We start from the raw sequence: 57,671 nt of genomic DNA, 5'->3' as shown, positions 1-57,671 counted from the left end.
TTAACGAAACTCGCTTTGAAAATTATCATCGTATTTTGGAAAGCATGGTTGAAAACAAAGCAAATCGTCAGTATTCACGTAATAAAAAAGCCGATCTGTAATTGAGTTAAGGCTGTAACTGTGTAAAAAGTCTTCACCTAATACTGACAAGCAAATTAAATTTCAGTAACATCACGCGCCCTAAAGCGCGAATCTAACAGAAGTATCGGAATTAAAGATGGACAAGTTTAAAGTTGGACTGCAGTACTGGATCCCACAACACGGCCTCACTCGCCTAATGGGTAAACTGGCTTCAGCAAAAGCTGGCGGTCTAACAACAGCAGTTATTCGTTGGTTTATCAAACAATACAATGTGAATATGGATGAGGCAAAGCACTCAGATCCTAAGCATTTTAAAACGTTCAACGAGTTTTTCGTTCGTGAGCTAAAAGAAGGCGCACGCCCAATTTCTGAAGGCGAAAACGTCATCACTCATCCAGCCGACGCTTGTGTTAGCCAGTTTGGCCCTATTGAAGATGGTCAACTTATCCAAGCAAAAGGTCATCACTTCTCAGCACAAGAATTGCTGGGCGGTGACGCGAATTTAGCGGACGAATTTAAAGATGGTTCTTTTGCAACATTGTACCTATCTCCGAGCGATTACCACCGTGTACACATGCCATGTGACGGCACTCTGCGCCAAATGATTTACGTACCAGGTGACCTGTTCTCAGTAAACCCTCTGACAGCAGAAAACGTACCGAACCTATTTGCACGTAACGAGCGTGTGGTGTGTATCTTCGATACTGAGTTTGGTCCAATGGCACAGGTGCTTGTTGGTGCGACAATTGTTGGTAGCATTGAGCAAGTATGGGCTGGCACGATCACTCCGCCTCGTGGAAACACTGTCTACAAATGGAATTACCCAGCAGAGGGTGACAAGGCCGTGATCTTGAAAAAAGGCGAAGAGATGGGCCGCTTCAAACTGGGTTCTACTGTTATTAACCTGTTTGCCAAAGACGCGATTGAGTTTGACGCAAGCATGGAAAACGGTAAGCCAACCGTTATGGGCACACCTTACGCCTTGAAAAAATAAGTAAAACACCGTTAAAGAGCCCTTTATTAAGGGCTCTTTTTATTGATAAAAAGCAAAACTCCGTTCGAAATTTAGCCTCTATTTCTCAAACTCATACCTGCCTCTAAGACCCTCATTCCACAATCAATTATCCTGCGCTTAGAATGAATATTTAGAGGGGCAGCCAATGCCAAAGATGAGTGTAAACACGTTGGCGAAATTGCTGGTGTGCTTTTTAATTCCGCTCGGTGTTTTGATGATGCCGATCGATGCTATTCCTATTGACGATCTCACTTTAATTCAGCATCGCCTGTTGGCTATTTTTCTTCTTGCTGCTCTACTTTGGGTTCTCGAGCCGGTTCCCGTTTTTGCTACGTCCATTCTTATTATCGCTCTTGAACTGATCATGATATCGGATAAAGGTTTGCATCTATTTCGCAATCCACCAGCGGGGCATGATTTAGGAGAGTTAATTGCTTACACCGATATTTTCTCGGCCTTCTCTTCACCGATCATTATTCTTTTTATGGGTGGTTTTGCTCTCGCGATTGCGGCTTCCAAATACGAGCTCGACAACAACCTCGCCCGAGTTCTATTAAAACCATTCGGCACACAACCTAAGTTCATCATGCTGGGCTTGATGTTAATTACCGCCGTTTTTTCAATGTTTATGTCCAATACTGCCACGACCGTGATGATGCTAGCCCTGCTTGGCCCCATCGTCGCTTCAGCACCTAAAGGGGATTTAGGCATTAAAGCACTGGTGTTGTGTATTCCAATTGCCGCGAATACAGGCGGCATTGCGACTCCGATAGGCACGCCACCTAATGCGATAGCGCTTCAATATCTCACTGGGGAAAACGCGATAGACTTCCTATCGTGGATGACAATGGGTCTACCCTTTGTGTTGGTACAACTCACTGTAGCTTGGTTCTTGTTGCAAAAGCTGTTTCCGTCTAGCGAACCAGAAATGAAACTAAAGCTAGATGGTACATTCAAAAGGAGCTGGCGTGCGATCGTCGTCTACATCACTTTTGCACTAACCATTTTGCTTTGGATGACAACGAAAGTGCATGGCATGAATACATATGTTGTCGCGATTATCCCACTAGCAGTGTTCACGTTAACGGGCATTATGGGAAAAGAAGAGCTCAAGCTGATTAACTGGGATGTTTTATGGCTAGTTGCCGGTGGTATAGCAATTGGCATTGCCTTAGACAAAACGGGCTTAGCCGAAGCATTAGCGCACGCCATTGATTACAGCCTGCTATCACCATTTGCCGTTGTTTTAGCCCTATCGGTAGTGTGCTGGTTAATGGCGAACTTTATGTCTAATACCGCAACGGCAAACTTATTGATGCCTATTGCTGCCGCTATTGGTACATCCATGCCAAGCCTTATTGCGGTTGGTGGCCTACAAGGTTTACTGGTTGTCGTCGCCTTCTCCGCATCACTTGGCATGATCTTACCGGTTTCCACACCACCAAACTCTTTGGCTTATTCAACAGGCCTCATCGAGAGCAAAGACATGGCGAAAGTGGGGCTGATTCTTGGTTTGATTGGTCTACTTATCGTGTATGGCGCAGTTTTGGTACTGTTTTAATCGAAGAGCTCCATGAAAAAGCGTGTTGTCATGGAGCTGCTCTCCAGCTACTGCCCTTACAGAGCGGCTTTTACATCCCATAAATTTCGTGCATATTAAGACTCCTCTACTCTACAAGGACGTCGACACATCATGGGTTACGAATGGCTTGCTTTATGCGCCGCTTTTCTGTGGGCAGTTTCTAGCCTAATTTCGGTCATTCCTGCACAACACCTAGGCGCATTTTCTTACAGCCGCTGGCGTATGGGCTGCACAGCCGTGATCTTATCAACAATGGCCTGGATAACTGGCGGCTGGTTAACGGTTTCTTGGGAACATGTAACGCCAATGATGGCCTCAGGACTGATTGGTATTTTTATTGGCGATACCGCTCTATTCGCGTGTTTGAATCGTATGGGGCCAAGACAAGCCGGGTTACTCTTCTCTTGCCACGCCGTGTTCTCTGCCATCTTGGGCTACTTCTTATTTAGCGAAGTCATGACCACAATAGAACTACTGGGCGCATCATTGGTATTTAGCGGCGTGGTGATGGCGATATTCTTTGGCCGAAGAGGTCAAGTGAATAACGTCTTGGAAGACATTAAAGGTAACATCTGGGTGGGTATTGGACTTGGCTTAACCGCAGCAATGTGCCAAGCATTGGGCGGCATCATCGCCAAGCCAGTAATGCAAACCAGTATTGACCCAGTTGCGGCTTCTGCTATTCGAATGATCAGTGCCTTTTTCGCCCACAGCATGTTGTTAGTTCTAGGGGTCAAAGTCGCTCGCTCGACGCAACACATTACTTGGCGCATATTTGGTATTACTGCGCTTAATGGTTTCTTGGCGATGGCCGTCGGTATGACGCTAATCTTATACGCACTACAAGAAGGAAATGTAGGTATGGTTGCACTTCTATCTTCAACCACGCCAATAATGTTGCTACCACTGCTCTGGATTTACACTAAACGCCGACCAAACCGATTTGCATGGTTGGGCGCGGCCCTAGCTGTGATTGGTGCGGGCATATTGGTTCAGTAACCTTACAGACCAGCCCTTATTGCCAGATACAAAAAAGCCCGAGTTTAAACTCGGGCTTTTGTCATTCAGAGCCGCTAGTTAATTATTTAACTAGTACTTCACCCGTCATTTCTGCTGGGATTTCTAGACCAGCTAGAGAAAGCATGGTTGGTGCAAGGTCAGACAGTTTACCGCCTTCTTTGAATTCAACCGCTTTGTCACCTACATAGATTAGAGGTACTGGTAGGTTAGTGTGAGCAGTGTGGATGCCGCCAGTTTCAGGGTCGATCATCATTTCTGCGTTACCGTGGTCCGCAGTGATCAATAGTTGACCGCCAACTTCTTTGATTGCTTCAACCACTTTACCCACGCTTTCATCTAGAGCTTCGATTGCTTTCTCAGCCGCTTCATAAACGCCAGTGTGACCAACCATATCTGCATTCGGGTAGTTACAGATGATGGTATCGAACTTACCAGACTTGATAGCCGCAACCATCTTCTCTGTTAGTTCTGGAGAGCTCATTTCAGGCTGCATGTCGTACGTTGCAACTTTTGGAGAAGCAACCAACTGACGCTCTTCGCCTTCAAATTCGTTCTCAACACCACCGTTGAAGAAGAAAGTCACGTGTGCGTATTTCTCTGTTTCAGAGATACGTAGCTGAGTTTGACCTTGTTTAGATAGCCACTCACCGTAAGTGTTTTCTAGAGACGCAGGTGGGAATGCGATAGCTAGAGGGATATCAGCCGCGTATTGAGTCAGCATCACAAAGTTGATTGCTGGGAATACTGCACGCTCAAAGCCGTCAAATGCAGGAACGAATGCACGAGTGATTTGACGTGCACGGTCAGCACGGTAGTTCATGAAGATAACCGCATCACCATCTTGCATGATTGCGTCTTCTTGACCTTCTGCTTTGATAGCTGTTGCTTTAACGAATTCGTCGTTTTCTTCACGAGCGTAAGCCGCTTCTAGACCTGCAACTGCCGTTTCTGCTGTGAACTCAGCTTTAGCTTGAGTTAGAAGATCGTAAGCAACTTGGACGCGATCCCAGTTGTTGTCACGGTCCATTGCGTAGTAACGACCTACTAGAGAAGCAACGCGGCCTTTACCTAGTTTCGCAAATAGGTCTTGGAAACGTTGTAGTGAGTTTTCAGCACTACGTGGTGGTGTGTCACGGCCGTCTAGGAAGCAGTGTAGGTAGATTTTCTCTGCGCCACGAGCCGCTGCCATTTCAACTGCTGCGTAAATGTGGTCTTCGTGAGAGTGAACACCACCTGGAGACATCAGGCCCATGATGTGTACTGCTTTTTCAGCTTTCACAGCAGAGTCGATTGCTTCAACTAGCGCAGGCGTTTGTTCGAACTCACCATCCGCAATTGATTTAGTGATACGAGTCAGGTCTTGGTATACAACGCGGCCTGCACCAATGTTAGTGTGACCAACTTCAGAGTTACCCATTTGACCATCAGGAAGGCCAACATCCATGCCTGAAGCAGAGATTAATGTGTGTGGGTTATTCGCAATCAGAGCATCCATTACTGGTGTTTTCGCATTCGCAATTGCGTTACTTGCTGTGTCTTCACGGTAACCGTAACCGTCAAGGATAACTAGAGCCAGTGGCTTCTTAGCTGACATAGTGATGACCTCATCAAATTTAAGTAACTTTTGGCGTAGGGCCTCGCTGCCCTATCTAACCTTGAAACAAAACTAGCGTAATTTTACTACACTTTTTAACCAAAACTGTAGGTTAAGATCAAATAATGTTTGCGATTTATTGTTGCTATCTTACAAGTTAAGCGAACAACGAGTCAGTGCCGACAATCGTGTTCCACAAGCATAGTCATTCCTAATACGCTTTGTACACCCCAGTCTAAGTTCGGTTTTCTTACGCTTCTCATTCTTATTTTTGCACTTGAAACAGTGCTAATTTAAAGCAACATCAAACAAGATGGGTTAATACCTATTGTTCTCTTTTCTCAGTAAAACAGAAGTCACTTAAACCGATAAGTCCAATAGGCAAAAGCAATCAAGCTACCAGAGCGAAATGTACGGATAGTAAGGGCATAAAGGGTTTATAGAGATCTCAATTATTCGTTAGAAAATTTTAACCCTCTCGCCTAAGAGCCGTAACCTCGCTATACTCCTGCTTTATTTTTCCGCCAACAGCGTAAGAGCTCAAGACATGCAAGAGTACATTGAATTTTTCCAACAGAACATGATTCTATCTTTGGTTTGGGTAGGTCTTCTTGTCGCCTTTATCATGAACATCGTGAAGTCAGCGACAGCCGCATACAAAGAAATCAACGTAAACCAACTGACTCATCTTATGAACCGTGAAAACGGCGTTGTAGTGGATATCCGTACCAAGGACGAGTTCAAAAAAGGTCATATCACCGACTCACTTCACATTTTACCGTCAGACATCAAAGCGGGTAACTTGGGTAGCCTTGAAAACCACAAATCAGACCCAATCATTGTGGTATGCAAGACAGGACAGACCGCTCAAGAAAGCGCAAACCTATTAGTAAAAGCTGGCTTCGAAAAAGTGAGCCTACTAAAAAATGGTTTGATTGCGTGGAACGAAGCGAACCTGCCGTTAGTTCGCGGTAAAAAGTAGGAACGTGGCAAGAACGAAAGTTCGCGTTTAAACGCGCTTTTACCAAGCCTCGCGGACAAAAAACTGAGCAAATTGAAAGCAGTTGGAGCACTAAGTTGTGACGCTTTGCACGTAATACACGCTTCATCTAGTCAAGGTAGATTGGCTCAGTTAGTCTCAGGACATACCAGTTTTCTGAGCTTAGACGTTTCTAGGCTCAACAAATATTGATTTAAGGATTAAAAAATGGCTGAAGCAGCACCTCAAGACGCACAACAAAACTTCGCAATTCAACGCATCTTCCTAAAAGACGTTTCTTTTGAAGCGCCGAACTCTCCAGTAATTTTCCAGAAAGAGTGGAACCCAGACGTTAAACTAGACCTAGACACTCAAAGCCGTGAGCTTGGTGAAGGCGTTTACGAAGTTGTTCTACGTCTAACCGTTACTGTGAAGAACGAAGAAGAGACTGCGTTCCTATGTGAAGTTCAACAAGGTGGTATCTTCACTGCTGAACAAATGGAAGCTGGTCAACTTGCACATTGCCTAGGCGCATTCTGCCCGAACATCCTATTCCCATACGCTCGTGAAACTATCTCAAGCCTAGTCGTTAAAGGTACGTTCCCTCAACTGAACCTAGCGCCAGTAAACTTTGACGCGCTATTCATGAACTACCTACAACAGCAAGCTCAACAAGGCGAAGCTGAAGCGTAATTCACGTTTTATAAGTGACGAATAGCCACAGTGCTGACGTCACCGACTCAAATAAAATGCACAGAGCGTCTACCATCCGATGCAATGTGCATTTTTTATTTCTGACAAAAGTTCCTAGTTCCTAATCGCCAGAAGGCGTAAAATTTGACGATTAGGAACTAGATTCTACTAGTAGCAAGACAATTAGGCGGTAGCATGACACAAGCAAATACAAACAATGCTTACGGTAAAGACATCGCAATGACTGTGATTGGCGCAGGCTCATACGGCACCTCTTTGGCAATCTCACTCGCTCGTAACGGCGCGAACGTTGTCCTTTGGGGACACGAGCCAGAGCACATGGCTCGCCTAGAAGCAGACCGAGCTAACCATGCCTTCTTACCAGGTGTTGATTTCCCTGAAAGCTTGATCATTGAATCGGATTTAGAAAAAGCCGTTCAAGCAAGCCGAGATTTGTTGGTTGTGGTTCCAAGCCATGTCTTTGGCATCGTGCTAAACAGCTGTAAACCATTCTTGCGCGAAGACTCTCGCATCTGTTGGGCAACCAAAGGGCTTGAACCTGAAACGGGGCGCCTACTGAAAGACGTTGCGTATGACATTATCGGTGAAAACTACTCACTAGCAGTATTGTCTGGCCCAACGTTTGCGAAAGAGCTCGCAATGGGTATGCCGACTGCAATCTCTGTTGCGTCTCCAGATTCTGAATTTGTTGCGGATCTACAAGAAAAAATCCACTGTAGCAAAACCTTCCGCGTATATGCCAATAGTGACTTTATTGGTATGCAATTGGGCGGCGCTGTGAAAAACGTTATTGCGATTGGTGCGGGTATGTCTGATGGTATCGGTTTTGGCGCCAACGCCCGTACTGCATTAATTACTCGTGGCTTGGCTGAAATGAGTCGCCTTGGTGCTGCGCTGGGTGCACAGCCAGAAACCTTTATGGGCATGGCGGGTTTAGGCGATCTTGTCCTGACATGTACCGATAACCAATCACGTAACCGACGCTTTGGCTTGGCATTAGGCCAAGGTAAAGACGTTGATACGGCTCAAGAAGAAATTGGTCAAGTGGTTGAGGGTTACCGCAATACAAAAGAAGTATGGCTACTTTCTCAACGTATGGGTGTTGAGATGCCGATAGTTGATCAAATTTATCAAGTATTGTATCAAGGAAAAGATGCGCGCTTAGCGGCGCAAGATTTACTTGCTCGTGACAAAAAAGCCGAAGGAAAGTAGCAATCTACCGCCCTTTGCAGCTCATCTGAGAAAAATTGAAGTTGTCGGGTCACGGAAGAACCACTCTGGATATTGAGAATGAAACACTGCGAAAAACAAAAAGTCTGGAACAAAATTGTCTCAGAAGCCCGTGAAATGTCAGAACAAGAGCCTATGCTGGCGAGCTTCTATCATGCCACCATTATCAAGCATGAAAGTTTGTGTGCCGCTCTGAGTTATATTCTGGCTAATAAATTGAACACCGCTTCCATGCCAGCGATGGCTGTACGTGAAGTGGTTGAAGAAGCCTTTGCAGCTGATCCAACCATCACTGACGGCGCGGCTTGTGATATTTGTGCCACGGTCAATCGCGACCCTGCTGTTTCAATGTACTCAATGCCATTGCTGTACCTAAAAGGCTATCACGCACTGCAAGGCTACCGAGTAGCAAACTGGCTATGGAAGCAAGGTCGTCACGCTCTTGCGACTTACCTACAAAATCAGATTTCGGTAGCATGTCAGGTCGATATCCACCCTGCAGCGCGCATTGGTAGTGGCATCATGCTCGACCATGCAACAGGCATCGTGATTGGTGAAACTGCCGTGGTCGAAAACGACGTGTCTATACTGCAAGATGTCACCCTTGGTGGTACTGGTAAAGAATGCGGTGATCGTCACCCGAAAATTCGCGAGGGTGTGATGATCGGAGCTGGTGCAAAGATTCTTGGCAATATCGAAGTCGGTGAAGGCGCGAAAATCGGATCTTGCTCTGTGGTATTGCAAGCCGTGCCTCCTCACACAACGGTGGCTGGCGTGCCTGCAAAAATCGTCGGACGTCCAAAAACGGACAAACCCTCTCTCGATATGGATCAAGGCTTTAACGGCAAGTCGCAAAGCTTTATCCATGGAGATGGTATTTAATCGTCAACAAACCTTTTTGACAACAACGTGGTAGGTAACTCTCAAGTGCGAAAACAAAATCACCCTGTTCTACGCTCGGCTATTTTATTAACTTGTGCTTTATCTGCCACTTATCCCATTACCTCCTCTGCTGTGAGTCAGCAAGAGCTCAAAGGCGTATCCAGTGAGATAAGCCGTCAGCGCAAATCGCTCTCTTCCCAAGAAAAGCAGCTCAATGAGTTACAGAAATCACTAAAAGATCAAGAGCTTGGTATTTCTAAGCTTGAGCGTGAAATACGACAAACCAAGTCTAACCTCGCACAAGCAGACAAAAACATAGAAAACCTGGAAGAGAAAATTGCCTTGCAAGAAGCACAGCGTCAAGAGCAAGAAGAAGAACTCAAACAGCTGCTGCAAACGTATTACGTAACCGAGCGAGCGAAGGCCAATGGTCACTTGTTAAATCAAGGTGTGGAAGAAGACCGCATGAGCCAATACTTCCAGCATTTAGCTAAAGCACGTGCTGAAGTGATTGATGCGATCACCAAAATAACCCAAGAATTAGCGCACAACAAAAACCAGCTCGAGCTAGAAAAAGAGCAAATCGAGACTCTGCTCAAGCAGCAATCCGAAAAACGTACAGCGCTAGCGAGTACACAATCCAAGCGTAAGCAAACCCTGAATAAAATTCAGAGCAGTATCAAGAATGACAAACGCTACTTAGCCGAGCTGCAACGCAACGAAACCCGTTTGAAAGCAGAGATCGCCAAAGCAGCGAAGCGTAATGCGGTGCCAATGGACGGACTCGGCAAACAGCGCGGTAAGTTGCCTTGGCCACTCAAAGGCAGTGTGTTACACAACTTTGGTACGCGACAAACTGGGCAGGTAAACTGGAAGGGCATGGTGTTGTCTGCCAACTATGGTCAACAAGTGAAAGCCGTTTATCCTGGTACTGTCGTATTTGCTGAGTATCTGCGCGGATACGGTTTAGTGGTACTGCTCGACCACGGAAAAGGTGACATGACCCTCTATGGTTACAACCAAGCGTTAACTAAAAAAGAAGGCGATCGAGTCACCGCAGGCGAAGTGATTGCTCTCGCGGGTGATACGGGTGGTCAAGACAGGCCATCGCTGTACTTTGAAATTCGTCGTAATAGTGAAGCGCAGAATCCGAAATCTTGGTTAAAACGCTGATTATCTGACTCATCGACTTATAATAAAAAAGGAGCCACTCGGCTCCTTTTTTGCATTCATATTTTGGCAAATGCTATGCGTAGTAGGTTTCTACCGCATCAATAAAAGCATGCACATCATCTTTGCTTAACGCGTTGATTCCTGCCGCCGCCTCTCGCCCCCCACCTGTCGGGAACTGACCACACACGGCCACGGCACCTTGTTTATTGTTTAACGGGGCACGAAGTGAAACCGTATAAGTCCCATCTGCATTTTCAGTAAGTACCGCATGCGCAGAGTCAGGGGTTTGGTTTGCTAGCCAGTTGCCATAAACACCACTGATTCGGCGTGATGCCGCCGTGTTTGGTAACTCAAACAACTTCAGCTTACCACTCTCATGCATGGCAGGCACTGCGAGAGCCGCCTCCATGTCTTGTTGGTAAGCCGATTGCAATTGGTAGTATGGCGAGGCCGTATCTTCAATAGCTTCAAATGGCGACGTGTACTTCAGCAAAGCTCGGTACAGCTCCGCAGGGTGAAAGTGTAAATCTTCGACCTTCGATCCGTAGCCGTTGTAGTTAATTAAAGTACCCAGCTCTTTTAGCTGCTCTTTCTGTTGCTGCAACAAGCCCGCGTTATTCGCTAACTCATCGGCTTTAGCAATCATGTTATCGCCATAAGCCGCCGTAATCGCCCAGTCATGAAAACGCCCATCAAGCAACTTATCGACAATCAACGCCGTGCACATGTTGGCATCGAGATCGATGTGCGCATCCAAATTACCATGCTGAGGAATGTCGCCCGCTTTGTGATGATCGGCGTAAAAGACGTGCGCGCCTTGAGCCAAAGCTTGCTCTAGACCTGCCATGTTCTTTTCCATCGAAATGTCTAACACAGTCAGCTCATCACCCGCTTGCACGTCTACTTTTTCCACCAGCTTGATGTCGCGCTTTACACCGGTTATTAACTGGGCATCGACAGGATCAGCCAAACGCAATTGTAGAAGAGCAATGATGCCATCAGCATCACCATTAAAAATGTCGTAATTCATGGGGCGATAGTTCCTTTATCGAGAATCTTATCCCTGCAAGGGTTTTTAGCGTATGGGACTATTGTGCGTGGCATATTTGACAAGTCAACTCGAGCCACGACTCGAAAATGAGAGTGACTCTCGAAATATTAAGCAGTTTGACGTTTAACTGTGTAGATTGCTAACCGCATCTTCTAATAACAGTAGCTGCTCTAAGCCCTGCTCAGTTGCTAATGGCTTAACGACATTAAGCATCTGCAACATCCCTTGCTTCACCATTTGCTCGGTAATGTTGGTTTTTGAAGCCATCGCGGATTGATATGCCAACCAACTACACGCAATCAAGTGCAATGTACATACCAATGACTTCAACTGTTGTTGATCGACATTCAACAGCTTCATCGTTACGAACTCTTGCATAATAGCAATGAGGTTCGCTTGCAGCTTCTCTTGCACATCGATGTACTGTTCGTGTAGCTGTTCATCTCGTGACAAGATTTCTGGTAAGTTTGCGTAGAAAAAGCGGTATTTCCACATCAAGGTAAAAATAGAGTCTAGGTAGCTCTTCAGCATAGTCAGGCTCTCTTGCGAACCTTGAATAGGGGTAAATCTTTCTAAAAGTTCTGCTGAATAAAGCGCAAAGATCTCGCGAACGATTTCTTGCTTATTGCGGAAGTGGTAATACAGATTACCAGGGCTAATTTCGATGTGATCGGCAATGTGATTGGTGGTGATGTTTCGCTCACCATGTTGGTTGAACAACTCCAGTGCCGCGTAGACGATTTTGTCGCGCGTTTTCATTGTTATCGTGTTCCCTCTTCATTAACGAATCGAGTATAGCGACTTCACCAACCTAGGTCGATAGAGGCTCAAAATACGGTAACATAACAGACCAGTTAAGATGCCAGTTGAGTTGGCGACAAGGTCTAACCAAGAAGTTTGTCGCCCTACATACCCTTGCAACCACTCAATAACGGCGCTGAATAGCAAAATACTAATCGCCACCGCCCAACGTTGACGCCAACGCCACACGCAAAAGCAACCTAAAAACGCAAAGCCGCTATACGCCATAGCGTGCTGCATTTTGTCGAGGTACGCGATATTGCCCCAGTCTTGCAGTTCACCTGAACTCAGAGATAAAAAAGCGATCAATATGGCGTAGCTAAAGATGACGAAACGTGCAGCCGTCAGGTTCATTGGACGTCCTTATGCAATTGGAAATGGAAAGGCCGTCACTTGATCAATGTGGTCACAGCCTAGCGCCAGCATGATCAAACGATCGATACCCAACGCGACCCCTGCACAATCTGGCAACCCTGCTTCCAGTGCAGAGATCAGATGATAATCGATCGGCTGTGGTTTTAAACCCATTTCGATACGCTTTGCGTTATCTTGTTCAAAGCGCGCTAATTGCTCTTTCGGGTTATCCAGTTCATGAAATCCGTTCGCCAGCTCTATCCCCTTAAAGTACACTTCAAAACGATCCGCGACGCGATGATCTTGAGGATTGATTTTCGCAAGCGCCGCCTGTGATGCAGGGAAGTCGTACACAAAAGCCGGCACGTCCTGACCAATTTTGTTTTCTACTCCCACGCTAAATAGTAGTTGCAGCAGCGTATCGCGATCTTCTTCTGGCTCAGCAATGTCACTCAAACCCAGCTTGCTTGCCGCCGCTTTCAGCTCAGTCATCGAGCCTTCCAGTGGACACACACCCAACACATCAATGAAGGCTTGCTGATACGTCATGCGCTGCGCTGCGCCACACTTCAATACCAGCTGCAACAGGTCATCCATTTCATCCATCAATTTATGATGGTCAAAGCCAACGCGATACCACTCCAACATCGTGAATTCAGGGTTGTGGTAGCGACCATTCTCTTCATTACGAAATGCTTTGTTGATTTGATAAATACAACCGCTGCCCGCAGCCAAAAGGCGCTTCATATGGAACTCTGGGCTGGTCATAAAAAACAGCTTACTGCCATCAGCATAGCCTGGGCCAACAAACTCGGTTTGGAAAGTATGCAAATGAATGTCAGTCACGGTTGCGTGACTCATGGCTGGCGTATCGACTTCCATCACCTGTCGGTCAGCGAAGAATTGTCGAATCGACGCGATTAACGTCGCACGTTGACGAAGTTGGTCAATGGAAGCAGTAGGTTGCCAGTTGGTTTGCATAACAAGTTTCTCAAACTTTAATTCAGCGAGGAAAGCCTCATTCTACATGCTTTTTACTCTTCAAGAAGAGAGGAATATCCCTTCTTCTTTTTACTAATGTGCTCGCCAATTTGAGGCAAGCATTACTCGTGCCGCAGCACAAAAAACACTCAGTTAAAAACCTATTATCCATGCGGTTAATGTCACGCAACACAGGTTTAACATCCCTAATGTTAATGCTTGAGGGCCAAAACCTCGATGCCGTGATAGCAGTCACATAACCTATAAATTCTATGCCCTTAAGTGCATTACCGAAGCAAAAACCCAATTACATCAATTTTTCTGCCATGTGGCTCATCTACACTAACCCTACTACTTTTGGGGAGTTCTTTTTAAAGAGCGCCTCGTAATGACAATAACAAGCGGATTTCCGCAATCACACACTGGAGGATAACTGTGCAAATTATCACCACAGATATCGCAGTCATCGGCGCAGGCGGCGCTGGTCTTCGTACTGCTATTGCAGCGGCTGAAGCAAACCCAGACTTAGAAGTCGCTCTGATTTCTAAAGTTTATCCAATGCGCTCCCACACGGTCGCTGCAGAGGGTGGCTCAGCAGCAGTTATCAAGGATGAAGATAGCTTAGACAACCACTTCAACGACACTGTTGGCGGTGGTGACTGGCTATGTGAACAGGATGTTGTTGAATACTTTGTAGAGAACGCGACTCGCGAAATGATCCAAATGGAGCAATGGGGTTGCCCATGGAGTCGTAAAGAGAACGGTGAAGTCAACGTACGCCGCTTTGGTGGTATGAAGGTTGAACGTACTTGGTTCGCTGCAGACAAAACTGGCTTCCACATGCTTCATACGCTATTCCAGACATCAATGAAGTACAGCAACATCAAACGTTTTGATGAGTACTTTGTGGTGGATCTGCTTGTTGATGAAGGCGAAGTTCAAGGTCTGATTGCTATTCACATGTCTGAAGGCGAGCTTGTTACTATCAAAGCAAAATCGGTTGTTCTAGCAACAGGTGGCGCGGGCCGTGTTTACCACTGTAACACCAACGGCGGTATCGTAACGGGCGATGGTATGGCAATGGCTTACCGTCACGGCGTTCCTCTACGTGATATGGAATTCGTTCAATACCACCCAACCGGTCTTCCAGGCACAGGTATCCTGATGACGGAAGGTTGTCGTGGTGAAGGCGGTATCATCGTTAACAAGAATGGCTACCGTTACCTACAAGATTACGGCATGGGCCCTGAAACTCCAGTTGGCCAACCGAAGAACAAATACATGGAACTGGGTCCTCGTGACAAAGTTTCTCAAGCTTTCTGGCACGAACAACAGAAAGGCAACACCATCAAACACCCACTGGGTGACGTGGTGCACCTAGACCTTCGCCACCTTGGTGAAGAGTACCTACAAGAACGTCTACCGTTCATCTGTGAGCTAGCAAAAGCTTATGTAAACGTGGACCCTGCAAAAGAGCCAATTCCAATTCGTCCAACCGTTCACTACACCATGGGTGGTATTGAAACGGACGGCGGATGTGAAACTCGCATTAAAGGCCTATTCGCGGTGGGTGAATGTGCGTCTGTTGGTCTTCACGGTGCAAACCGTTTAGGGTCTAACTCACTGGCTGAGTTCGTGGTATTTGGCCGCGTAGCGGGTGAAAACGCAGTGAAACGCGCAGCAGAATTCAAAGGTTGGAACGACGCGGCAATTGACGCGCAAGTCAAAGCCGTTGAAGAGCGCATCGCGAAACTGATGAACCAAGAAGGCGACGAAAACTGGGCAGAAATACGCACAGAAATGGGCCACACCATGGAAGCGGGCTGTGGTATATACCGCCAAGAAGATTTGATGCAAGCGACTATCGACAAAATCACTGAGTTGAAAGAACGCTACAAGCGCATCAGCATCAAAGACAAAGGTAAAGTGTTCAACACAGACCTTCTATACGCAATCGAAGTGGGTTACGGCCTAGAAGTCGCAGAAGCGATGGTTCACTCTGCGATTCTACGTAAAGAGTCGCGCGGCGCGCACCAACGTCTAGACGACGGTTGTACAGAACGTGATGACGTGAATTTCCTAAAACACTCACTTGCTTTCTACAAGCCAGAGTCAGCACCAAGTATCGATTACAGCAATGTGACCATCACTAAGTCACAGCCAAAAGCTCGTCTATACGGTGAAGCAGCAGAAAAAGCAGCAGCTGAAGAGAAGAACGCAGAGGAGCAAGCATAATGTCAGCAAATCGCATTCAAAAAGTAGACATCCTGCGTTACGACCCAGAGAAAGATGCAGAACCATACAAGCAAACATTCGAAGTCCCATTCGATGAAACCATGTCTGTACTTGACGCACTTGGTTACATCAAAGACCACCTAGACAAAGATCTGTCTTACCGTTGGTCTTGCCGTATGGCGATCTGTGGTTCTTGCGGCATCATGGTGAACAACGTACCGAAACTTGCTTGTAAGAGCTTCCTACGTGACTACCCAGACGGTGTGACTATCGAGCCTCTAGCGAACTTCCCAATCGAGAAAGACTTGATTGTTGATATGACGCCATTCATCGAGCGCCTAGAAGCAATCAAACCATACATCATTGGTAACGATCGTAAACCAGAAGACGGTACGAACTTGCAAACGCCAGAACAGATGGCGAAATACAAGCAGTTCGCTGGCTGTATCAACTGTGGTCTGTGCTATGCCGCATGTCCTCAGTTTGGTCTTAACCCAGAGTTCATCGGTCCTGCTGCACTAACGCTAGCCCACCGCTACAACCTAGACAGCCGTGACAACGGTAAAGATGAGCGCATGAAGCTGATCAACGGTGAAAACGGCGCTTGGGGTTGTACGTTCGTAGGTTACTGTTCTGAAGTTTGTCCGAAGAGCGTAGATCCTGCAGCGGCAGTAAACCAAGGCAAAGTAGAGTCTTCTATGGACTTCGTAATTGCTATGTTGAAACCTGATGGTTCACCGAAAAAAGTGGAGGCATAAGGATGAGCAACCGTAAACCTTACGTTCGTGAAGTAAAACGCACTTGGTGGAAGAACCATCCTTTCTACCGCTTCTACATGCTACGTGAAGCAACTGTGCTTCCTCTAATCCTGTTCACTATCTTCCTGACTTTCGGTCTAGGTTCTCTAGTGAAAGGTCCTGAAGCTTGGCAAGGTTGGTTGGAGTTCATGGCAAACCCTATCGTGGTAGCGATCAACATCGTTGCACTACTAGGTAGCCTGTTCCACGCACAAACTTTCTTCAGCATGATGCCACAGGTTATGCCAATTCGTCTGAAAGGCAAACCAGTGGATAAGAAAATCATCGTTCTGACTCAGTGGGCAGCAGTTGCGTTCATCTCACTGATCGTTCTCATCGTGATGTAAGGAGCTTGAGTAATGAAACCAAATTATAGTGTTAATACAGCACCGAAACGTTCTGATGAGCCAATCTGGTGGGGTCTATTTGGTGCCGGTGGTACTTGGTTCGCAATGATCACGCCAATCACGGTACTCGTACTCGGCATCCTAGTTCCACTAGGTGTGATTGATGCAGAAGCAATGAGCTACGAGCGTGTCTCTGCATTCGCAACCAGCATCATCGGTGCGCTATTCATCATTGGCACGCTAGCATTGCCAATGTGGCATGCAATGCACCGTGTGCACCACGGCATGCATGACCTTAAATTCCACACTGGTGTGATTGGTAAAGTAGCATGTTACGCATTTGCAGGCTTAATCACTGCACTAGCAGTTATCTTTATCTTCATGATTTAAGAGACTGACCCAAAAGAAAAAGCTGGCTCAATGCCAGCTTTTTTATTGCTTTGGGTTACCCATGATCTTTTTGCTTTTTAAGCTTTTGACCACCCATGATCTTATTGCTGTGTGACCTTCTTTGTTTGGTCCATAAGACCCAGAGCACCAAAGCCAGTAATCACATCTAAGTTCGTTTTCAAGCCCGTTTCGTCACTTCCACCGATGTAGTTTTGTGGCATCTGAACTTGGAAGTTTTGCAAGTTGTTGTACAACGAGTTCGCTACGTCTCGATTCAATTCTGCCAAGTAAACTTCACGGTTTGCTCCTAACGCCGCATATTTACCTTTTAGGACTTCAGATTCTGCGCGACCTTTCGCTAATATCGCTTTCGCTTCAAACTCAGCAGAAAGTGCGTTCGCTTTTTGAATCGCTAAGTTAGCCTCTGCGATAGCTAGCTCTTTCTCCTTCTCGACCTCAGCAAGTCGTTTGGTTTTTTCCACTTCAACGATTTCACGCTCTGCAATCTGACGTGCAACTTCCACTTCTTTTTGCTGAGCAATAATTGCGAGTTCTTTACCACGCTGGGCGTCTTGCACCTCACGTGTTCGTTGAATCTCTTTGCGTAACTGCTCGGTCTCTGCCTGTGCTTTCGACGTTTCTTGTTCCTGAATCGCACGAATACGATCCGCCACTAAACGTTTTTTATCTGCCAATAGCTGATCTAATTGCTTTTCTGGCTGCGGGTCACCAATGGTCACCTGCGTCACTTGAATACCGTATTGTTGTAACGGATTGTCTTGACGAATTGGTTGCCCGGTTTTGTCTACGACAGGCACGGTTTTCCATACCAGTTGATTGGTGCGCTGTAATTGGTTCGGATTGGCTTGATTCGCCCCAACAGGCGCAAGATCCAACTCTTCCACTTCAACCTGACGTCGCTCTGTTAGATAAATCCCCTCTCGTAACTGATCGCCAAGTTTCGATTTGAACTGGTTCAAACCACCTTGGAAAAACTCTTCACCCGTGTATTGGGTTGCGGTAATCACCGTTACGTTACGTGCGTTCTTTACAAGCAGCGCATCGATCAAGTTACTGTTGTTGCGGAACTCTTTGTGCATCTTCTTCACCGCTTCAGGGTCATTACTGAGCTTAAAGCGGAATGTTACGGGGATCTGACCAATATAGGTGTCGGCAAATCGAACCTGAATCGCATCAAGGCGTTGATAAAAATCTTCGCCCTTGCTGTTACCGAATGACACGGTGATGACTTGGTCATACTTGGTGATTTTGGACAGAAATGGCATACGAAAATGAATGCCAGGTTCAGTAAACACATCCAACTCACCAGTAATATTATTCTGATGCACGTAGCTGTAACCCGCATCGGTCATCAGCACCGAGCTATTAATCGTTAAGCCTATTGCCAACAGCGGTACGCCAAATACGGCTGCTTTTAATCCTTTATGTAGTAACTGACGTCTTTCTTCCACCTTTAAACCCCTTCCTAAACCTCTGCTTTCCATTTTGTTCTCCTTTTTGGATTGTTACTGAGTTAAATCGATAAAAATCAGATTGCTATGCAACTCAGCGACAAGTACTAATGTATCAAAATGTTACATTAAGGAATAATCGACAGATTCATGGAATAAATAAGATTTTTACGAATAATGCAAAATCATCAAAAATTTGCGGAGGATATCGATGTTTTACGCAGAGGGATTAAAAGAGAAGAATCACAGGCCATAAAAAAGGCCGCCGAAGCGACCTTTCTAACAATAATATAAAGTGCTTACTTCACACGACCTACGTATTCAGCAGTACGAGTATCTACACGAATCACTTCACCAATTGAGATGAACAGAGGAACACGAACAACAGCGCCAGTTGATAGCGTCGCTGGTTTACCGCCAGTACCTTGAGTATCACCTTTCAGGCCTGGGTCTGTGTCTACAACTTCTAGCTCAACGAAGTTTGGTGGAGTAACAGTAATTGGGTTACCGTTCCAAAGAGTGATCATACAAGTGTTGTTTTCTACCAACCACTTAGCGTTTTCACCTACCGCTTTTGCATCCGCTGCGATCTGTTCAAACGTTTCACTGTTCATAAAGTGGTAGAATTCGCCGTCTGAATATAGATAATCTAGGTCGATATCCATTACGTCTGCCACTTCACAAGTGTCACCAGACTTGAATGTTTTCTCTAGCACTTTACCAGAAAGAAGTTTACGAATTTTAACACGGTTGAACGCTTGGCCTTTACCTGGTTTAACGTATTCGTTTTCCAGAATTACACAAGGCTCGTTATCAAGCATTAACTTAAGACCGCCTTTAAATTCATTGGTGCTAACTGTAGCCATTTTTTCCTCTTACATTCTTAGAGCTAAATTCAATGCCGCACATAATAACCCGAAAAGTCGAATCTGTTGAGCAAAACTGGCTCAAACAGTTGGCGAATGGGATCTCTGATCCTGCAAAATTGCTCGAAATACTGGAAATTGATCCTTCACCGTGGCAAGACGGGTTTGCCGCGCGCAAGCTGTTTGCACAGCGTGTACCGCAAAGTTTTGTCGATAGGATGGAGAAAGGCAACCCTAAAGACCCTCTTTTACGTCAGGTTTTACCACTGAGCGACGAATTTGAGGTGCATCCGGGTTACTCCAATGATCCATTGGAAGAGCAGGACAATGAAGTCCCTGGCCTGCTACACAAGTATCGCAACCGCGCCCTGATGATTGTCAAAGGTGGCTGCGCGGTAAATTGCCGTTACTGCTTTCGTCGTCACTTCCCTTATCAAGAGAACAAAAGCGGGAAACAAGCCTGGACCAAGTGCTTAGAGTACATGGCACAACAACCAGAGTTGAACGAAGTCATCTTCTCAGGTGGTGATCCATTAATGGCAAAAGACGATGAGATTCATTGGCTTTTAGAGCACATTGCTCACATTCCTCACATCAAACGTCTGCGTATTCATAGCCGTTTACCTGTGGTGATTCCTGCTCGAGTCACTGATGAACTATGCCAACTTCTGCAAGCATCAAGGTTACAAATCATCCTCGTCACTCACATCAACCATGCCAACGAAATCAATGACGAATTTGCTGAACAGATGTTCAAGCTCAAAAGATCGGGCGTTACGCTTCTAAACCAAGGCGTTCTGCTGAAAGGCGTGAATGATTCGGTAGAAGCTCAAGTGGCGTTAAGTGAGGCCTTATTTGACGCGGGTATCTTGCCTTATTACCTCCACGTTCTTGATAAGGTGCAAGGCGCAGCGCACTATTTTATTTCGGACGAAGAAGCGAAAGCTATTATGCGCGGACTCATCACGCGTGTATCGGGTTATCTGGTACCAAAACTCACACGAGAAATTGGTGGCAGGCCAAGTAAAACGCCGTTGGATTTGCATTTAGAATAAGCTCCAACGCTCAATTAAATTTGTCGTCTAGATTGATTATTTTTGTTCGCTTTGCACGGTAAGTCTATGCATACTCCGCACTTTTGGAGGTCAAGATGCATACAGCATTCGAACAAATTTTCGATCTTGGCCCATTCAGTTGGCCTGCCCTACTATGCTGCGCCATTAATGGGCTCATGATCGGTATAGAGCGCCAAACTCGTGGTAAACCGGTTGGCATTCGCACAGCAATATTAATTATTTCAGGCACCTACCTGTTTATGTCGATGGCAGTGTCGTTATCGCCAAATACACTTGATCAAGCACGAGTGCTTGGTCAGATCATTACTGGCGTCGGCTTCTTAGGCGCTGGCGTTATGATGACACTTGATGGAAAAATCCATGGCGTAACATCCGCGGCTGTAATATGGGTGCTAGCAGGTTTAGGTTTGATGATAGGTTTGGGTTATTTAACGCAGTCGGTGGTTATTACTCTCCTGACATTAACCGTGTTGTTAGGTGTGGATAAAGCAGAAAACCACATAAAAGCATTACGCCGCGGTGTTCATCAAAGAATTCAACAACGCAAAACTTCATCACGATTAATTAAATAGTTAACGCTCCGAGAAACTCACTTCATCTCATCAGTAATTAAAGAGCCCTCGACGAACATCGAGGGCTTTCTGTATATAAAGATTCTGACTTTCTCAGGGATTACTTAGCAAAGTTGATGAGTGGGAAACACTTGAAGAAACCGTTATCCGCACAGTTCAAAAGACCAATTTGCACGCCATCGATTTGATCGGTCATGTTGAAGAAACCAAACTGGAAATTAGACTTCTTAGAGATACTCGCTAAGCCCACATCCGCCATGGTGTAGCCTTCAGAATAGTTCACCGCGCTCCAGTTCAAGCCTTTTACGTTGTTCGTAATGTTAACAGCACCCAAGTTAACACCCGTCGTCTGACCTTGGTTCCAGTTAACTAAGCCTAAAGACGCGCCTTTCATTTCTTGATTTACTTTTGCTGCGCCAAAAAACAGACCGAAGTTCACACCTGTCGTACGATCCGTTTCTGACATACCAAGCAGTGAAAAGTCGACACCTTTAACCTCATTTACCTGTCCATGCAACACAGCTAAACGAACACCACCAACTGAAGAATTCGAAGGTGCGTTTGTGTTATCGATAGTAGAGAACATCACAGGTGTACTGTCGGCAAAAGCAGCAGGTGATGCGATAGCGGCTGCAACCGCCAATGACGTCATAAGCTTTTTCATTTTCATCTCCATGATGGGAAGCAACAATTTACAACATAGTGTAATGTTCAGATTTTGCTCTGTCCCCGTTCAAAAAGTGTTAGCAATAGGTCAGATTTAACCATCTGACTCAAAAGAAAAAATATTTCTCTTCGATTTTTTGCTTCTGAAATGGCGCTTTTTACGCTCAAAAATCTCATGATAAGCCACTCCAGAACGTCATGTTTCTCAGGTGACACGCATAAAAAAAGTCGAGGCATCTGCCTCGACTTTTAAAGGTTTGGTCGGTTATCTTTCCGCTATAAGGGCTCCCTTAGAGCGATGAGATAAGCTGGCTTACATCATGCCGCCCATACCGCCCATGCCACCCATGCCGCCCATGTCAGGCATCGCTGGCGCGTCTTTTTGCGGTAGGTCAGTAACCATCGCTTCAGTTGTGATCATCAGACCTGCAACCGATGCTGCGAATTGTAGTGCAGAACGAGTAACTTTAGTTGGATCTAGGATACCCATTTCTAGCATGTCGCCGTATTCGCCTGTTGCCGCGTTGTAGCCGTAGCTACCTTCACCCGCTTTCACGTTGTTCGCAACAACTGAGTCTTCCTCACCTGCGTTCTTCGTGATTTGACGGATTGGCGCTTCCATTGCACGTAGTGCAACGCGGATACCAACGTTTTGTTCTTCGTTGTCACCCGTTAGGTGAGCAATCTTAGATGCCGCGCGGATAAGTGCAACACCACCACCAGCAACAACACCTTCTTCAACCGCTGCGCGAGTTGCGGCTAGCGCATCTTCTACACGGTCTTTCTTCTCTTTCATTTCAACTTCAGTCGCTGCACCGACTTTGATTACTGCAACACCGCCAGCCAGTTTAGCTACGCGCTCTTGTAGTTTCTCTTTGTCGTAGTCTGAAGTTGCGTCTTCGATTTGTTGACGAATCTGAGCAACACGGCCTGAGATCATCTCTTCTTCACCGATACCATCGATGATAGTCGTGTTTTCCTTCGTGATAGAAACACGCTTCGCTTGACCTAGATCTTCTAGTGCAACTTTTTCTAGCTCTAGACCGATCTCTTCAGAAATCACAGTACCGCCAGTTAGGATAGCGATGTCTTGTAGCATTGCTTTACGGCGGTCACCGAAGCCAGGTGCTTTCACAGCTGCAACTTTTACGATGCCACGCATGTTGTTCACAACCAATGTTGCTAGCGCTTCGCCTTCTACATCTTCTGCAATGATAAGCAGTGGACGAGATGCTTTCGCGACAGCTTCTAGCGTTGGAAGAAGCTCACGAATGTTTGAGATCTTCTTGTCTACTAGAAGAATGAATGGGTTTTCTAGATCAACACTGCCTGATTCTTGGTTGTTGATGAAGTAAGGAGACAGGTAACCGCGGTCGAACTGCATACCTTCTACTACGTCTAACTCGTCTTGTAGCGCCTGACCTTCTTCAACCGTGATAACGCCATCACGACCCACACGCTCCATTGCTTCTGCAATGATATTACCTACGCTTGCGTCTGAGTTTGCAGAGATAGTACCAACCTGCGCGATCGCTTTTGTGTCGCTACATTCAACAGAAAGCTCTTTTAGTTGCTCAACTGCCGCGGCAACAGCTTTGTCGATACCACGCTTAAGATCCATTGGGTTCATGCCCGCTGCGACTGCTTTTAGACCTTCGTTAACGATAGATTGCGCTAGTACCGTTGCTGTTGTTGTACCGTCACCCGCTGCGTCGTTTGCTTTAGACGCAACTTCTTTAACCATTTGTGCGCCCATGTTCTGGAATTTATCTTCCAGCTCGATTTCACGCGCTACTGATACACCATCTTTAGTGATAGTTGGTGCACCAAAAGATTTGTCTAGAACGACATTACGTCCTTTAGGACCCAGTGTTACTTTTACTGCGTCAGCCAGAACGTTTACACCTTCCAGCATTTTAACTCGTGCGTCATTACCAAATTTAACGTCTTTAGCAGCCATCTTTGATTTCCTTTCTAAAATTCTTTGTGTGTAATTTCGTAATTGAATCTGAGCAAAAAATTACTCAATGATTGCTATTATTCAACGATCGCCATGATGTCGTTTTCAGACATGACAAGCACTTCTTTACCGTCGATTTTTTCAGTTTTTGTACCGTAACCTTCAGCGAAGATAACGGTATCACCGACTTTAACGTCTAGTGGCAGTACGGTGCCGTTTTCTAGGATGCGGCCTTTACCCACAGCTAGAACAACACCGCGAGTCGATTTTTCTGCAGCAGAACCAGTCAGAACGATGCCACCAGCAGACTTAGATTCAACTTCTTTACGTTCAACGATAACTCGGTCATGTAATGGACGAATGTTCATCGGTCGTCTCTCCTGAAAATTTCCATGTTTATTTGATAATTGTCCTTAGGGACTGTAGCCCCAGACACGTGATCCCTATATAAGGGGTCGAAGCAGCGATCCCAAGGGGGTGGCACAAAATTTTTGTGACTTAGTTAAAATAACGAACAACTAGGCAACGGTTTGCGTTAGAAATGCTCACTCGCTCGGCATCTCGCTTTCTTGTATCCTTGCAGTTTGCTCACCAGATAGTTGTCACACATGCAGGAAAATAACAAGCTGGAACCCCAAGCGACCGATAAGCATGGTTTGTTGACCGCACCCATTCCTGAAACGCTGCGGAAAATGACCGTACCCATGACCATGGGCATGATCGCAATTTTGATGTTTAACTTGGTGGACACGTTTTTTATCTCGTTGCTTGGCACTCAAGCGCTAGCAGCTATCAGCTATACCTTCCCTGTAACCTTTGCGGTTAACTGCATTACGATGGGGATTGGGATGGGACTATCGACCAATATTGGTCGCTTGCTTGGGCAAGGTCATGCACCACAAGCTGCTCGGTTCACCACCCACGGTTTGTTGTTAGCCGTGTTACTTGTGGCTATCGCGTCTTCTATTGGCTTTACCACCATTGCGCTATTGTTTCGTTTTCTTGGTGCGTCTGATGATCTCATCCCTCTTATTGAGCAATATATGCAGGTCTGGTATCTCACCATTCCTCTGCTAGTGATCCCAATGGCGGGCAACAGTGCTATCCGAGCTACTGGCGACACAAAAACACCAGCAAAAGTCATGATGTTGGCTGGTTTGATTAATGGCATGCTCGATCCATTGTTGATTTTCGGTTATGGCCCTTTTCCGGAACTTGGCATTCAAGGCGCAGCCATAGCAAGTGCCTTTAGCTGGTTAGGTGCTTTGTGTGGCTCATTCTATGTGCTAATTAAACGGGAAAAATTGCTTGCTCAACCCCAATGGGCTTTGCTGAAACAAGACTGGCAACAGACACTAAAAATTGGTACCCCTGCAGCGCTATCAAACGCGATGAATCCGTTGTCCGGTGCCATTCTGATGATGCTGTTATCCAACCACGGTACAGCGGCGGTTGCTGCTTACGGCGCAGCGCAGCGTATTGAGTCTATATTGATTTTAGTATTGATGTCGCTGACCTCTGCCCTCACACCGTTTATGGCACAAAATTTAGGAGCCAAACAACCGCAACGAGCCTTTTCCGGTTTATTTATTAGCATGCGTTTTGCAGTGGTATTCCAAGGGTTTATCTTCTTGATGATGGTGCCACTGAGCATTCCTCTGGCTGCGCTGTTTTCTCAGGAAGATGCGGTGAAAAACCTGCTTTGGCATTATTTACTGGTGGTGCCATTTAGTTATGGCTTCCAAGGCATCGTAATGATGTTAGTCAGTGGTTTGAATGCGATGCACAAGCCATTGCGTGCATTCCAGTGGAGCTTTATGCGGCTGTTCATTTTTACCTTGCCTTCGGCGTGGGTCGGGAGCCAAATCTACAGCATTGAAGGCTTGTTTATCGGTATCGCGGTTGGGAATACGTTGGGTGGGCTACTGGGCTACTTGTTTGCGCTGCGCGAGCGCAAATTAACGCTCATAGAGCAGAGCAGCGTGTCTTAACACTCGTCTATCACTAGTTTCTTTTTGTTGATTCTCAAATACAAAAAACCGCGGAAAGCCGCGGTTTTGTTTATCTATTTCAAGCTTACTTAGAACAGTTCTTCAGCAACTTTGTATAGATCGTTGCGTACTGGACGCTTCATGTTTTCGATTGCGTCGATGATATCGTGGTGAACAAGTTGCTCTTTCACGATACCTACACAACGACCACCATGACCTTCAATCAATAGGTGAACAGCGTAGTTACCCATACGAGATGCTAGTACGCGGTCAAATGCAGTTGGACGACCACCACGTTGGATGTGACCAAGTACTGTTGCACGAGTTTCACGACCTGTCGCGGCTTCGATGTCACGTGCTAGTTCATTAGCATCCATCATTAGCTCAGTAAGCGCGATGATCGCGTGTTTCTTACCTTTAGCGATACCATCTTGGATGTTGCTGATCAGCTTGTCTTTGTCTAGACCAGTTTCCGGAGTGATGATGTATTCACAACCGCCCGCAATTGCAGACATCAGAGTCAAATCACCACAGTGACGGCCCATGATTTCTACAATTGAAATGCGTTGGTGAGATGAAGAAGTATCACGTAGACGGTCGATTGCATCGATAACGGTGTTTAGTGCACTTAGGTAGCCCACAGTGTAATCCGTACCTGCGATATCGTTGTCGATTGTGCCCGGAAGACCGATACATGGGTAACCCATTTCAGTCAGTTTCTTCGCACCCATGTACGAACCATCACCACCGATTACCACTAGTGCATCGATACCATGTTTTTTCAGGTTCTCAATCGCTTTTTCACGAACTTCCACTTGTTTAAATTCAGGGAAACGTGCAGAACCTAGGAACGTACCACCTTTGTTGATCACATCTGAAACGCTAGAACGATCTAGCTTCTCGATGCGGCCTTCGTATAGGCCTAGGTAGCCGTCGTACACACCGAATACTTCCAATCCTTCGGATAGTGCTGTACGTACTACGCCGCGTATCGCAGCGTTCATACCAGGTGCGTCACCGCCACTTGTTAAAACACCGATCTTCTTAATCATGCTCACCCTCGATCTTTGGCAATCAATTATTTAATTTTCTTTTAGGCCCCTTGTTACCAAGCAACCTGCATAATCCAGAACTGTGCGTTATGTTACATTTCCTCTACAGGATTACCAATGAAAACGCACTTTTTTATGTAACTTTTCTACTTATGTAAGAGTATTACAGTTTCTCTATGAAACTTTGTTGATTCATATCAGGATCACGAATCTTAATAAGTATTGATGGAAAGATAGTCAATAAGTACCTGTTTGTCGTCGGGCACTGATGGATTTTTCAAGCCTACCAATCTTGCGCTTTCTGCTCTTTCTCTGGTCCGAAAACGACAGACAATGGATCTTGATGGATCAATACATCCGCATCAGGAAACAGAGCCAATAAATTATCTTCCACTTTATCAGCGATGTAATGCGCCTCAATTAATCGTAAGTTATCGTCTAGCTCTAAATGCAACTGTATAAAGCGCGTCGGTCCTGACATTCGCGTGCGTAACTGATGCACACCCAATACCCCTTTTACGCTCAAACAAGCTTGGTTAATTTGCTCAAGTTCTTCATCGGGCAACTTTCTATCAAGTAAGGTTTGAATCGCTTCGCTGACCATTTTGAAAGCGCTATAAAGAATGAAGACACCAATACCAATCGCAAACACAGCATCCGCTTGAGTCACTCCAAAATAACTGAGCCCCAGAGCCACCATGATCGCAGCATTCATATACAAGTCAGTCTGATAATGCAGAGAATCCGCCGCTATTGCTTGGCTCCCCGTCACGCGAACCACATGTTTTTGGAACATCACCAAGCCAAGTGTGACCACAATCGCAAACAGCGATACATACACACCTAACTCCGGTGCGTGTAAAGCATGCGGGCGGAAAAATCGGTCAATCCCGTTAAGAATCAAAAATACTGCCGAGCCCGAAATAAACATTGCTTGGGCTAGGGCCGCTAAGGACTCAGCTTTACCATGTCCAAACGTATGTTCGCGGTCTGCCGGTTGTAAGGCGTAACGAACCACCACAAGATTCACAACCGAAGCCGCGATATCTAACATGGAGTCAATCAATGACGCCAATAAGCTCACTGAGCCGGTTACCCACCACGTGATGACTTTTACTATCAGAAGAAGCGTCGCCACAATGGTTGCAGTCCAAGCGGCGGTCGTAACTAAACGTGCGTATTGCTGTTTCATAATCAAAGAGTTAACTAAAACCATACGTTGAGTATATTGAATGACCATGAAATAACCAGGTCAAAAAGAGGCAACCAATGGCTGCCTCTTTATATAACATCAATTCATGACTTAATTATTGCGCGACTTTTCCATGCGCTTGTGCATTCTGTCGCCACACTCTTGCATACGTTCATTTTGTAGCTCAACAAATTTCGCTTTCTGCTCAGGTGTTAATACGCTAAGCATTTGGTGCTTTCTTTCTAGCATTTGCACGCGACGTTCCGTTTGGCGCTCAACCATCTCTTTTGCTAATTCGCTAGCTTGAGCTTCATCAAAGTTATCCGCCAGCAAAAGCGATTGTACTTTTGCGTGATGCGCTTGACGCTCAGCCATACGTGCTTCTTTGCCATCAGCGAATTTTGCTTTCATTTCTGTTTTGTTTGCTTCACGCATTTCTTTTAGCTGATCTTTTTGTGCATCAGTCAGGTCTAGTTGACGCATGACACCTCGGTCCATACCCATGCCGCATTCGTCACGAGGGCCTTTATGATGGTTTTTACCACCGTAAGCGAATGCGCTTGCGGCGCCAAGAGTAAGAGGTAGAACAACAGCAGCTAACACAAGTTTTTTTGCAGACTTCATAATACGATTCCTTACACAGGTGAGTGGTTCTTCTGAGCTGTTCTCACAGCGCTTGAGTATAGAATACGACCCGCTAGGTAAAGCGACGTATAGGGAGCGTAAAGAATCGTAAAGAGTGATTTTTCTCCTCTTCGTTGCGCATCATTCCAATGTAATATTAGGCTATCGGTAACTTACTATAGGTGCCCCCATGGCAAACATTCTTTTAATCGATGACGATATCGAGCTAACCAGCTTATTAAAAGAAGTACTCAGTTTCGAAGGGTTTGACGTCAGCGAAGCAAATGACGGTGAAGCCGGCTTAGCCGCGATCAATGATAAGATTGATTTGATTTTGTTGGATGTCATGATGCCAAAACTCAATGGCATGGAAACGCTGAAACGCTTACGTGAAAATTGGGAAACTCCCGTCTTGATGCTGACCGCTAAAGGGGAAGAAATTGATCGCGTGATCGGCTTGGAACTGGGCGCGGACGACTATTTACCAAAACCTTTTAGTGACCGAGAGCTGTTAGCGCGTATCCGCGCGATTTTACGCCGCACTAGCAGCACACAAAAAAATACCAAAAACAGCGATTGCATTGAGTATCAAGAAATCCGCCTCTATCCCGGTAAGCAAGAAGCGTATTGTGAGCAACAGTTACTCGATCTCACAGCAACCGAGTTTGCGCTACTCACCCACTTCGTACAAAACCCAGGACAAGTGCTGACCAAAGAGACACTGAGCTTAGATGTGCTTGGTAAACGACTCGCTGCTTTTGATCGCGCTATCGATATGCATGTCTCGAACTTACGTAAAAAATTACCAGATCAAAGCAATGGCAAGCCGCGAATTAAAACCCTGCGTGGTCGTGGCTACATGCTGCTTGAGGAGGATTAATGCGCCTATCACGCATCAAACTGCCAAACATCAATAGCCTGTATGGACGCATCTTTGCCATTTTTTGGTTCACCATGTTATTAGTATTGATAGCCGTGCTATCACTGCCACATTTGGACCCACGCAAAGCTCGCGATATTCCAGAAGAACACTACAAACGTATGGTAGAAACGCGTGACTCAATCCAACAAAAATACAGCCAGCAAACTGATTTAGGCCGCATACTTTTTCGTATCGAGGGCAACCGCCACGGCAAGCACGACCCTCGCCCACGAGTGTTTTTTTCTGACTACAGCGGTAATGTTCTTACGACAGAAAAACGCAGCAATTTTCAATTGCGTGCCATGCAAAACTTTGTCACCAGTATCGAAGATTACAATAATCCAAAGCAGAAGCTGTATGGTCGATACATGATTGCGGGCCCAATTCCTATCACTTTGGCAGGTTCCGATATCTTGATGTACGTGGGCTTCAAATGGAATGAGCCACCACCTCTACTCCTGCGTCTGTTTGATCACCCATTCCAGCTCTTGCTTGCGGTCATGCTGGTTAGTACACCATTGCTGTTATGGCTTGCTTGGGCTTTGAGTCAGCCTGCACGTCGTCTTGAAGCCGCTGCTCAACGTGTGGCGAAAGGTGAATTTGTCACAGACCCAAATTTAGAAAAAGGCACGGCGGAGTTTCGTCAAGCAGGTAGCAGCTTCAACCAGATGGTCGAAGCGGTTAATCAGATGATTTCAGGACAACAACGTTTGCTATCCGATATCTCTCACGAGCTGCGCTCACCTTTAACTCGTCTGCGCATGGCAAGCGCATTAGCGACGCGTAAACAAGGCGAAAGCCCAGAACTGACTCGTATCGATACCGAAGCGCAGCGCTTGGAACAGATGATCAGCGAACTACTAGAGCTTTCTCGCATGCAGGCGAACAGTCATATGACTCGCGAAACACAGCCACTAGAAAGTTTATGGGAAGAAATCATTAAAGATGCGCAGTTTGAAGCAGAGCAAATGGGCAAACAGCTACACTATTCAGAATTACCTAAGCGCAATATTTCCGGTAACCCTAAACTGCTGATGAGTGCGGTGGAAAATATCGTTCGTAACGCCATTTACTACGGAAAAGACGAGGTACAAATCGACATCAAAGCCGATGACGATACGCTTCGTATCACGGTTGACGATAATGGAGAAGGTGTACCAGAAGAGGAACTGGCCGCGATTTTTCGCCCGTTCTATCGCGTTTCCACGGCACGCGATCGCCACTCTGGCGGCACAGGTCTCGGCCTAACCATTACCGAAAGTGCCATTCGCCAGCACAGTGGCACGATCGCAGCCAGCCGAAGTCCTTTAGGCGGATTGCGTATGAGTATCACCTTACCGATCAATTGTTAGTCTCAATTTGATGAACTAACAATAATTCGCACCATATTTCTAGAGTGAGTGATTCACAGCCCCACCCTCACTTTAGAAATTGGTGAGGCTTCTTAGAATACCCTTACAAAGATCAAAGTTGATAATAATTATCGTTAGCATTAAAGTAAATTTTCCAATTAAGGAGGATTTACTATGTCACATACATTTCCCGCTCTGCCTTACCCGTACGATTCACTAGAGCCGTACATCGACGCGAAAACCATGGAAGTGCATTACAGCAAACACCACAAGACGTACTTTGATAAGTTTGTAAATGCCGTTGAAGGGAGCGAGCTCGAAACTCAGTCATTAGACGAGATCTTTGACAATATCTCTAAGCTCAGTCCAGCAGTACGTAATAATGGTGGCGGCTATTACAACCACATCATTTATTGGAATTGCATGTCACCAAACGGTGGCGGAGAGCCTCAAGGCGCGCTTGCTCAAGCAATTAACGATAAATTTGGTAGCTTTGCGCAATTTAAAGAGGCGTTTGCCCAAGCTGCCATCAATACCTTTGGGTCTGGCTTTGCATGGCTGATCGTAAAAGATGGTGAGATTCACATTACGTCCACCAGTAATCAAGACAACCCTCTGATGGACGTAGTGGATGTGCGCGGTGAACCAATCCTCGCATTAGACGTGTGGGAGCACGCGTATTACATCAGCTACCAAAACCGTCGCCCAGAATATATTGATGCGTGGTGGAACGTCGTCAACTGGCGAGCAGTTGAAGAAAACTATGCTCACGCTCTCTTATAAAGAGCATCACTACTCACGGTATTAACATCCGCGCTAATGCCTGCTTTCATACCCAGGTCAATCTTGCTGAATCTCGCATATCTCGGTGACTTGGGTATATACTGCCCCTCTCTTTGACCAACTCTATTTCAATACCATGTTTGATATCGCTTTATACGAACCAGAAATCGCGCCGAACACCGGCAACATCATTCGACTATGCGCCAACTGCGGTGCAAACCTTCACTTAATTGAACCTCTGGGTTTCGATCTTGAAGAGAAAAAAGTCCGCCGTGCTGGTTTGGATTACCATGATTTAGCTCGCGTAACACGCCATAAAAACTATCAAGCGTTCTTAGAGTATTTAGAGAAAGAGAAGCAAGGTAACTATCGATTGTTTGCCTGCACCACCAAAACCACAGGTCACCACGTTGATGCACAATACCAAGCGGGTGATGTTTTGATGTTTGGTCCAGAAACTCGTGGCTTGCCTGCTGAAATCATCGATAGCTTGCCAATGGAGCAGCGTATTCGCATTCCAATGATGCCAGATGCGCGCAGCCTAAACCTTTCGAATGCCGTTGCGATCATTGCTTTTGAAGCATGGCGTCAAATGGGCTTTGAAGGCGCATTGTAAGCAGCACGAATTCCAAATACAGAAAAGGGCGCTTGGTGCGCCCTTTTGTTTTCTTTACTGTCTAACTCAATCAGTTGAGCTTGTTGCGATCATCATCGTCTTTACGCTCGTATTCCCCTTCGAAGGTCTTGCCATTATCTGACTGGGAATCAAAAGGGTCACGACGGAACGGGTCTTGCTCAAATGGCCCCTGGTTAGAGAAACCACCTTGGAAGCCACCACCATGCATGGTTTTCACCACCATTTTGCTCATCAAGTATTTAGCTATCGCGGCGCGTGGCGCAGGAAGCAACACCAACATACCAAGGGCATCGGTCATAAAGCCCGGGGTTAACAGTAGCACGCCAGCCACCGCTAGCATTACGCCTTCAAAAATTTGCTGGGCTGGAATTTCACCTTGTTCAAGACACCCCTGTACTGACATCAGTGTTTGTATACCTTGGCTACGAACCAACGACGCACCAACAAATGCAGTGATTAAGACTAGTGCAATGGTCGGCCATAAACCTAAAAAGCCGCCCACCTGAATAAATAAGCCGATTTCAATGATCGGAACAAAAATAAACGCTAATAATAAGATAGGAAACACACGCCCTCCTTTGTTTAATTCAGTGTAATGGTAAAAGCAGACTAAGCTCAAACGAATCGTTGTAAAAAAGCGTGTTCATACTGGTCTCCTTCTCTTTTAGACAAAGTAGCGGGAACGCGTTTCATTCAATTGCATACCGATTTTTTCGTGCTTTTAAAGTGCTAATTTCGAACTCTAAAAACTCATGTTTGTCGAGGAAAATCGAGTACCTATAAAGGGTTATTAATAACCCGTTCATACTTTGCAAATTATTGACTCATGAAAAACGAAAAAGGTGATCTAGTTACTATTTTTATGCGCTAGGTGCAGTATCATGTGCCACATAAGTCAGGACGGATTTTCCAGCCAAAAATTCTGATGAATGGATTCTAGATTGCAGAAATGGCTAATAAATAACTTTATTATCAGAATTATCATCTAAGGATCCTGCTATGGCTACCCTATCTGATGCTCCAAAAACAGCAAACCCAGCCACTCGTATTGAAGAAGATCTATTAGGTCAACGTCATGTCCCTGCAGATGCGTACTACGGTATTCATACGCTACGTGCGATCGAGAACTTCAACATCTCTAATATGACCATCTCTGACGTACCAGAATTTGTACGCGGCATGGTAATGACCAAAAAAGCAGCAGCGTTAGCAAACAAAGAACTTGGCGCTATTCCAAAAGACGTTGCAAACTACATCATCGAAGCGTGTGATTTGATCCTAGAAACTGGCAAGTGCATGGATCAGTTCCCATCAGACGTATTCCAAGGCGGTGCAGGCACTTCAGTTAACATGAACACGAACGAAGTGATCGCAAACGTTGCGCTTGAGTTGATGGGTAAAGAGAAAGGCCAATACGAATTTGTTAATCCAAATGACCATGTAAACAAGAGCCAATCAACCAACTGTGCGTACCCAACAGGTTTCCGTATTGCGGTATACAACAGCGTACACAAGCTAATGGAAGCAATTGAGTACCTAAAAGGCGCATTCGAACTTAAAGCCGTTGAGTTTAAAGATGTACTGAAAATGGGCCGTACTCAGCTTCAAGACGCAGTACCAATGACAGTCGGTCAAGAGTTCCATGCATGGGCGGTAACACTAAACGAAGAGATTCGTGCTCTAGATTACACATCTAAACTCCTCCTAGAAATCAACCTAGGCGCAACCGCAATCGGTACTGGTCTAAATACACCAACTGGCTACCAAGCGCTTGCAGTAAAACACCTAGCGGAAGTAACAGGCCTTGACGTTGTTGCAGCAGAAGACCTTATCGAAGCAACGTCTGACTGTGGTGCATACGTAATGACTCACGGCGCGCTAAAACGCCTAGCAGTGAAACTATCGAAGATCTGTAACGACCTTCGTCTACTTTCTTCTGGTCCTCGTGCGGGTCTAAATGAATTGAACCTACCTGAAATGCAAGCAGGCTCTTCAATCATGCCAGCTAAAGTAAACCCAGTTATCCCAGAAGTAGTAAACCAAGTTTGCTTCAAAGTTCTCGGTAACGACAACACGGTTTCTTTCGCAGCAGAAGGCGGTCAGCTACAGCTAAACGTAATGGAACCTGTGATCGCACAAAGTGTGTTTGAGTCTATCTCTCTACTACACAACGCGTGTGTGAACCTACGTGATAAATGTATCGACGGCATCACTGTGAACAAAGAAGTTTGCGAAAACTACGTTTACAACTCTATCGGTATCGTCACTTACCTAAACCCATACATCGGCCACCACGAAGGTGACATCGTAGGTAAGATTTGTGCAGAAACTGGTAAGAGTGTTCGTGAAGTCGTGCTAGAGCGCGGTCTGCTTACAGCAGAGGAGCTTGATGAAATCTTGTCAGTAGAAAACTTCATGCATCCTACTTACAAAGCAAAACGTTACGAGTAATAACGAATCCGAAGGGGGCCACTCAGGCCCCTTTTTTAGGCTCTCATACGGTTAACCACATTTTTTATATGCTTTTATTGCCGCTAAACCACTAGGTTCTCATTCTCTGAGCATTTACTCCTGTTCCTGAGTGTTCAAAAAATCAGAATCAAATAAAAAACTAAAGAGGTATCAATATGGTCATAGTCGAACTCTTCGTGGTTCTGCTCTTCATCTATTTGGGGGCAAGAATCGGTGGTATCGGCATTGGTTTTGCCGGTGGTGCTGGGGTCATTGCGTTGTCTTTGATCTTGGGCGTACCAACAAGCCAAGCTTACATTCCCGTTGACGTAATTTTGATCATCATGTCTGTAATCACCGCTATCGCAGCAATGCAAGTAGCTGGTGGTTTAGACTGGATGGTGCAAGTTGCTGAAAACTTTTTGCGCAAGCATCCTGAGCGCATCACCTTTTATGCGCCTATCGTAACTTACCTAATGACATTAATGGCGGGTACTGGCCACACGGCATTCTCTACTTTGCCAGTGATTGCAGAAGTAGCGAAAGGCCAAGGCGTGCGCCCTTCTCGTCCACTGTCTATCGCGGTCGTAGCATCGCAAATCGCTATCACCGCATCACCAATCTCAGCGGCTGTTGTAGCGTTCGCGGCAATGCTGCACCCATTTGGCGTTGACTACCTAACACTACTAGCAATCTGTATCCCAACGACGTTCATCGCGTGCATGATCGGTGCGTTCGTGGCGAACTTCATGGGCTGTGAGCTAAAAGACGATGCTGAATACCAAGAGCGTCTAGAAAAAGGCTTAATCAAGCTAAATACAGAAGCAAAACGCGAAATCCTACCAACAGCGAAGAAAGCAACCTTCATCTTCCTAGGCGCAATCGCATTTGTCGTGTGTTACGCAGCAGCAATTTCTGGCTCTGTTGGCCTTATCGAGAACCCTGCTCTAGGTCGTAACGAAGCTATCATGACGGTAATGCTAGCAGCTGCGGCAGCTATCGTAATGAGCTGTAAAATCGATGCTGGCAAAATCCCAGCCGCAGCAACATTCCGCTCTGGTATGACAGCATGTGTGTGTGTTCTTGGTGTGGCATGGCTAGGTTCTACGTTCGTTAACGCGCACGTTGACGGCATCAAAGAAGTTGCGGGTGCGCTACTAGCAGACTACCCATGGATGCTAGCACTTGTTCTATTCTTCGCTTCAATGCTGCTTTACTCTCAAGGTGCAACCACGGTTGCGCTAATGCCAGCAGCACTTGCTATCGGTGTGGCACCACTTACCGCAGTTGCATCTTTCGCAGCAGTAAGTGCGCTATTCGTGCTGCCAACTTACCCAACGCTACTTGCCGCGGTTGAGATGGACGACACGGGTTCAACTCGTATCGGTAAGTACGTATTCAACCACCCATTCTTTGTACCTGGTGTGGTAACCATCGCTTCTGCGGTAGCACTTGGCTTCGCATTCGGTGGTCTACTGATCTAGTAGAAACAGAGTCTTACTCGGGGAGCTTCGGCTCCCTTTTTTATTGCCTGTTGTCTTGATTTATGCTCAATAAATCTTCATTTTCATGAAACTTATTGACTCGCCTCCGGGTCTGATTGAGTTACACTAACGGCAATTATCTAAGATGAATTGACTCTTTTATGCGCGCATTACTTTCCGTTTTACTCTTAGGGCTCATTACCTTTTCCACTCCGTCTTTAGCTTTATTTGGCAAAGACCAGTTTAACAGTAGCCAGAACAACAGTTTTGGTAGCAGCAGCGACAGCTTTGTTCCGGTTGATCAGGCGTTTCCATTTAACTTCTACCAGCAAGGTGACAAATTGATGCTCGATTGGCAGGTACGTGACGGGTACTACCTATATCAAGAGCGCTTGTCTGTAGCTGGTGAGAAAGTATCGCTAGGCGAACTGCAAATGGAAGACGGCACACCGCATAAAGATGAATTCTTTGGTGACGTGCATATCTATACTCAACCTCTCTTCGTTAATGTACCAATGCATGATTGGCAAGACGGTGCGCGCGTGGTGGTGCAATACCAAGGTTGTGCGAAAGCAGGCTTCTGTTACCCGCCAGAAACTCGCGTGATTCCTATCAGCGCGTTTACTTCGTCGAACTCAGATTCAACAACGGCGACAACTGCATCAAAAGCAGAACAGGCACCAACAGCAACGCCACCAGCGGCGCAATCATCTACGTCTGGTGACACATCATCGGCGCCAGTAACACAGCAAGATAGCCTTGCAGCCAACCTTGCTGATAACTGGTGGACACCACTTCTGTTCTTGGCGCTTGGTGTGGGCTTGGCGTTTACACCTTGTGTGCTACCGATGTACCCAATTCTGACCAGCATAGTGCTTGGCAGTGGCAAACTAAGCCAACGCCGCGCGCTAGGCTTGTCATTCGTCTACGTGCAAGGCATGGCGCTGACTTACACCCTACTCGGCCTTGTGGTCGCGTCTGCTGGCATGCAGTTCCAAGCGGCAATGCAACACCCTTATGTGCTGATTGGTTTGAGCGTACTGTTCATCGCACTCGCTTTTTCTATGTTTGGTCTGTACTCATTACAGCTACCAAGCAGCGTGCAAACGTGGCTGAATAACTTAAGTAACAAGCAGCAAGGTGGTAGCAGTGCTGGCGTGTTTGCAATGGGGGCAATATCTGGCTTGGTTTGTTCTCCGTGTACTACCGCCCCACTCTCTGGTGCGCTGCTTTACGTAGCACAAAGTGGCGACTTACTCACCGGTGGGGTCGCCCTTTACGCACTAGCGATGGGCATGGGTATTCCGCTGATCCTTGTAGCGGTATTTGGCAACAAGTTGCTACCAAAAGCCGGCGGTTGGATGGACCGAGTGAAAACACTCTTCGGCTTTATTCTGCTTGCCGCACCTATCTTCTTACTAGAACGCATCATGCCAGAAATGTGGTCAACGATTCTGTGGTCAGCACTGGGTATTGCTGCTTTTGGTTGGCTATACCACATCAAAAACAGTCTAGAGTTTGGTGGCTGGAAACAAAGTGCCGTGGGCATAATCGCCGTCTTAGGTTTGCTAGCCTCAGCACAACCTACCTTAAATTACTGGTTTGGCAACAGCACAACACAAACTCAGCAAGCCACTGTTAGCTTTACTCGCATTGCTAACGTGGCGGAGCTTGAAGAACAACTGGCACTTGCGAAAGCGGCAGGTAAACCCGTCATGCTCGATTTCTACGCCGATTGGTGTGTAGCATGTAAAGAGTTTGAAAAGTACACCTTCCATGACCCAAGCGTCGAAGCCAAACTGCAAGACTTCGTTCTTCTGCAAGCGGACGTGACCAAAAACCAAGTGCAAGACATCGAACTACTGAAGCACATGAGTGTGCTTGGTTTACCAACAATTGAGTTTTGGGATGCCAGTGGTGAACACGTTTCAAACGCTCGTTTGACGGGCTTTATGCAAGCCGAGCCTTTCTTAGAGCATATCAAGCAGTTCTGATAACCAGATATTCAAACGCCAGTGATGTCCACTGGCTTTTTTTGTTGCTCAGATTTGAATAAGAACATTGCGTTTATATGCAATTTTCCTAATAAAAGTCGATTTGGTTCAGACTTTTAGCGAATAAATATTGTCCACTCTCTCAAAGCTGGACAATAATAAATTTAACGAAATAGTCAAAAGTGTTTAACGTCATGGATTCGACCTACACCATCATTATTGCAGATGATCACCCACTCTTCCGGAATGCCTTGTTTCAATCTATCCACATGGCTATTAGTGGTGCAAATTTGCTGGAAGCGGACTCACTCGACGCACTTCTGGCTTTGTTGGAGCGAGAGGAAGAACCAGATTTAGTGCTATTGGATCTCAAAATGCCAGGAGCAAATGGTATGTCTGGCTTGATTCATTTGCGAGCAGAGCATCCAGATTTACCTATCGTCGTCGTTTCAGCGAGTGAAGAGCCGGCGATCGTGACGCAAGTGAAAAGCCATGGTGCATTTGGTTTTATTCCCAAGTCCAGCGACATGCGCGAATTAGTGAACGCGCTCAATCAAGTGCTGAATGGCGACCCATACTTCCCTGAAGGGTTGATCACCAATAACGCGGCATGTAATGACTTAGCGGAAAAGATTGCTGCGCTAACACCGCAGCAATATAAAGTGTTGGGAATGTTGTCCGATGGCTTGCTGAACAAGCAAATCGCTTACGAATTGAATGTTTCAGAAGCCACCATAAAAGCGCACATGACAGCGATTTTCCGTAAGCTCGGTGTAAAGAACCGCACGCAAGCCGTGATTATGCTGACGGAAATGAGCGACTAGATTGACGTCTTATCGTCAGACTTACTTTTTTCGTTTGGCAATCGGATACCGACTTTAGTGACCTGCTGATCAACAACATCAGCGACGATCCAATGCAAACCTTGCCACTCGAAATGGTCTCCCAATACTGGCGTGCTACCTAATTGCTCTTCGACAAGGTTTCTCAAGCTTTTATCCAGCGGTTCATCCCCCAGATTCAAACCATACATCACGGCAATATCGGCAAGCTTCACTTCAATATCGAGGAAGAAGTCACCGAAGAATCGCGCTAGCGACGCTTTCTCTGGGGCTTCACTAAACAGTAAGCTCAGTGCATCTAAATCCTTTTCTTGTGCTAATACACACAAGGTATCATCTTCCTCAAGACGTGTACTGCCGGATGGGTGCAATAGCTCTTTACTGCGAAATACAGCGGCGATACGCGTTCCTTCCGGCATCGAAAGACTACGTAATGGCTCACCAATGCACCATTTATCTGCTTTAAGTCTATAGATAAACAGCTCCCACTCACTGGTCGGGTAAATCTCTACACCCGTACGCGAAATTGGCTCAGGCTTAGAAGGTAGCTCGACCTTTGCAAGAGACATCGCCTTAGTCAACGTGCCCCCTTGTACTATCAAAGACACCATTACTACAAAGAATGCCAAATTGAAGTACAGTTGAGCATCTGGCAACCCTGCCATCATTGGAAATACCGCGAGGATGATAGGTACAGCGCCACGCAATCCTACCCAAGAGACAAACCACTTTTCACGTGGCGTGAAACTCTTGAATGGCAGTAAACCAATCCAAACTGAGATTGGTCGGGCAAACAAAATCATCCCGAAAGCAAGCGCAAGACCTGGCAACGCAATAGAGAGTAAATTGGATGGTGTAACCAACAAGCCAAGCACCAAGAACATACCAATTTGAGCTAGCCACGTCATACCATCTAAAACATGAAGAATAGAATGGCGGCTGCGTGTTGGACGGTTACCTAATAAAAGACCAACAAGGTAAATCGACAAAATACCACTGCCACCCAAAGTGTTAGATAAAGCAAAAATAAGCAAGCCACCACTGACCGTTAAAATAGAATACAGCCCATCTGGTAATTGATTGCGATTGATAACTTTCCATAAGATCCAGCCACCAGCGAAGCCAAGTAACGCGCCGATACCAAACTGCTTAAGAAAACTGAACGCCAAAAAGCCCGCACTTAAATCTGCGCCAGGGTTCGCTAAAATAGCAATCAGAGTTACGGTCAGAAACACCGCCATTGGGTCATTGGTGCCGGATTCAATTTCCAGCGTTGAACCAACACGTTCGTTCAGGCTACGACCTTTGAGTAGAGAGAAGACCGCGGCAGCATCGGTGGAACCAACAATCGCACCAACCAATATACCTTGCAATAAATCTAAGTCGAATAACCACGTTGCCATCAGCCCGGTCAAAATGGTGGTGATCGCAACGCCAAATGTCGCCAAAGAGACCGAGGGCCATAACGCAACCCTAAAGCTGGCGACCCGCGTTCTCATCCCACCATCAAGCAAAATGATGGCTAATGCGAGGTTACTAACCAAATAAGCGATGGAAAAGTTATCGAATAAAATGCCGCCTAAGCCGTCTTCCCCCGCCAGCATTCCAACGGCTAAAAATACCAAAAGAATTGGGATTCCCAACTTAGAAGACACTGGGCTTAAAAGAACGCTAAGTGCGATTAACAACGCACCTATTAGAAAAAAACTGTTAATGGTGTCTGCGTCCATTCTCACCCTCCCTTAATGAAAAACGATAATAATTGTGATGAGCAAGGCTACTTCGTTAATGAGGTAATGCCCTAATCTGCCTCCCCTTTACACCGTCTCAAAATGCGAGGTTGTACGAGAATGACTCAGTTATATTACTTTATTGTGCGTTAAAACGGTGATTTGATGCGAAAACTTTATGTAAATAAATTACTTGTGATCTTTCTTATCTACGCCTTCTCTCTTTAAGAGCCACAAGATCACCACCAATATTTACACAGCATCTCCAAATTCAATGAAGAAAAGATTAATGGCCCGTCTTAATCATGCTTGTTTATCCAATCAACCTTTAGACCTTTGGCTAACTTAACAGTTTATTAACATAACATTTTACCCCTTTATTCGCTGCAAAAGCCCATAGCATGGAGGTTCTTCATTTTTAACACCCCGACTAAAGTTGAAAAGAGTTATTGCCAACACCTTGCTAATGTACATATTGAAACATTTCATTAACAACAATACCAATCGTAAGGAGACGGCAATGGCATTTGAAAGCGAAGAAAGAGCCAAAGCCTATTGGGACAAAAACGTGAAGCTCATGATCGGCCTAATGGTCATCTGGTTCGTCGTGTCTTTCGGCTGCGGCATCTTATTTGTCGACGTACTAAATCAATTTCAACTAGGCGGTTACAAACTCGGTTTCTGGTTTGCTCAACAAGGCTCCATCTATGCCTTCCTAGGAATTATTTTCTATTACGCATGGAAGATGCGCCAAATTGACCGTGAATTCGGCGTGGACGAATAAGGAGTCACTCAGATGGATTTGAAAACTATTACCTACCTGGTCGTTGGCGCCACGTTCATCCTGTACATCGGGATTGCTATTTGGGCTCGCGCCGGCTCAACCAAAGAGTTTTATGTTGCTGGTGGCGGTGTAAACCCGATTGCAAACGGTATGGCAACCGCAGCCGATTGGATGTCCGCAGCGTCGTTTATCTCAATGGCAGGCTTAATTGCCTTCATGGGCTATGGCGGCTCAGTATTTCTAATGGGTTGGACTGGTGGTTACGTTCTGCTTGCGCTGTTGCTAGCGCCTTACCTACGCAAATTTGGGAAGTTTACGGTGCCAGAGTTTGTTGGTGAACGCTTTTACTCCAATACCGCACGTATCGTAGCGGTTGTTTGTCTTATCATCGCATCAGTGACTTATGTTATCGGTCAGATGAAAGGCGTGGGTGTTGCGTTTGGTCGCTTCTTAGAAGTGGACTACTCCACTGGCCTATTAATTGGTATGTGTATCGTTTTCATGTACGCGGTTCTTGGCGGCATGAAAGGCATCACTTACACGCAGATTGCTCAATATTGCGTACTCATTCTTGCTTACACTATCCCTGCAATCTTTATCTCTCTGCAACTCACTGGTAACCCAATCCCACAAATTGGTCTGGGGAGTACCATGGCTGGTACCGATGTCTATCTACTCGATCGGCTTGACCAAGTGGTGACCGAACTCGGATTCAGTGAATACACGACCCAAGTACGTGGCGACACACTTAATATGTTTGTCTACACCATGTCACTGATGATTGGTACTGCCGGTCTACCACACGTAATTATCCGTTTCTTTACCGTGCCGAAGGTTCGCGACGCACGTACATCAGCAGGCTGGGCTCTGATCTTCATCGCCATCCTTTACACTACAGCACCAGCGGTATCAGCGATGGCTCGTCTCAACCTAATGAATACGGTAAATCCAGCTCCGGGTCAGCACCTAGCGTATGACGAGCGTCCTGCGTGGTTCAAAAACTGGGAAACAACTGGACTACTCGGTTTTGACGATAAAAATGGCGATGGCAATATCCAATACACTTCAGATGCGTCCACCAACGAACTGCGCGTTGATAACGACATCATGGTATTGGCTAACCCAGAGATCGCTAAACTACCAAACTGGGTGATCGCACTTGTGGCAGCAGGTGGTCTTGCAGCTGCACTATCTACCGCAGCAGGTTTACTACTCGCCATTTCTTCAGCTATTTCCCATGACTTAATCAAAGGGGTTATCAATCCGAACATATCCGAGAAAAAAGAGCTACTTGCTAGTCGAATATCAATGGCAGTAGCGATAGCAGCCGCAGGCTATCTCGGTTTAAATCCGCCTGGATTTGCCGCAGGTACGGTAGCACTCGCCTTTGGTCTTGCCGCTTCATCCATCTTCCCTGCATTGATGATGGGCATCTTCAGCAAGATCATCAACAAAGAAGGCGCAATCGCCGGTATGATTGCAGGTATCAGTATTACGCTGTTCTACGTATTCCAACACAAAGGCATCCTTTTCGTTGCTGATTGGAAATATCTAGAAAGCTGGGGAACAAACTGGTTCCTGGGTATTGAGCCAAACGCGTTTGGTGCTATTGGCGCACTATTTAACTTCATCGTCGCATTCGCTGTCTCCAAAGTAACAGCAGAAACGCCACAAGAAGTAAAAGACCTAGTCGAACACGTTCGCGTGCCAGTAGGTGCTGGTAGTGCAGTGGATCACTAAAAACTAATCAAAACCACAAAAGCCCCGTTTGGAACCAGCCGTCCGGGGCTTTTTTATTCTCACTTTTCAGTTACCATATTCGCAGTATGTCGTTGCAAGGAAGCCAAGATGTTCAAAAACAAGCACTTTATTCTCGCTCTACTGATTGCGCCAGTTCTCTCTTTGATCGCTTACTTCGGTACCGATATGGCCCTCAGCGAGAAGCCCCACGCGGCGCAAGAAGGGGAAACTTACAAACTCGCGAGTAAGTCTAATTGTCGTTACACCAGCGGTCTGTGTGATATGGAAAATGGCGATTTTAAAGTGAAATTTCGCTCGGAAAAACTCACTAAAAATAACTTAGAATTGTCACTCAACGCCGCTTACCCACTCGAAGGGGTTAAAGTTTCTATTGTGAGTGACAAAGAGAAAAACGCTCAACCGATTGATATGAAGCCCGCCGATCAAGCAGGCCAAAGCTGGTACATCACCTTACCAAAGCCTGCATCTGCAGAAAGCTGGTTAAGAGTCGTCATTCAATCAGGCGGCACACTGTATTATGGTGAAACGCAAACCGCATTTGTGAAGTACGAAACCTTATTTACTGAATAACGCTGACAAGCTAATTCACTGGTCTTCAAATGACAGTGACTTAGTTTCACTCAGCATAAATGAACTCCTACTCAGCCGACGCCTTTGCGTCGGCTTTTGTTTCCGTAAGTCTTTCTTCAACAACCTCTTACTGTAAAAAGGGTTGCCAACTCACAAGTTAATTGATAATAATTATCATTACATTTAATGAGAGGTGGTTATGGACAACAAACGGGACATCTTTAACGCATTTTTTAAAGCCCAAGATAGATTCCTTCTCGCCGCACCACATGGCTTTGAGCCAGACGTGATTCATGACTATATTCATTGGGGAATGGTGTTGTCTTCCTGTTATGAACACGATGCCGATGAAGAAAATCTATTGTTGTGTGAGCTGTTTTTACGTCAGGTTTATTTCCATTTACTAGACGCAATTCAAGACTCAACTCGCAGTCGTATCTTCCGTCGTGTCTGTCTCGATTCTATCCATACGCCATTATTCTGTCTCAAACGCTATTACTACCAGTTTGAACAAGGCGACGTGAAATTTCTCGCACTACAACAACAATTACGCCTGATTCAAATCTCACTTGATTAACCAAAAGGATCCCTACCATGAGCACCGAATTCCGCATAGAAACTGACAGTATGGGCGAAGTAACGGTCCCTGCAGATGCTCTCTACCAAGCCCAGACTCAACGCGCCGTCGATAACTTCTCATTCAGTCAACATAAAATGCCATCTGGTTTTATCAAAGCGTTAGCACACATCAAGCAGACTGCGGCACTCACCAACGCACAGCTAGGGCTGCTTGAGGGAGATATTGCCAACGCGATTGCTGACGCAGCTCAAGCAATTATCGAAGGCAATCATATTGAGCAATTCCCAATTGACGTATTTCAAACCGGATCAGGTACTAGCTCAAATATGAATGCGAATGAAGTAATTGCAACACTGGCCTCCCAGCATCTAGGCGGCACTGTCAGCCCTAATGATCACGTCAACATGGGACAAAGCAGCAACGATGTGGTACCAACGGCCATTCAAGTTAGCGCAGCATTAGCCATTGAAAAACAGCTCTTCCCGGCCCTGTCACACCTCAGCCAAACACTAGAGTCTAAACAGCAAGCATTGAAAGATGTTGTAAAAACCGGTCGCACCCACTTAATGGACGCGATGCCAATTACCTTTGCTCAAGAACTTGGCGGTTGGCAGTTCCAAATCGAGCACGCAAAACAAGCGATTGAACAAGCACTTCCTGCTGTAAAAGCCTTAGCCCAAGGTGGTACGGCGGTTGGAACGGGGATCAATGCCGATCCACGCTTTGCAGACTTATTCGCTAGCAACCTAACCCAGTCAACTCGTATTCAGTTCACGGCCAGTGATAACTTCTTTTTCAATTTAAGCAGTCAAGATGCGATCGTCGCTCTGTCGGGACAGCTCAAAACAGCAGCAGTTGCGATCATGAAGATCGCAAACGATCTTCGTTGGATGAATTCAGGCCCATTGGCTGGTTTAGGTGAGATAGAATTACAAGGCTTGCAACCGGGTTCTTCCATCATGCCTGGCAAAGTAAATCCTGTGATCCCAGAAGCCGCAGCTATGGCATCAGCGCAAGTCATTGGTAATGACACCACCATTACCGTCGCAGGCCAAGCGGGCAACTTCCAGCTTAACGTCATGCTGCCAGTTATTGCTCATAACGTATTGGAGAGTATCGAGTTACTCTCTAACAGCGCAACTGCTTTAGCTGACAAAGCCATTGCGACGTTTGAAGTTCGCCAAGATAACTTGGATGTAGCACTCGCCAAAAACCCAATTTTGGTCACGGCTCTCAACCCGGTCATTGGTTACCTAAAAGCGGCAGAAGTCGCGAAAAAAGCCTACAAACAGGGACGCGCGATTATTGATGTCGCGGAAGAAGAAACTGATTTGGATAGAGCCACACTAGAGCGATTGCTTAATCCAGCCAAACTGACCCAAGGCGGCGTCGCAGAATAAACGGCAAACTCAGCCTATAAACTAAGATTACAAATATCGAGACCTCCATTCGGAGGTCTCTTTTATAGCGATTTTTCAAACACTCCAATCCTAAGCGACTCGATTGAGCACCGAACGCAGCTTAAGCGGCTTAACTGGCTTAGCAATAAAGCTGAACCCATTTGCTTTGATGCCATCAAGCATATCTTCGGTACGATCTGCACTGATGATGACGCCTTCAAAGCTGTGGCCTAATCTCAGGCGGCATTGCTGTAGCACTTCTAAACCAGTACGACCATCATCAAGTCGGTAATCGGAGAAAATTACATCCGGAACCCAACCATCCTCAAGCGCTTGTAGACTTTCAACTAAATCAATCGCAACTCGTGTATCGCAGCCCCATCGGGAAAGTAAGTTTTCCATGCCGACTAGAATGTCAGGCTCATTATCGACACATAGGATTCTCAGATGACCAAGTTCAGATTGCTTACTCATTGCCACGTGAACTGGATGAGGCTGAACATGATCAGCTTTATCTAGGGTGATGGAAAAAACACTGCCTTTTCCAACCCAAGAGCGCATCGAAATTTCATGCCCAAGTACCTGAGCAATTCCTTTCGAAATCGCCAAACCAAGTCCGAGGCCTTGGTCGGAACGAACTTGAGTTCCGCGATTAAACTCTTCAAAAATCTCTTGCTGCTTCTCTTCTTCAATCCCCACTCCATTATCCCATACATCAATACGCACTCGCCCTTTCACGCGGCGAACACCGAGTGCGACTTTGCCATTCGGGTTATAACGAAACGCATTGGTCAGGAAGTTTTGCACCACACGGCGCAGCAGTTTGGGATCCGACTTAACCATGAGTGAGGACGGAATCATGGTGAACTCTATACCTTGCTGTTTGGCTAACGCACTAAACTCAGCATTCAAATTCGATAACACATCATTTAACGCAAAGCCATGCACGTTGACTTCCAACTTGCCCGATTCCAAACGCGAGATATCCAGCAAATCTCCAATTAAGTCTTCGGCAGCCTCTAAAGCACTTTCAATGTGTGCTGACAGCTTTTTGGCTTCGCTGTCTTTGGCGACTTCCGATAGTGAAGATGCAAATAGACGCGCCGCGTTGAGCGGTTGCATCAAGTCATGGCTTACTGCCGCCAAGAACCGTGATTTGGACTTCGATTCCAAATCCGAGCGCTGCGTCGCTTCCACCAGCTGCTTGTTAAGTTGTTCTAATTCTCGAGTCCGCAGACGTACTCTTTCTTCCAATGTCTCGTTGGCGTCTTTCAGTGCTTGCTCTGCATCACGGAATACGGTGATGTCGGTAAAGCTCATCACAAAGCCACCACCTGGCATTGGGTTACCTTGCACCTCTATCACGCGACCATCGGGACGAACCCGAGAAGAGGTGTGCCGAGTCCCTTGCTCAAGGTGATAAACACGGCGACGGACGTGGTCATCAGGGTCACCAGGGCCACACAACCCCTGCTCTGCATTGTGCCGAATCACATCCGCAATCGGTCGACCTACTTGAATCAGGCCTGGCGGAAATTCAAAAAGTTCTAAATAGCGTTGGTTCCACGCTACCAAGCGTAGTTGCTTATCGACGACCGCAATACCTTGTCCAATATGCTCAATCGCGCCTTGGAGTAAACCCCGACTAAAATCGTACAGTTCAGAGGCTTCATCGACGATAGTCGCCACCTCTTCAAGCTGCATGTTTCTTCCTTGCAGAGCGGAAGTAAGTACTAACTTAGCAGAAGATGCTCCAAATACCCCTGCTAGCACACGCTCCGTATGCCGAATCAGAGAAGATGGCGCTTGTTGATTCGGCATCAACTCTTCTCGTTGCTGGCTCCAGTAGGCTTGAAACGCCGCTTTAACTCGCGTTCGTCCTACAAATCTGGACGCTAGCATTTCCAGTTCTGCAACCGTAACGCGGCTCTGGTACAGACTCATATTTTCGCTTTCAGGCAACGGTGTACCAACGAATGATGCCGATTGTAAGCGCTCACTTAGGCTTGGTCGGGTAGCCATAGAAACCACAACAAAACACACTGCATTAGCGACCACGCTGAGGATCATCCCCCAATCTGAAATCGCGATATCAAAGCTAGCCAATACCTCTGGTGGCGTAATCAACCAGATCAGGAAGTTATTACTGGCGTCTCCGGCAAGCATGTCTGTTTGGCTCATTAACGTAATCAACCAGGTAGCAAAACCCACCGCGAGGCCAACATACACACCTTTCTTATTCCCTTGACGCCAATACATACCGCCAACCAGCGCAGGAGCGAATTGCGTGATAGCCGCGAACGAGAGAAAGCCGATAGCAGAAAGTGAATGAATGGTGTCCAACGCTTGATAGAAACACCACGCGCCAATCAACAAAACTAAAATCAAACCACGGCGGATCCGCAGTAATAATTCAGAAAAATGGTGGTGGTTACGCTGCGTCAGTCGCATGCGACGCAATAGCAATGGCATAACCAAGTCATTCGAGACCATGATCGCTAAGGCAATCGTCGATACGATAACCATGCCGCTTGCTGCTGAAGTACCGCCTAGAAACGCAAGCAAGGCGATTTCACTCGCCCCGACCGACATCGGCACACTGATGACATAAGTATCAGGCGAAGCGCCACTCAAGAGGCCTTGCCCTACCCACGCAATAGGTAAAACAAAAATCCCCATTAAGATCAGATAAATGGGGAACAACCAACGAGCCACATGCAAATCTTGAGCACGTTCATTTTCTACCACCATCGTATGGAATTGTCGCGGAAGGCAAACTATCGCCAGCATGGTCAGTACAGTATGAATCAATATAGTCGGGATATTTGGTGACTGATACGTCTGTGCGGCAACATCAATTAAGCTCAAATTCTCGGAGTTCATCGCCAACCAAACAATGAAGACACCAACCACTAAAAAAGCCAGCAGTTTGATAATGGATTCGAAGGCAATTGCCATCATCATCCCACGATGGTGTTCCGTGTTATCAATGTGGCGGGTACCGAATAGCATCGTAAAAATCGCCAATGCGACCACAACAAACCACGACACGCTATCGTTTTGATAACCAAAATCAGTAGCCAGCTCCGGAGCAATAATTTCAAGCCCCATAGTGATACCACGCAGCTGTAAAGCGATGTACGGCAAAATTCCCGCAACCGCTATGAGCGTAACAACCACGGCCAAACCTTGGGATTTACCGTAGCGTGCTCCGATAAAGTCAGCAATCGACGTGATGTGTTCCCGTTTAGCAATCAAAATAAGCCGAGCTAAAACGCGCCATCCGATGGTAAACACTAAAATGGGGGCAATATAGATGGGCAAGAAAGACCAAGGATTACTGCTGGCCTGCCCGACCGTGCCGTAGAAGGTCCATGATGTACAGTACACCGCAATGGAAAGACTATAAATCCAAGGCCGCCAGCGCGCTAGCCACCTTTTCTGAATGTCGCCGTACCACGCGATGATAAATAAAGCTCCCAAATACGCTAAAGAAACGGGAACCACCAGCCATCCTTGCATCCGATATCCTTTCTTGCCTTTCTTGCTACTTTTAAAGCAAGAGAATAAAAAAACCTCTCCATGAGGGAGAGGTTTCATTTAACACCGCTTTGATAACGGAGACAAAGCTTAGTTTTTAACCTTTGTTACATAAGTCTAATTCTGTGTTTCAAGTGGCTTGTCTGATACATCAACCACCTGATGTGGGTCTTGCGAATCAAGCTTGATGAACAGAGCCAATAACCCCATCGCGGCCATGCCCCAGAACACAAGCGGTCCCCAGTGCTCATAACCCCAGCCACTCAATACGGTCATTAACGCGATAAATGCGCCCAACGGAATCGCGTTATACAACGCTTGCAACGCTACGATCTTATTTTCTTCGGAGTTTTGGATATATTGGATCGCGGCAATGTGTGCGGTAGCGAAAGTCACACCATGCAATAGTTGAACAATCACCAAAGCAATAATTGATGTTGTCGACGCCGTAATACCCCAACGCATCATTACACCAACGGCAGCAGCAATAAACAGCGCGCGTATTGACCAACCTACGAATAAACGCTTACTCAGTGCAAACACTGCCACTTCTGCGGCCACCCCCAAGCTCCATAAGTAGCCAATGACATCTTCCGAGTGACCAGCAGCCTTCCAGTGAATCGCACTAAAGCCGTAGTAAGCCGCATGACTGCCCTGAATTAGTGACACCAACACTAAGAATTTTAGTATCGGCTTGTCGGTCAAAAGAGCGGTCAGCTTTGGACGTTCTGCGCTTTGCCCACCGTGCGTTACAGGCATTGGGTTAGTCGGTCGCATAGCAAACAGCAACGAGATAAACACGCCGAACATCGCAGTGTACAAGATCATATCGGAGCCAAATTCAGCCACCAGGTAGCCCACTGCCGTCGAGCCTGCGATAAAGGCGATCGAACCCCATAGCCGCGTGCGGCCATAATCGAGCATTTTCAGGCGAGCGTAGTAATTTGCCATCGCGTCCGACAACGGAATAATCGGTCCACAACAAAGATTGAACAACACTGTCGCTAGTGCCATTAACCAAAAGCTACCACCCGTAAAAAAGTGAAATCCAACAAAAAGGAGGGCAGCGAAACTCAACCAACGTAAAGCAGGCATAAGATGTTCGACTTTGTGTACTCGTGGGGTGATCACGATATTGGCAACACAACGTGTCGCAAGGCCTAACCCGACCAGCAAACCGATATCTGTCGAAGATACGCCCTGATCCTTAAACCAAAGTGACCAAAATGGCAGATACACGCCATACGCAAAGAAGAATCCGAGAAAGTACTGGGAAATCCAGCCATACGGAGAAGGTTTCAACATTACTAATATCCTAAAACGGGAACACCAACGTTCGAGCCGGGAATTATGGATCGCCATGCGTATTATAAAAAGGGAAGAATAAGAAACTTATCGTTTCCTCGATGGAATACTAACTTTGCGACATTTGGCATCTTCAAGCGAAAACATCGTAATTTAGACCAAAGTCGTCTGGCTTCCGGTAAGAAATTTGTCAGACTTAGAGAGTGTTCCTTCCATCATTATTGGGTGTTCTCATGCCTGACAAATTTAACATGCAATCTCCACCGTTCGATCGCTTAACTGAAGCACAACAAACGCGACTGCGATCGTCTCTGGACGTTGCCTACTATCGAGCTCGAGATGTTATTTTATCCTGCGGACAGAAGAACCCCCACTTACATATTCTGATCAAAGGCGCGGTAGAAGAGCGCTCCAACGATCAACAGGAAGTGTTCGCACATTATGCCAACGACGATATGTTCGATGTACGCTCGTTACTTGAAGACAAGGTACGTCATCACTACATCGCGCTTGAGGACACGCTCTCTTACCTACTGCCGAAAGAAGTTTTCCTTGCCCTTTACAACGAAAATGGCCAGTTTGCAGCCTATTTCGATAACAATTTATCGAAACGGCAAGAGCTCATCGAAGCGGCCCATCAACAGCAAAACTTAGCGGAGTTTATTCTCACTAAAGTTGACCGCAGCATTTATCACCCACCGATGATCCTTGAACCAAATACACCAATTAACGAGGTAACACGTTCCTTAAAAGAAAATGGGATTGACGCTGCATTGGTTCAACTCCATGGCGATGATCCACGATTGGAAAAATGGCCATCAGCCCACCCGTACGCAATAGTGACTCGTACTAATATGCTGCATTCTGTGATGATAGATGGTTGCGCGCTCGACACACCAGTGGGTGAGATCGCGAGCTTTCCTGTTTATCACGTTGATGATGGAGACTTTCTATTCAACGCCATGATCACAATGACCAGAAATAGAATGAAACGCCTCATGGTATGTGAAGGCAACAGAGCTGTCGGCATGCTGGATATGACCCAAATTCTCAGCGCATTCTCAACCCACTCTCACGTGTTAACGCTCAGTATTGCTCGAGCAAGCAGCGTGGAAGAGCTCGCTTTGGCCTCAAACCGCCAACGTCAATTGGTCGAGAGCTTATTGAAAAACGGCATCCGCACTCGCTTCATCATGGAGCTGATCTCAGCTGTAAACGAGCAAATTATCGAGAAAGCGTTCGAGTTAGTAATACCACCAGCCTTGCACGACCATTGTTGCTTGATCGTACTCGGCTCTGAAGGCCGAGGAGAGCAAATTCTCAAAACCGATCAAGACAATGGCCTGATTATTCAAGATGGTCTGGAATGGCCTCATTGCGAACAAGTGATGCAATCCTTCACACACACCCTACAACAGCTCGGTTATCCACTTTGCCCTGGCAAAGTGATGGTTAACAACCCGAAGTGGGTCAAAACACAGCAAGAATGGATAAGCACCCTAAACCACTGGATAGCTAAAGCCGAACCAGAACAAATCATGGACTTAGCCATTTTCAGTGACGCCCATGCTATTGCTGGGAATTGCGAGCTGCTGGCTCCAATTGCGGCGCATCTTCGTGACACAATGAAAGATCGCATGTTGATATTGTCTGATTTTACTCGCCCTGCCTTGCAGTTTTCGGTGCCCCTAACTCTATTTGGCAACGTAAAAAGTGCTAAAGACGGATTGGACATTAAACGCGGCGGTATTTTCCCAATTGTACACGGCATTCGCACCTTGTCTTTGGAGTATGCCATTGAAGAGAAGAACACGTTTGAACGCATTGAAGCTCTGAGAAATAAGCGCATCTTAGAACCCGAAACAGCAGATAATCTCAACGAAGCACTAAAATTGTTCTTTAAACTTCGCCTTAATCAGCAACTCAAAAAGCAAGAAGCGTTGAATAACATTGATATTAAACAACTGGATAGAACTGAGCGTGATTTGCTTCGCCACAGCTTACATGTGGTGAAGAAATTTAAGCAATTTTTAGGCTTCCATTATCAAATTCGTGATTAACCCTGATTTTCATAAATCACAGAGGCGTAAGCAATGAACTGGTTACAACGCAAATACTGGTACTACAAATTGAAAGGCTCGCCTTATCAGTCGCTGTTTTGCACGCCAGATAAAACAGAATACGTCTCTCTTGACTGCGAAACCACCAGCCTTGACCCAAATCGTGCCGAGCTGGTGACTATTGCAGCCACCAAGATCATCGACAACCGCATCATCACCAGTCAACCATTTGAAGTCCGCTTACGCGCGCCGCAATCGCTCGACTCAGGCTCGGTCAAGATCCATCGAATTCGCCACCAAGACTTAGTCGATGGCATCAGTGAAAAAGAGGCGCTGCTCGAGCTGCTCGACTTTATCGGCAACCGACCACTTGTGGGCTATCACATTCGTTACGATAAAAAGATCTTAGACCTTGCTTGTCTGCGGCAACTTGGCTTCCCACTTCCTAACCCACTTATCGAGGTCAGTCAGATTTATCACGATAAGTTGGAACGACATTTGCCGAATGCCTATTTCGACTTAAGTCTGGATGCCATTTGTAAACACCTCGAACTTCCTATCCAAGACAAACACGACGCCTTGCAAGACGCGATTTCTGCCGCTTTGGTCTTTGTCCGCTTAACGAAAGGCGATTTACCCAACCTAACCGCGCCGTATACATAAAAATCAGTTGACCTAGCTCCCAGAAATACTTTTGTTTCAGCGATTTCCCGGCGCTTCCATCACTCTCATCCTAAAGTCTAATTGTGGAAATACGCGCGGTGACTGACAGTTATAAGCACAACGTCGTCATTACCACGACCAAGTTATTTAGAACCAAAAAACAGCCCTACAAAAATATATTCAAAATCTTATCTAGATTGGTGTAAGGCCGAGAAATAAGGCACAAGGAGAGAAGCCATGAGCGAAGCCCACGTTTATCCGGTAAAAGAAAATATTAAAACTCATACACACGCGGATAATGATACTTACTTAGCCATGTATCAGCAGTCGGTAACCGATCCAGAGGGCTTCTGGAACGAACACGGCAAAATCGTTGATTGGATCAAACCTTTCACCAAAGTAAAAAGCACTTCTTTCGACACTGGCCATGTTGATATTCGCTGGTTTGAAGATGGCACACTGAACGTCTCGGCTAACTGTATTGACCGTCATCTTGCAGAACACGGGGACGACGTCGCCATCATTTGGGAAGGCGATGATCCAGCCGACGACAAAACACTCACTTTCAACGAACTGCACAAAGAAGTGTGTAAATTCTCCAACGCATTGAAAGAGCAAGGCGTACGCAAGGGAGACGTGGTGTGTCTATACATGCCAATGGTGCCAGAAGCCGCTGTGGCTATGCTCGCTTGTACCCGTATTGGTGCGGTTCACACCGTAGTATTTGGCGGTTTCTCACCAGAAGCACTATCCGGCCGTATCATCGACTCTGACGCTAAAGTCGTGATCACCGCAGACGAAGGCGTACGTGGCGGACGCGCTGTTCCACTGAAAAAGAACGTGGATGAAGCACTAACCAACCCAGACGTAAAAACCATCAATAAAGTCGTCGTGCTTAAACGTACAGGTGGTGATGTTGAATGGCATGAACACCGTGATGTTTGGTGGCACGAAGCAACAGCCAACGTTTCTGACGTTTGCCCACCAGAAGAGATGAAAGCCGAAGACCCGCTGTTCATCCTCTACACATCTGGCTCGACAGGTAAACCTAAAGGCGTACTACATACTACAGGCGGTTACCTCGTCTACGCGGCAATGACCTTTAAATATGTCTTCGATTATCAACCAGGTGAAACCTTCTGGTGTACCGCGGATGTGGGCTGGATTACAGGCCATACTTACCTAATTTATGGTCCACTAGCGAACGGGGCCAAAACCATTCTGTTTGAAGGTGTTCCAAACTACCCAAGCACGGCTCGGATGAGTGAAGTGGTTGATAAGCACCAAGTGAACATTCTCTACACTGCGCCAACCGCTATTCGTGCACTAATGGCAAAAGGTAACGAAGCGGTAGCAGGGACATCTCGTTCAAGCTTACGTGTGATGGGTTCAGTAGGTGAGCCTATCAACCCTGAAGCGTGGGAGTGGTACTACAAAACGATTGGTAACGAGAGCTCGCCTATCGTTGATACTTGGTGGCAAACAGAGACCGGCGGTATCTTAATTGCACCACTACCAGGTGCAACAGATTTAAAACCAGGCTCAGCAACTCGACCATTCTTCGGAGTCCAACCTGCACTGGTTGATAACATGGGCAACATCATTGAAGAAACCGCAGCAGAAGGTAACTTGGTGATCCTTGATTCATGGCCAGGTCAGATGCGCACTGTTTATGGCGACCACGAGCGCTTTGAACAGACCTACTTCTCAACCTTCAAGGGAATGTACTTTACTAGTGATGGAGCTCGTCGTGACGAAGACGGTTACTACTGGATCACGGGCCGTGTTGATGACGTACTAAACGTGTCGGGTCACCGCATGGGTACCGCTGAAATAGAATCGGCTCTTGTCGCACATCATAAAATTGCTGAGGCCGCTATTGTGGGCATTCCGCATGATATCAAAGGCCAAGCTATCTACGCTTACATTACCTTGAACGATGGTGAATTCCCGTCAGCAGAGCTACACAAAGAAGTAAAAGATTGGGTGCGTAAAGAGATTGGTCCAATTGCAACACCAGATGTACTGCACTGGACGGATTCCTTACCGAAGACTCGTTCTGGTAAGATCATGCGTCGAATCCTGCGTAAAATTGCAACGGGTGATACCAGCAACCTCGGAGACACATCAACGCTTGCCGATCCGAGCGTTGTAGATAAACTTATCGCAGAGAAAGCAGAATTGGCATAAATTCAACCAACTGTTTTAAAAGCACTTTAAAAACCGCCATCACTCATGGCGGTTTTTTGCTTTAGTGCACAAATTGGCCACACAAAAAATATGGCAATTATGTTGTTTTTGTTAACTTGGTTACAGAAACGAGAGTGGCTATTAGGAGATTAGACCAGTAAATTGCTGCTAATTGCTATGAATTAGCTATAATCTTGGTCGATTTTTTAAAATTTGCTCGGTTTTAACAAAAAAATCGTGCTGAACTATCGTATATTTGGGAATATAAACGTTCCACTCACGATAAGGGAAGATAGCAACACAATGTCTGCAAAGTCACGGATTCTTGTTCTAAACGGACCAAATCTTAATCTATTGGGTCTGCGCGAACCGACACACTATGGTCACAGTACCTTAGCTCAAGTTGTGGATACTCTTACAGAGCAAGCCCATAACGCTGGGGTAGAACTGGAACACCTACAATCAAATCGTGAGTACGAACTGATTGAAGCCATTCACGCTGCCTATGGCAAGATTGACTTCATCATCATCAATCCAGCGGCTTTCACTCATACTAGTGTGGCGCTGCGAGATGCATTACTTGGCGTCGCCATCCCATTTATTGAGGTGCACTTATCAAATGTGCACGCACGTGAACCATTCCGTCATCACTCTTATCTGTCAGATAAAGCAGAGGGTGTGATTTGCGGTTTAGGCGCACAAGGTTATGAATTTGCTCTGTCTGCAGCGATCAATAAGCTACAGGCAAAGTAACCCTAACACTCTGCAACCCTACGAGGGTTGTCTTAATCACAAGATAAAAGAGAAAGAAAAGATGGATATTCGTAAAATCAAGAAGCTAATTGAGTTAGTTGAAGAGTCTGGCATTGCTGAGCTAGAGATCTCTGAAGGTGAAGAGTCAGTGCGCATCAGCCGTCATGGCACTGCAGCCCCTCAAGCACCAATTCACTACGCAGCAGCTCCAGCGGCGGCACCTGCTCCAGTAGCAGCGGCACCAGTAGCGGAAGCGCCAGCAGCAGAAGCTCCAGCAGCAACACCTGCAGGTCACCAAGTTCTTTCTCCAATGGTTGGTACTTTCTACCGCTCTCCAAGCCCAGACTCTAAAGCATTCGTAGAAGTGGGTCAGAAAGTAAATGCTGGCGATACTCTATGTATTGTTGAAGCAATGAAAATGATGAACCAAATCGAAGCGGACAAATCTGGCGTTGTTACAGCAATCCTAGCTGAAGACGGCCAACCAGTTGAATTCGACCAACCTCTTGTTGTAATCGAATAAGCGGGGCTTGCCTTATGCTAGACAAAGTAGTCATCGCGAACCGAGGTGAAATTGCACTTCGTATTCTTCGCGCTTGTAAAGAATTAGGTATTAAGACCGTCGCTGTTCACTCAACAGCGGACCGCGATCTTAAGCACGTACTACTCGCAGACGAAACCGTATGTATCGGCCCTGCTCGTGGTATCGACAGCTACCTAAACATTCCACGCATCATTTCTGCAGCAGAAGTGACTGGTGCTGTGGCTATCCACCCAGGTTACGGCTTCCTGTCTGAGAACGCAGACTTCGCAGAGCAAGTTGAGCGCAGTGGTTTCATCTTCGTTGGTCCAAAGGCAGACACTATCCGCCTAATGGGCGATAAAGTATCTGCTATCAATGCAATGAAGAAAGCAGGCGTTCCTTGTGTACCGGGTTCTGACGGCCCTCTAGACAATGACGAAGAGAAAAACAAAGCATTTGCTAAGCGCATTGGTTACCCAGTAATCATCAAAGCATCTGGCGGCGGCGGCGGTCGTGGTATGCGTGTTGTTCGCGCAGAGAAAGACCTTATCCAAGCCATTGCAATGACACGTGCTGAAGCAAAAGCGGCGTTCAACAATGACATGGTTTACATGGAGAAATTCCTAGAAAACCCTCGTCACGTTGAAGTT

General features: G+C 46.3%; 52 protein-coding genes (2 of these 52 cut by a window edge). 35 read left to right on the top strand and 17 right to left on the bottom strand.

The features are described from left to right. The 4 genes from rsgA to UQW94_RS08675 all read left to right on the top strand — a co-directional run. Positions 1–101, top strand: the final stretch of a protein-coding gene (gene rsgA, locus UQW94_RS08690; RefSeq protein ID WP_005386419.1) for a small ribosomal subunit biogenesis GTPase RsgA. It extends 964 nt beyond the left edge of the window; 101 of the gene's 1,065 nt are visible here — the last part of the coding sequence; the start codon falls outside the window, past its left edge; its stop codon occupies positions 99–101. Between the two features lie 116 nt (positions 102–217). Beyond that, positions 218–1,075, top strand: a complete 858-nt coding sequence (asd, locus tag UQW94_RS08685; protein WP_054575296.1) for an archaetidylserine decarboxylase — start codon at positions 218–220, stop codon at positions 1,073–1,075. Between the two features lie 166 nt (positions 1,076–1,241). Next, a complete protein-coding gene (locus UQW94_RS08680; RefSeq protein WP_104975656.1) occupies positions 1,242–2,657 on the top strand; it encodes an SLC13 family permease in 1,416 nt (471 codons plus the stop codon). Positions 2,658–2,789: 132 nt separating this feature from the next. Further along, positions 2,790–3,677: a DMT family transporter gene (locus UQW94_RS08675; RefSeq protein ID WP_025768800.1), complete on the top strand. Its 888-nt coding sequence runs from the start codon at positions 2,790–2,792 to the stop codon at positions 3,675–3,677. Between the two features lie 82 nt (positions 3,678–3,759). Here UQW94_RS08675 and gpmM read toward each other — a convergent pair whose 3' ends face one another. Further along, on the bottom strand, positions 3,760–5,292 hold the full coding sequence (gene gpmM / locus UQW94_RS08670) for a 2,3-bisphosphoglycerate-independent phosphoglycerate mutase (RefSeq protein WP_005386416.1): 1,533 nt from the start codon (positions 5,290–5,292) through the stop codon (positions 3,760–3,762). A gap of 547 nt (positions 5,293–5,839) precedes the next feature. On the opposite strand from gpmM, the gene UQW94_RS08665 reads away from it, so the two are divergent. The 5 genes from UQW94_RS08665 to UQW94_RS08645 all read left to right on the top strand — a co-directional run bounded on the left by UQW94_RS08665 (position 5,840) and on the right by UQW94_RS08645 (position 10,270). Beyond that, positions 5,840–6,274, top strand: coding sequence for a rhodanese-like domain-containing protein (locus UQW94_RS08665; RefSeq protein WP_005381472.1), 435 nt, complete (start codon positions 5,840–5,842; stop codon positions 6,272–6,274). Between the two features lie 225 nt (positions 6,275–6,499). Further along, the gene (secB, locus tag UQW94_RS08660; protein WP_005386410.1) at positions 6,500–6,964 is read left to right on the top strand and encodes a protein-export chaperone SecB; all 465 of its coding nucleotides are present in this window, start codon (positions 6,500–6,502) and stop codon (positions 6,962–6,964) included. Between the two features lie 195 nt (positions 6,965–7,159). Beyond that, positions 7,160–8,197 carry an NAD(P)H-dependent glycerol-3-phosphate dehydrogenase gene (gpsA, locus tag UQW94_RS08655; protein ID WP_005381474.1) on the top strand — a complete coding sequence of 346 codons (1,038 nt, stop codon included), beginning with the start codon at positions 7,160–7,162 and terminating at the stop codon, positions 8,195–8,197. Between the two features lie 78 nt (positions 8,198–8,275). Next, the gene (gene cysE / locus UQW94_RS08650; RefSeq protein ID WP_005381475.1) at positions 8,276–9,097 is read left to right on the top strand and encodes a serine O-acetyltransferase; all 822 of its coding nucleotides are present in this window, start codon (positions 8,276–8,278) and stop codon (positions 9,095–9,097) included. 27 nt (positions 9,098–9,124) lie between these two features. Further along, positions 9,125–10,270, top strand: a complete 1,146-nt coding sequence (locus tag UQW94_RS08645) for a murein hydrolase activator EnvC family protein (protein WP_005381476.1) — start codon at positions 9,125–9,127, stop codon at positions 10,268–10,270. Between the two features lie 73 nt (positions 10,271–10,343). Here the strand turns inward: UQW94_RS08645 and UQW94_RS08640 are convergent, their stop codons facing one another. The 4 genes from UQW94_RS08640 to epmA form a co-directional block, all read right to left on the bottom strand. Further along, on the bottom strand, positions 10,344–11,300 hold the full coding sequence (locus UQW94_RS08640; RefSeq protein ID WP_182039315.1) for a DHH family phosphoesterase: 957 nt from the start codon (positions 11,298–11,300) through the stop codon (positions 10,344–10,346). A 144-nt stretch (positions 11,301–11,444) separates the two neighbouring features. Further along, complete coding sequence (locus UQW94_RS08635) at positions 11,445–12,080, bottom strand: TetR/AcrR family transcriptional regulator (protein ID WP_005381480.1); 636 nt, start codon at positions 12,078–12,080, stop codon at positions 11,445–11,447. Between the two features lie 21 nt (positions 12,081–12,101). Beyond that, positions 12,102–12,476: a VanZ family protein gene (locus UQW94_RS08630; RefSeq protein WP_322142199.1), complete on the bottom strand. Its 375-nt coding sequence runs from the start codon at positions 12,474–12,476 to the stop codon at positions 12,102–12,104. Between the two features lie 9 nt (positions 12,477–12,485). Continuing rightward, the gene (epmA, locus tag UQW94_RS08625) at positions 12,486–13,457 is read right to left on the bottom strand and encodes an elongation factor P--(R)-beta-lysine ligase (protein WP_005381485.1); all 972 of its coding nucleotides are present in this window, start codon (positions 13,455–13,457) and stop codon (positions 12,486–12,488) included. 435 nt (positions 13,458–13,892) lie between these two features. On the opposite strand from epmA, the gene frdA reads away from it, so the two are divergent. From frdA to frdD, 4 genes are read left to right on the top strand one after another with little or no spacing between them, the layout of a single operon-like run. Next, on the top strand, positions 13,893–15,692 hold the full coding sequence (gene frdA, locus UQW94_RS08620) for a fumarate reductase (quinol) flavoprotein subunit (protein ID WP_005381487.1): 1,800 nt from the start codon (positions 13,893–13,895) through the stop codon (positions 15,690–15,692). Next, on the top strand, positions 15,692–16,450 hold the full coding sequence (locus UQW94_RS08615; RefSeq protein WP_085570086.1) for a succinate dehydrogenase/fumarate reductase iron-sulfur subunit: 759 nt from the start codon (positions 15,692–15,694) through the stop codon (positions 16,448–16,450). The genes frdA and UQW94_RS08615 overlap by 1 nt, the downstream gene beginning before the upstream one ends. Before the next feature lie 2 nt (positions 16,451–16,452). Further along, positions 16,453–16,836, top strand: a complete 384-nt coding sequence (gene frdC, locus UQW94_RS08610; protein WP_005425044.1) for a fumarate reductase subunit FrdC — start codon at positions 16,453–16,455, stop codon at positions 16,834–16,836. 12 nt (positions 16,837–16,848) lie between these two features. Then, a complete protein-coding gene (frdD, locus tag UQW94_RS08605; RefSeq protein WP_262627533.1) occupies positions 16,849–17,226 on the top strand; it encodes a fumarate reductase subunit FrdD in 378 nt (125 codons plus the stop codon). A gap of 101 nt (positions 17,227–17,327) precedes the next feature. On the opposite strand, the gene UQW94_RS08600 is transcribed toward frdD, so the two are convergent. Together UQW94_RS08600 and efp are read right to left on the bottom strand one after the other, a co-directional pair. Then, complete coding sequence (locus UQW94_RS08600; RefSeq protein WP_005381498.1) at positions 17,328–18,731, bottom strand: SPFH domain-containing protein; 1,404 nt, start codon at positions 18,729–18,731, stop codon at positions 17,328–17,330. Positions 18,732–18,997: 266 nt separating this feature from the next. Further along, entirely contained in the window at positions 18,998–19,564 is a 567-nt protein-coding gene (gene efp / locus UQW94_RS08595; RefSeq protein ID WP_005381500.1) for an elongation factor P, read from the bottom strand. A 32-nt stretch (positions 19,565–19,596) separates the two neighbouring features. Here efp and epmB point away from each other — a divergent pair, with 32 nt between their 5' ends. Further along, positions 19,597–20,619, top strand: a complete 1,023-nt coding sequence (gene epmB, locus UQW94_RS08590) for an EF-P beta-lysylation protein EpmB (RefSeq protein ID WP_322142198.1) — start codon at positions 19,597–19,599, stop codon at positions 20,617–20,619. Between the two features lie 95 nt (positions 20,620–20,714). Continuing rightward, positions 20,715–21,212 (top strand): MgtC/SapB family protein, encoded by a 498-nt coding sequence (locus tag UQW94_RS08585; protein ID WP_005381504.1) that lies wholly within the window; start codon positions 20,715–20,717, stop codon positions 21,210–21,212. 100 nt (positions 21,213–21,312) lie between these two features. On the opposite strand, the gene UQW94_RS08580 is transcribed toward UQW94_RS08585, so the two are convergent. The 3 genes from UQW94_RS08580 to UQW94_RS08570 form a co-directional block, all read right to left on the bottom strand. Then, entirely contained in the window at positions 21,313–21,876 is a 564-nt protein-coding gene (locus UQW94_RS08580) for a VC2662 family protein (RefSeq protein WP_322142197.1), read from the bottom strand. 315 nt (positions 21,877–22,191) lie between these two features. Further along, the gene (gene groL / locus UQW94_RS08575) at positions 22,192–23,838 is read right to left on the bottom strand and encodes a chaperonin GroEL (protein ID WP_322142196.1); all 1,647 of its coding nucleotides are present in this window, start codon (positions 23,836–23,838) and stop codon (positions 22,192–22,194) included. 77 nt (positions 23,839–23,915) lie between these two features. Beyond that, the gene (locus tag UQW94_RS08570; protein ID WP_005381516.1) at positions 23,916–24,206 is read right to left on the bottom strand and encodes a co-chaperone GroES; all 291 of its coding nucleotides are present in this window, start codon (positions 24,204–24,206) and stop codon (positions 23,916–23,918) included. Between the two features lie 240 nt (positions 24,207–24,446). On the opposite strand from UQW94_RS08570, the gene UQW94_RS08565 reads away from it, so the two are divergent. Then, the gene (locus UQW94_RS08565; RefSeq protein ID WP_322142195.1) at positions 24,447–25,829 is read left to right on the top strand and encodes an MATE family efflux transporter; all 1,383 of its coding nucleotides are present in this window, start codon (positions 24,447–24,449) and stop codon (positions 25,827–25,829) included. Between the two features lie 89 nt (positions 25,830–25,918). Here the strand turns inward: UQW94_RS08565 and pfkA are convergent, their stop codons facing one another. The 3 genes from pfkA to UQW94_RS08550 form a co-directional block, all read right to left on the bottom strand. Further along, positions 25,919–26,881, bottom strand: a complete 963-nt coding sequence (pfkA, locus tag UQW94_RS08560; RefSeq protein WP_005381521.1) for a 6-phosphofructokinase — start codon at positions 26,879–26,881, stop codon at positions 25,919–25,921. A 283-nt stretch (positions 26,882–27,164) separates the two neighbouring features. After that, positions 27,165–28,073 carry a CDF family cation-efflux transporter FieF gene (fieF, locus tag UQW94_RS08555; protein ID WP_025768809.1) on the bottom strand — a complete coding sequence of 303 codons (909 nt, stop codon included), beginning with the start codon at positions 28,071–28,073 and terminating at the stop codon, positions 27,165–27,167. 111 nt (positions 28,074–28,184) lie between these two features. Beyond that, positions 28,185–28,697 carry a CpxP family protein gene (locus UQW94_RS08550; RefSeq protein WP_322142194.1) on the bottom strand — a complete coding sequence of 171 codons (513 nt, stop codon included), beginning with the start codon at positions 28,695–28,697 and terminating at the stop codon, positions 28,185–28,187. 190 nt (positions 28,698–28,887) lie between these two features. Between UQW94_RS08550 and UQW94_RS08545 the strand changes: the two genes are divergently transcribed. From UQW94_RS08545 to trmL, 4 genes are all read left to right on the top strand, one after another. Then, a complete protein-coding gene (locus UQW94_RS08545) occupies positions 28,888–29,577 on the top strand; it encodes a response regulator (RefSeq protein WP_005382384.1) in 690 nt (229 codons plus the stop codon). Further along, on the top strand, positions 29,577–30,971 hold the full coding sequence (gene cpxA, locus UQW94_RS08540; protein WP_005382383.1) for an envelope stress sensor histidine kinase CpxA: 1,395 nt from the start codon (positions 29,577–29,579) through the stop codon (positions 30,969–30,971). Before UQW94_RS08545 ends, cpxA begins: the two co-directional genes overlap by 1 nt. 174 nt (positions 30,972–31,145) lie before the next feature. Then, positions 31,146–31,754 (top strand): superoxide dismutase, encoded by a 609-nt coding sequence (locus UQW94_RS08535; protein ID WP_005382382.1) that lies wholly within the window; start codon positions 31,146–31,148, stop codon positions 31,752–31,754. Positions 31,755–31,890: 136 nt separating this feature from the next. After that, positions 31,891–32,370: a tRNA (uridine(34)/cytosine(34)/5-carboxymethylaminomethyluridine(34)-2'-O)-methyltransferase TrmL gene (trmL, locus tag UQW94_RS08530; RefSeq protein ID WP_005382381.1), complete on the top strand. Its 480-nt coding sequence runs from the start codon at positions 31,891–31,893 to the stop codon at positions 32,368–32,370. Between the two features lie 70 nt (positions 32,371–32,440). Here the strand turns inward: trmL and UQW94_RS08525 are convergent, their stop codons facing one another. Continuing rightward, positions 32,441–32,959, bottom strand: coding sequence for an FxsA family protein (locus UQW94_RS08525; RefSeq protein WP_322142193.1), 519 nt, complete (start codon positions 32,957–32,959; stop codon positions 32,441–32,443). A gap of 431 nt (positions 32,960–33,390) precedes the next feature. Here UQW94_RS08525 and aspA point away from each other — a divergent pair, with 431 nt between their 5' ends. The 4 genes from aspA (at position 33,391) to UQW94_RS08505 (ending at position 39,144) form a co-directional block, all read left to right on the top strand. After that, positions 33,391–34,842, top strand: coding sequence for an aspartate ammonia-lyase (aspA, locus tag UQW94_RS08520; protein ID WP_005382379.1), 1,452 nt, complete (start codon positions 33,391–33,393; stop codon positions 34,840–34,842). A gap of 176 nt (positions 34,843–35,018) precedes the next feature. Continuing rightward, positions 35,019–36,326, top strand: coding sequence for an anaerobic C4-dicarboxylate transporter (locus tag UQW94_RS08515; protein ID WP_322142192.1), 1,308 nt, complete (start codon positions 35,019–35,021; stop codon positions 36,324–36,326). A 161-nt stretch (positions 36,327–36,487) separates the two neighbouring features. Further along, positions 36,488–38,320: a protein-disulfide reductase DsbD gene (locus UQW94_RS08510; RefSeq protein ID WP_258497897.1), complete on the top strand. Its 1,833-nt coding sequence runs from the start codon at positions 36,488–36,490 to the stop codon at positions 38,318–38,320. Between the two features lie 194 nt (positions 38,321–38,514). Further along, a complete protein-coding gene (locus tag UQW94_RS08505) occupies positions 38,515–39,144 on the top strand; it encodes a response regulator (RefSeq protein ID WP_005382375.1) in 630 nt (209 codons plus the stop codon). Here UQW94_RS08505 and UQW94_RS08500 read toward each other — a convergent pair. Then, the gene (locus UQW94_RS08500; protein WP_005382374.1) at positions 39,141–40,892 is read right to left on the bottom strand and encodes a potassium/proton antiporter; all 1,752 of its coding nucleotides are present in this window, start codon (positions 40,890–40,892) and stop codon (positions 39,141–39,143) included. The genes UQW94_RS08505 and UQW94_RS08500 overlap by 4 nt on opposite strands. 520 nt (positions 40,893–41,412) lie before the next feature. Here UQW94_RS08500 and UQW94_RS08495 point away from each other — a divergent pair. From UQW94_RS08495 to UQW94_RS08475, 5 genes are all read left to right on the top strand, one after another. Continuing rightward, positions 41,413–41,676, top strand: a complete 264-nt coding sequence (locus tag UQW94_RS08495) for a DUF4212 domain-containing protein (RefSeq protein ID WP_005382373.1) — start codon at positions 41,413–41,415, stop codon at positions 41,674–41,676. A gap of 12 nt (positions 41,677–41,688) precedes the next feature. Continuing rightward, positions 41,689–43,416: a sodium:solute symporter family protein gene (locus tag UQW94_RS08490; RefSeq protein WP_322142191.1), complete on the top strand. Its 1,728-nt coding sequence runs from the start codon at positions 41,689–41,691 to the stop codon at positions 43,414–43,416. 108 nt (positions 43,417–43,524) lie between these two features. Beyond that, positions 43,525–44,007 (top strand): hypothetical protein, encoded by a 483-nt coding sequence (locus UQW94_RS08485; RefSeq protein WP_005382371.1) that lies wholly within the window; start codon positions 43,525–43,527, stop codon positions 44,005–44,007. A 199-nt stretch (positions 44,008–44,206) separates the two neighbouring features. Next, positions 44,207–44,584 (top strand): hypothetical protein, encoded by a 378-nt coding sequence (locus tag UQW94_RS08480; RefSeq protein ID WP_005382370.1) that lies wholly within the window; start codon positions 44,207–44,209, stop codon positions 44,582–44,584. 17 nt (positions 44,585–44,601) lie between these two features. After that, positions 44,602–45,987: a class II fumarate hydratase gene (locus UQW94_RS08475; RefSeq protein ID WP_017635560.1), complete on the top strand. Its 1,386-nt coding sequence runs from the start codon at positions 44,602–44,604 to the stop codon at positions 45,985–45,987. A gap of 90 nt (positions 45,988–46,077) precedes the next feature. Here UQW94_RS08475 and UQW94_RS08470 read toward each other — a convergent pair whose 3' ends face one another. Both UQW94_RS08470 and UQW94_RS08465 read right to left on the bottom strand, forming a co-directional pair. Further along, positions 46,078–49,509 (bottom strand): PAS-domain containing protein, encoded by a 3,432-nt coding sequence (locus tag UQW94_RS08470; RefSeq protein ID WP_322142190.1) that lies wholly within the window; start codon positions 49,507–49,509, stop codon positions 46,078–46,080. 135 nt (positions 49,510–49,644) lie between these two features. Further along, a complete protein-coding gene (locus UQW94_RS08465; RefSeq protein ID WP_005382367.1) occupies positions 49,645–50,832 on the bottom strand; it encodes a 3-phenylpropionate MFS transporter in 1,188 nt (395 codons plus the stop codon). Between the two features lie 233 nt (positions 50,833–51,065). Here UQW94_RS08465 and UQW94_RS08460 point away from each other — a divergent pair, with 233 nt between their 5' ends. From UQW94_RS08460 to accC, 6 genes are all read left to right on the top strand, one after another. Then, entirely contained in the window at positions 51,066–52,892 is a 1,827-nt protein-coding gene (locus UQW94_RS08460) for a DUF294 nucleotidyltransferase-like domain-containing protein (protein ID WP_262636192.1), read from the top strand. A 33-nt stretch (positions 52,893–52,925) separates the two neighbouring features. After that, on the top strand, positions 52,926–53,555 hold the full coding sequence (locus UQW94_RS08455) for a 3'-5' exonuclease (RefSeq protein ID WP_025768818.1): 630 nt from the start codon (positions 52,926–52,928) through the stop codon (positions 53,553–53,555). 237 nt (positions 53,556–53,792) lie between these two features. Then, a complete protein-coding gene (acs, locus tag UQW94_RS08450; RefSeq protein WP_005386359.1) occupies positions 53,793–55,745 on the top strand; it encodes an acetate--CoA ligase in 1,953 nt (650 codons plus the stop codon). Between the two features lie 303 nt (positions 55,746–56,048). Beyond that, positions 56,049–56,498, top strand: a complete 450-nt coding sequence (gene aroQ / locus UQW94_RS08445; protein ID WP_005382360.1) for a type II 3-dehydroquinate dehydratase — start codon at positions 56,049–56,051, stop codon at positions 56,496–56,498. Between the two features lie 61 nt (positions 56,499–56,559). After that, positions 56,560–57,021, top strand: a complete 462-nt coding sequence (gene accB / locus UQW94_RS08440) for an acetyl-CoA carboxylase biotin carboxyl carrier protein (protein ID WP_005386355.1) — start codon at positions 56,560–56,562, stop codon at positions 57,019–57,021. A 14-nt stretch (positions 57,022–57,035) separates the two neighbouring features. Beyond that, positions 57,036–57,671 carry the 5' end (the start) of an acetyl-CoA carboxylase biotin carboxylase subunit gene (gene accC, locus UQW94_RS08435; RefSeq protein ID WP_005382509.1) on the top strand. The gene runs 708 nt beyond the window's last position, so only the first 636 of its 1,344 coding nucleotides appear in the window; it begins with the start codon at positions 57,036–57,038; the stop codon falls past the right edge of the window.

Origin of the sequence: Vibrio sp. PBL-C16, assembly GCF_034321865.1 — a bacterium.
GTDB lineage: Bacteria > Pseudomonadota > Gammaproteobacteria > Enterobacterales > Vibrionaceae > Vibrio > Vibrio alginolyticus.
The sequence above is the reverse complement of the archived record's forward strand: the minus strand, read 5'-3'. Positions and strand labels throughout refer to the sequence as shown.

What these genes read in the sequence shown, in the direction of transcription:
- UQW94_RS08490 (WP_322142191.1), top strand. Translation starts at nt 41,689, where the DNA reads ATGGATTTGAAAACTATTACCTACCTGGTCGTTGGCGCCACGTTCATC.
- UQW94_RS08475 (WP_017635560.1), top strand. Translation starts at nt 44,602, where the DNA reads ATGAGCACCGAATTCCGCATAGAAACTGACAGTATGGGCGAAGTAACG.
- UQW94_RS08615 (WP_085570086.1), top strand. Translation starts at nt 15,692, where the DNA reads ATGTCAGCAAATCGCATTCAAAAAGTAGACATCCTGCGTTACGACCCA.
- epmB (WP_322142198.1), top strand. Translation starts at nt 19,597, where the DNA reads ATGCCGCACATAATAACCCGAAAAGTCGAATCTGTTGAGCAAAACTGG.
- UQW94_RS08545 (WP_005382384.1), top strand. Translation starts at nt 28,888, where the DNA reads ATGGCAAACATTCTTTTAATCGATGACGATATCGAGCTAACCAGCTTA.
- cysE (WP_005381475.1), top strand. Translation starts at nt 8,276, where the DNA reads ATGAAACACTGCGAAAAACAAAAAGTCTGGAACAAAATTGTCTCAGAA.
- UQW94_RS08460 (WP_262636192.1), top strand. Translation starts at nt 51,066, where the DNA reads ATGCCTGACAAATTTAACATGCAATCTCCACCGTTCGATCGCTTAACT.
- UQW94_RS08570 (WP_005381516.1), bottom strand. Translation starts at nt 24,206, where the DNA reads ATGAACATTCGTCCATTACATGACCGAGTTATCGTTGAACGTAAAGAA.
- aroQ (WP_005382360.1), top strand. Translation starts at nt 56,049, where the DNA reads ATGTCTGCAAAGTCACGGATTCTTGTTCTAAACGGACCAAATCTTAAT.
- groL (WP_322142196.1), bottom strand. Translation starts at nt 23,838, where the DNA reads ATGGCTGCTAAAGACGTTAAATTTGGTAATGACGCACGAGTTAAAATG.
- UQW94_RS08455 (WP_025768818.1), top strand. Translation starts at nt 52,926, where the DNA reads ATGAACTGGTTACAACGCAAATACTGGTACTACAAATTGAAAGGCTCG.
- UQW94_RS08635 (WP_005381480.1), bottom strand. Translation starts at nt 12,080, where the DNA reads ATGAAAACGCGCGACAAAATCGTCTACGCGGCACTGGAGTTGTTCAAC.
- UQW94_RS08580 (WP_322142197.1), bottom strand. Translation starts at nt 21,876, where the DNA reads ATGAAAAAGCTTATGACGTCATTGGCGGTTGCAGCCGCTATCGCATCA.
- UQW94_RS08565 (WP_322142195.1), top strand. Translation starts at nt 24,447, where the DNA reads ATGCAGGAAAATAACAAGCTGGAACCCCAAGCGACCGATAAGCATGGT.
- secB (WP_005386410.1), top strand. Translation starts at nt 6,500, where the DNA reads ATGGCTGAAGCAGCACCTCAAGACGCACAACAAAACTTCGCAATTCAA.
- UQW94_RS08630 (WP_322142199.1), bottom strand. Translation starts at nt 12,476, where the DNA reads ATGAACCTGACGGCTGCACGTTTCGTCATCTTTAGCTACGCCATATTG.
- UQW94_RS08495 (WP_005382373.1), top strand. Translation starts at nt 41,413, where the DNA reads ATGGCATTTGAAAGCGAAGAAAGAGCCAAAGCCTATTGGGACAAAAAC.
- frdD (WP_262627533.1), top strand. Translation starts at nt 16,849, where the DNA reads ATGAAACCAAATTATAGTGTTAATACAGCACCGAAACGTTCTGATGAG.
- pfkA (WP_005381521.1), bottom strand. Translation starts at nt 26,881, where the DNA reads ATGATTAAGAAGATCGGTGTTTTAACAAGTGGCGGTGACGCACCTGGT.
- gpmM (WP_005386416.1), bottom strand. Translation starts at nt 5,292, where the DNA reads ATGTCAGCTAAGAAGCCACTGGCTCTAGTTATCCTTGACGGTTACGGT.
- UQW94_RS08640 (WP_182039315.1), bottom strand. Translation starts at nt 11,300, where the DNA reads ATGAATTACGACATTTTTAATGGTGATGCTGATGGCATCATTGCTCTT.
- UQW94_RS08515 (WP_322142192.1), top strand. Translation starts at nt 35,019, where the DNA reads ATGGTCATAGTCGAACTCTTCGTGGTTCTGCTCTTCATCTATTTGGGG.
- UQW94_RS08675 (WP_025768800.1), top strand. Translation starts at nt 2,790, where the DNA reads ATGGGTTACGAATGGCTTGCTTTATGCGCCGCTTTTCTGTGGGCAGTT.
- UQW94_RS08535 (WP_005382382.1), top strand. Translation starts at nt 31,146, where the DNA reads ATGTCACATACATTTCCCGCTCTGCCTTACCCGTACGATTCACTAGAG.
- accB (WP_005386355.1), top strand. Translation starts at nt 56,560, where the DNA reads ATGGATATTCGTAAAATCAAGAAGCTAATTGAGTTAGTTGAAGAGTCT.
- UQW94_RS08505 (WP_005382375.1), top strand. Translation starts at nt 38,515, where the DNA reads ATGGATTCGACCTACACCATCATTATTGCAGATGATCACCCACTCTTC.
- acs (WP_005386359.1), top strand. Translation starts at nt 53,793, where the DNA reads ATGAGCGAAGCCCACGTTTATCCGGTAAAAGAAAATATTAAAACTCAT.
- trmL (WP_005382381.1), top strand. Translation starts at nt 31,891, where the DNA reads ATGTTTGATATCGCTTTATACGAACCAGAAATCGCGCCGAACACCGGC.
- epmA (WP_005381485.1), bottom strand. Translation starts at nt 13,457, where the DNA reads ATGCAAACCAACTGGCAACCTACTGCTTCCATTGACCAACTTCGTCAA.
- UQW94_RS08585 (WP_005381504.1), top strand. Translation starts at nt 20,715, where the DNA reads ATGCATACAGCATTCGAACAAATTTTCGATCTTGGCCCATTCAGTTGG.
- UQW94_RS08665 (WP_005381472.1), top strand. Translation starts at nt 5,840, where the DNA reads ATGCAAGAGTACATTGAATTTTTCCAACAGAACATGATTCTATCTTTG.
- UQW94_RS08500 (WP_005382374.1), bottom strand. Translation starts at nt 40,892, where the DNA reads ATGGACGCAGACACCATTAACAGTTTTTTTCTAATAGGTGCGTTGTTA.
- frdC (WP_005425044.1), top strand. Translation starts at nt 16,453, where the DNA reads ATGAGCAACCGTAAACCTTACGTTCGTGAAGTAAAACGCACTTGGTGG.
- cpxA (WP_005382383.1), top strand. Translation starts at nt 29,577, where the DNA reads ATGCGCCTATCACGCATCAAACTGCCAAACATCAATAGCCTGTATGGA.
- UQW94_RS08510 (WP_258497897.1), top strand. Translation starts at nt 36,488, where the DNA reads ATGCGCGCATTACTTTCCGTTTTACTCTTAGGGCTCATTACCTTTTCC.
- gpsA (WP_005381474.1), top strand. Translation starts at nt 7,160, where the DNA reads ATGACACAAGCAAATACAAACAATGCTTACGGTAAAGACATCGCAATG.
- UQW94_RS08465 (WP_005382367.1), bottom strand. Translation starts at nt 50,832, where the DNA reads ATGTTGAAACCTTCTCCGTATGGCTGGATTTCCCAGTACTTTCTCGGA.
- asd (WP_054575296.1), top strand. Translation starts at nt 218, where the DNA reads ATGGACAAGTTTAAAGTTGGACTGCAGTACTGGATCCCACAACACGGC.
- fieF (WP_025768809.1), bottom strand. Translation starts at nt 28,073, where the DNA reads ATGAAACAGCAATACGCACGTTTAGTTACGACCGCCGCTTGGACTGCA.
- UQW94_RS08470 (WP_322142190.1), bottom strand. Translation starts at nt 49,509, where the DNA reads ATGCAAGGATGGCTGGTGGTTCCCGTTTCTTTAGCGTATTTGGGAGCT.
- UQW94_RS08600 (WP_005381498.1), bottom strand. Translation starts at nt 18,731, where the DNA reads ATGGAAAGCAGAGGTTTAGGAAGGGGTTTAAAGGTGGAAGAAAGACGT.
- UQW94_RS08485 (WP_005382371.1), top strand. Translation starts at nt 43,525, where the DNA reads ATGTTCAAAAACAAGCACTTTATTCTCGCTCTACTGATTGCGCCAGTT.
- aspA (WP_005382379.1), top strand. Translation starts at nt 33,391, where the DNA reads ATGGCTACCCTATCTGATGCTCCAAAAACAGCAAACCCAGCCACTCGT.
- efp (WP_005381500.1), bottom strand. Translation starts at nt 19,564, where the DNA reads ATGGCTACAGTTAGCACCAATGAATTTAAAGGCGGTCTTAAGTTAATG.
- UQW94_RS08550 (WP_322142194.1), bottom strand. Translation starts at nt 28,697, where the DNA reads ATGAAGTCTGCAAAAAAACTTGTGTTAGCTGCTGTTGTTCTACCTCTT.
- UQW94_RS08680 (WP_104975656.1), top strand. Translation starts at nt 1,242, where the DNA reads ATGCCAAAGATGAGTGTAAACACGTTGGCGAAATTGCTGGTGTGCTTT.
- UQW94_RS08480 (WP_005382370.1), top strand. Translation starts at nt 44,207, where the DNA reads ATGGACAACAAACGGGACATCTTTAACGCATTTTTTAAAGCCCAAGAT.